Source organism: Anaeromonas frigoriresistens (assembly GCF_016820655.1).
In the GTDB taxonomy this organism is placed as follows: domain Bacteria; phylum Bacillota; class Clostridia; order Tissierellales; family SIT17; genus Anaeromonas; species Anaeromonas frigoriresistens.
In genome coordinates, this window is record NZ_WSFT01000031.1 from 1 (window position 1) to 57,671 (window position 57,671).

The 57,671-nt window shown below is 33.0% G+C and carries 66 protein-coding genes (1 of these 66 running past the window's edge); 2 read left to right on the forward strand and 64 right to left on the reverse strand.

The features are described 5' to 3' along the window. The 10 genes from GOQ27_RS07440 to nhaC form a co-directional block, all read right to left on the reverse strand. A partial coding sequence (locus GOQ27_RS07440; protein WP_203366217.1) for an SH3 domain-containing protein occupies nt 1–2,457 on the reverse strand: 2,457 nt, incomplete at its 3' end. A 321-nt stretch (nt 2,458–2,778) separates the two neighbouring features. Next, complete coding sequence (locus tag GOQ27_RS07445) at nt 2,779–3,450, reverse strand: Crp/Fnr family transcriptional regulator (RefSeq protein ID WP_203366218.1); 672 nt, start codon at nt 3,448–3,450, stop codon at nt 2,779–2,781. 62 nt (nt 3,451–3,512) lie between these two features. Further along, nucleotides 3,513–3,947: a gamma-glutamylcyclotransferase family protein gene (locus tag GOQ27_RS07450; protein ID WP_203366219.1), complete on the reverse strand. Its 435-nt coding sequence runs from the start codon at nt 3,945–3,947 to the stop codon at nt 3,513–3,515. Nucleotides 3,948–3,962: 15 nt separating this feature from the next. Further along, nucleotides 3,963–4,604 (reverse strand): pyroglutamyl-peptidase I, encoded by a 642-nt coding sequence (gene pcp, locus GOQ27_RS07455; protein ID WP_203366220.1) that lies wholly within the window; start codon nt 4,602–4,604, stop codon nt 3,963–3,965. A gap of 30 nt (nt 4,605–4,634) precedes the next feature. Continuing rightward, nucleotides 4,635–5,549: a DUF979 domain-containing protein gene (locus GOQ27_RS07460; protein WP_203366221.1), complete on the reverse strand. Its 915-nt coding sequence runs from the start codon at nt 5,547–5,549 to the stop codon at nt 4,635–4,637. Then, complete coding sequence (locus GOQ27_RS07465; RefSeq protein WP_207751276.1) at nt 5,550–6,269, reverse strand: DUF969 domain-containing protein; 720 nt, start codon at nt 6,267–6,269, stop codon at nt 5,550–5,552. A 393-nt stretch (nt 6,270–6,662) separates the two neighbouring features. Then, on the reverse strand, nt 6,663–7,979 hold the full coding sequence (locus GOQ27_RS07470; RefSeq protein WP_203366222.1) for an AfsR/SARP family transcriptional regulator: 1,317 nt from the start codon (nt 7,977–7,979) through the stop codon (nt 6,663–6,665). Between the two features lie 12 nt (nt 7,980–7,991). Continuing rightward, on the reverse strand, nt 7,992–9,533 hold the full coding sequence (locus tag GOQ27_RS07475; protein WP_203366223.1) for an amidohydrolase: 1,542 nt from the start codon (nt 9,531–9,533) through the stop codon (nt 7,992–7,994). 155 nt (nt 9,534–9,688) lie between these two features. Continuing rightward, nucleotides 9,689–10,900, reverse strand: a complete 1,212-nt coding sequence (locus GOQ27_RS07480) for a M20 family metallopeptidase (RefSeq protein WP_203366224.1) — start codon at nt 10,898–10,900, stop codon at nt 9,689–9,691. 19 nt (nt 10,901–10,919) lie between these two features. Then, entirely contained in the window at nt 10,920–12,368 is a 1,449-nt protein-coding gene (gene nhaC / locus GOQ27_RS07485) for a Na+/H+ antiporter NhaC (RefSeq protein ID WP_203366225.1), read from the reverse strand. 224 nt (nt 12,369–12,592) lie between these two features. Here nhaC and GOQ27_RS07490 point away from each other — a divergent pair, with 224 nt between their 5' ends. Then, nucleotides 12,593–12,925, forward strand: coding sequence for a hypothetical protein (locus GOQ27_RS07490; protein ID WP_203366226.1), 333 nt, complete (start codon nt 12,593–12,595; stop codon nt 12,923–12,925). 315 nt (nt 12,926–13,240) lie between these two features. On the opposite strand, the gene GOQ27_RS07495 is transcribed toward GOQ27_RS07490, so the two are convergent. The 38 genes from GOQ27_RS07495 to GOQ27_RS07680 form a co-directional block, all read right to left on the reverse strand. After that, nucleotides 13,241–14,113 (reverse strand): M23 family metallopeptidase, encoded by an 873-nt coding sequence (locus GOQ27_RS07495; RefSeq protein WP_203366227.1) that lies wholly within the window; start codon nt 14,111–14,113, stop codon nt 13,241–13,243. An 80-nt stretch (nt 14,114–14,193) separates the two neighbouring features. Next, a complete protein-coding gene (locus GOQ27_RS07500) occupies nt 14,194–14,664 on the reverse strand; it encodes a hypothetical protein (protein ID WP_203366228.1) in 471 nt (156 codons plus the stop codon). An 801-nt stretch (nt 14,665–15,465) separates the two neighbouring features. Next, nucleotides 15,466–15,918, reverse strand: a complete 453-nt coding sequence (locus tag GOQ27_RS07505) for a hypothetical protein (protein WP_203366229.1) — start codon at nt 15,916–15,918, stop codon at nt 15,466–15,468. 169 nt (nt 15,919–16,087) lie between these two features. Continuing rightward, complete coding sequence (locus GOQ27_RS07510) at nt 16,088–16,516, reverse strand: N-acetyltransferase (RefSeq protein ID WP_203366230.1); 429 nt, start codon at nt 16,514–16,516, stop codon at nt 16,088–16,090. A 302-nt stretch (nt 16,517–16,818) separates the two neighbouring features. Then, nucleotides 16,819–17,751, reverse strand: a complete 933-nt coding sequence (locus GOQ27_RS07515; protein ID WP_203366231.1) for an AEC family transporter — start codon at nt 17,749–17,751, stop codon at nt 16,819–16,821. Nucleotides 17,752–17,873: 122 nt separating this feature from the next. Then, nucleotides 17,874–18,215, reverse strand: a complete 342-nt coding sequence (locus tag GOQ27_RS07520; protein ID WP_203366232.1) for a rod-binding protein — start codon at nt 18,213–18,215, stop codon at nt 17,874–17,876. Nucleotides 18,216–18,258: 43 nt separating this feature from the next. Beyond that, nucleotides 18,259–19,056: a flagellar basal-body rod protein FlgG gene (gene flgG / locus GOQ27_RS07525; protein WP_203366233.1), complete on the reverse strand. Its 798-nt coding sequence runs from the start codon at nt 19,054–19,056 to the stop codon at nt 18,259–18,261. A gap of 111 nt (nt 19,057–19,167) precedes the next feature. After that, nucleotides 19,168–20,241, reverse strand: coding sequence for a flagellar hook-basal body protein (locus GOQ27_RS07530; protein ID WP_203366234.1), 1,074 nt, complete (start codon nt 20,239–20,241; stop codon nt 19,168–19,170). A gap of 154 nt (nt 20,242–20,395) precedes the next feature. Continuing rightward, on the reverse strand, nt 20,396–21,418 hold the full coding sequence (gene mreB, locus GOQ27_RS07535) for a rod shape-determining protein (protein WP_203366235.1): 1,023 nt from the start codon (nt 21,416–21,418) through the stop codon (nt 20,396–20,398). A 296-nt stretch (nt 21,419–21,714) separates the two neighbouring features. Beyond that, complete coding sequence (gene spoIIID, locus GOQ27_RS07540; protein ID WP_203366236.1) at nt 21,715–21,969, reverse strand: sporulation transcriptional regulator SpoIIID; 255 nt, start codon at nt 21,967–21,969, stop codon at nt 21,715–21,717. Nucleotides 21,970–22,113: 144 nt separating this feature from the next. Next, entirely contained in the window at nt 22,114–22,947 is an 834-nt protein-coding gene (locus GOQ27_RS17465) for a peptidoglycan DD-metalloendopeptidase family protein (RefSeq protein WP_203366237.1), read from the reverse strand. A gap of 169 nt (nt 22,948–23,116) precedes the next feature. Continuing rightward, a complete protein-coding gene (locus GOQ27_RS07550) occupies nt 23,117–23,791 on the reverse strand; it encodes a zinc metallopeptidase (RefSeq protein ID WP_203366238.1) in 675 nt (224 codons plus the stop codon). 11 nt (nt 23,792–23,802) lie between these two features. Further along, the gene (locus GOQ27_RS07555; protein WP_203366239.1) at nt 23,803–24,108 is read right to left on the reverse strand and encodes a hypothetical protein; all 306 of its coding nucleotides are present in this window, start codon (nt 24,106–24,108) and stop codon (nt 23,803–23,805) included. Between the two features lie 14 nt (nt 24,109–24,122). Further along, nucleotides 24,123–24,689 carry a TetR/AcrR family transcriptional regulator gene (locus tag GOQ27_RS07560; RefSeq protein ID WP_203366240.1) on the reverse strand — a complete coding sequence of 189 codons (567 nt, stop codon included), beginning with the start codon at nt 24,687–24,689 and terminating at the stop codon, nt 24,123–24,125. A gap of 191 nt (nt 24,690–24,880) precedes the next feature. Next, a complete protein-coding gene (locus GOQ27_RS07565) occupies nt 24,881–26,425 on the reverse strand; it encodes a transposase (RefSeq protein WP_203366241.1) in 1,545 nt (514 codons plus the stop codon). 278 nt (nt 26,426–26,703) lie between these two features. Further along, the gene (locus GOQ27_RS07570; protein WP_203366242.1) at nt 26,704–27,162 is read right to left on the reverse strand and encodes a hypothetical protein; all 459 of its coding nucleotides are present in this window, start codon (nt 27,160–27,162) and stop codon (nt 26,704–26,706) included. Between the two features lie 171 nt (nt 27,163–27,333). Continuing rightward, entirely contained in the window at nt 27,334–28,371 is a 1,038-nt protein-coding gene (gene spoIID / locus GOQ27_RS07575; protein WP_203366243.1) for a stage II sporulation protein D, read from the reverse strand. 240 nt (nt 28,372–28,611) lie between these two features. Further along, nucleotides 28,612–29,871: a UDP-N-acetylglucosamine 1-carboxyvinyltransferase gene (murA, locus tag GOQ27_RS07580; protein WP_203366244.1), complete on the reverse strand. Its 1,260-nt coding sequence runs from the start codon at nt 29,869–29,871 to the stop codon at nt 28,612–28,614. 99 nt (nt 29,872–29,970) lie between these two features. Then, a complete protein-coding gene (locus tag GOQ27_RS07585) occupies nt 29,971–30,774 on the reverse strand; it encodes a YwmB family TATA-box binding protein (RefSeq protein WP_203366245.1) in 804 nt (267 codons plus the stop codon). A gap of 614 nt (nt 30,775–31,388) precedes the next feature. Continuing rightward, entirely contained in the window at nt 31,389–31,793 is a 405-nt protein-coding gene (locus GOQ27_RS07590) for a F0F1 ATP synthase subunit epsilon (RefSeq protein WP_203366246.1), read from the reverse strand. Nucleotides 31,794–31,809: 16 nt separating this feature from the next. Beyond that, complete coding sequence (atpD, locus tag GOQ27_RS07595) at nt 31,810–33,216, reverse strand: F0F1 ATP synthase subunit beta (RefSeq protein WP_203366247.1); 1,407 nt, start codon at nt 33,214–33,216, stop codon at nt 31,810–31,812. Nucleotides 33,217–33,243: 27 nt separating this feature from the next. Further along, the gene (gene atpG, locus GOQ27_RS07600; protein WP_203366248.1) at nt 33,244–34,104 is read right to left on the reverse strand and encodes an ATP synthase F1 subunit gamma; all 861 of its coding nucleotides are present in this window, start codon (nt 34,102–34,104) and stop codon (nt 33,244–33,246) included. Nucleotides 34,105–34,134: 30 nt separating this feature from the next. Further along, nucleotides 34,135–35,649: a F0F1 ATP synthase subunit alpha gene (atpA, locus tag GOQ27_RS07605; protein WP_203366249.1), complete on the reverse strand. Its 1,515-nt coding sequence runs from the start codon at nt 35,647–35,649 to the stop codon at nt 34,135–34,137. Next, nucleotides 35,646–36,212, reverse strand: coding sequence for a F0F1 ATP synthase subunit delta (locus tag GOQ27_RS07610; protein ID WP_203366250.1), 567 nt, complete (start codon nt 36,210–36,212; stop codon nt 35,646–35,648). The genes atpA and GOQ27_RS07610 overlap by 4 nt, the downstream gene beginning before the upstream one ends. After that, on the reverse strand, nt 36,200–36,712 hold the full coding sequence (locus GOQ27_RS07615; RefSeq protein ID WP_203366251.1) for a F0F1 ATP synthase subunit B: 513 nt from the start codon (nt 36,710–36,712) through the stop codon (nt 36,200–36,202). Before GOQ27_RS07615 ends, GOQ27_RS07610 begins: the two co-directional genes overlap by 13 nt. Before the next feature lie 82 nt (nt 36,713–36,794). Continuing rightward, a complete protein-coding gene (atpE, locus tag GOQ27_RS07620; protein ID WP_203366252.1) occupies nt 36,795–37,064 on the reverse strand; it encodes an ATP synthase F0 subunit C in 270 nt (89 codons plus the stop codon). Nucleotides 37,065–37,133: 69 nt separating this feature from the next. Further along, nucleotides 37,134–37,685, reverse strand: a complete 552-nt coding sequence (gene atpE, locus GOQ27_RS07625) for an ATP synthase F0 subunit C (RefSeq protein ID WP_203366253.1) — start codon at nt 37,683–37,685, stop codon at nt 37,134–37,136. 55 nt (nt 37,686–37,740) lie between these two features. Further along, nucleotides 37,741–38,412: a F0F1 ATP synthase subunit A gene (atpB, locus tag GOQ27_RS07630; protein WP_252187778.1), complete on the reverse strand. Its 672-nt coding sequence runs from the start codon at nt 38,410–38,412 to the stop codon at nt 37,741–37,743. A gap of 34 nt (nt 38,413–38,446) precedes the next feature. After that, the gene (locus tag GOQ27_RS07635) at nt 38,447–38,875 is read right to left on the reverse strand and encodes an ATP synthase subunit I (protein ID WP_203366254.1); all 429 of its coding nucleotides are present in this window, start codon (nt 38,873–38,875) and stop codon (nt 38,447–38,449) included. Then, entirely contained in the window at nt 38,856–39,083 is a 228-nt protein-coding gene (locus GOQ27_RS07640) for an AtpZ/AtpI family protein (protein ID WP_203366255.1), read from the reverse strand. The genes GOQ27_RS07635 and GOQ27_RS07640 overlap by 20 nt, the downstream gene beginning before the upstream one ends. Before the next feature lie 203 nt (nt 39,084–39,286). Further along, nucleotides 39,287–40,633, reverse strand: coding sequence for a short-chain fatty acid transporter (locus GOQ27_RS07645; protein ID WP_203366256.1), 1,347 nt, complete (start codon nt 40,631–40,633; stop codon nt 39,287–39,289). 30 nt (nt 40,634–40,663) lie between these two features. Then, nucleotides 40,664–41,323 carry a 3-oxoacid CoA-transferase subunit B gene (locus GOQ27_RS07650; RefSeq protein WP_203366257.1) on the reverse strand — a complete coding sequence of 220 codons (660 nt, stop codon included), beginning with the start codon at nt 41,321–41,323 and terminating at the stop codon, nt 40,664–40,666. Further along, on the reverse strand, nt 41,323–41,979 hold the full coding sequence (locus GOQ27_RS07655; RefSeq protein WP_203366258.1) for a CoA transferase subunit A: 657 nt from the start codon (nt 41,977–41,979) through the stop codon (nt 41,323–41,325). Before GOQ27_RS07655 ends, GOQ27_RS07650 begins: the two co-directional genes overlap by 1 nt. A 291-nt stretch (nt 41,980–42,270) precedes the next feature. Continuing rightward, nucleotides 42,271–42,684, reverse strand: coding sequence for a deoxycytidylate deaminase (locus GOQ27_RS07660; protein WP_203366259.1), 414 nt, complete (start codon nt 42,682–42,684; stop codon nt 42,271–42,273). Between the two features lie 103 nt (nt 42,685–42,787). Next, on the reverse strand, nt 42,788–43,417 hold the full coding sequence (gene upp / locus GOQ27_RS07665) for a uracil phosphoribosyltransferase (protein ID WP_203366260.1): 630 nt from the start codon (nt 43,415–43,417) through the stop codon (nt 42,788–42,790). A gap of 50 nt (nt 43,418–43,467) precedes the next feature. After that, nucleotides 43,468–43,905: a ribose 5-phosphate isomerase B gene (gene rpiB / locus GOQ27_RS07670; RefSeq protein ID WP_203366261.1), complete on the reverse strand. Its 438-nt coding sequence runs from the start codon at nt 43,903–43,905 to the stop codon at nt 43,468–43,470. 13 nt (nt 43,906–43,918) lie between these two features. Beyond that, nucleotides 43,919–44,614 carry a low molecular weight protein arginine phosphatase gene (locus GOQ27_RS07675; RefSeq protein ID WP_203366262.1) on the reverse strand — a complete coding sequence of 232 codons (696 nt, stop codon included), beginning with the start codon at nt 44,612–44,614 and terminating at the stop codon, nt 43,919–43,921. Between the two features lie 11 nt (nt 44,615–44,625). After that, nucleotides 44,626–45,669, reverse strand: coding sequence for an L-threonylcarbamoyladenylate synthase (locus GOQ27_RS07680; RefSeq protein WP_203366263.1), 1,044 nt, complete (start codon nt 45,667–45,669; stop codon nt 44,626–44,628). A 223-nt stretch (nt 45,670–45,892) separates the two neighbouring features. On the opposite strand from GOQ27_RS07680, the gene GOQ27_RS07685 reads away from it, so the two are divergent. After that, nucleotides 45,893–46,627, forward strand: a complete 735-nt coding sequence (locus GOQ27_RS07685; protein ID WP_203366264.1) for a ZIP family metal transporter — start codon at nt 45,893–45,895, stop codon at nt 46,625–46,627. Between the two features lie 37 nt (nt 46,628–46,664). Here the strand turns inward: GOQ27_RS07685 and GOQ27_RS07690 are convergent, their stop codons facing one another. From GOQ27_RS07690 to GOQ27_RS07765, 16 genes are all read right to left on the reverse strand, one after another. Then, nucleotides 46,665–47,840 carry a cation:proton antiporter gene (locus tag GOQ27_RS07690; RefSeq protein ID WP_203366265.1) on the reverse strand — a complete coding sequence of 392 codons (1,176 nt, stop codon included), beginning with the start codon at nt 47,838–47,840 and terminating at the stop codon, nt 46,665–46,667. 35 nt (nt 47,841–47,875) lie between these two features. After that, complete coding sequence (gene prfA / locus GOQ27_RS07695; protein ID WP_203366266.1) at nt 47,876–48,946, reverse strand: peptide chain release factor 1; 1,071 nt, start codon at nt 48,944–48,946, stop codon at nt 47,876–47,878. A 67-nt stretch (nt 48,947–49,013) separates the two neighbouring features. Next, nucleotides 49,014–49,532 (reverse strand): chromate transporter, encoded by a 519-nt coding sequence (locus tag GOQ27_RS07700; RefSeq protein WP_203366267.1) that lies wholly within the window; start codon nt 49,530–49,532, stop codon nt 49,014–49,016. 1 nt (nt 49,533) lies between these two features. Next, on the reverse strand, nt 49,534–50,079 hold the full coding sequence (locus GOQ27_RS07705) for a chromate transporter (RefSeq protein WP_203366268.1): 546 nt from the start codon (nt 50,077–50,079) through the stop codon (nt 49,534–49,536). Between the two features lie 2 nt (nt 50,080–50,081). After that, the gene (gene prmC / locus GOQ27_RS07710; RefSeq protein ID WP_203366269.1) at nt 50,082–50,945 is read right to left on the reverse strand and encodes a peptide chain release factor N(5)-glutamine methyltransferase; all 864 of its coding nucleotides are present in this window, start codon (nt 50,943–50,945) and stop codon (nt 50,082–50,084) included. 297 nt (nt 50,946–51,242) lie between these two features. Then, nucleotides 51,243–52,262 carry a PTS fructose transporter subunit IIC gene (locus tag GOQ27_RS07715; RefSeq protein WP_203366270.1) on the reverse strand — a complete coding sequence of 340 codons (1,020 nt, stop codon included), beginning with the start codon at nt 52,260–52,262 and terminating at the stop codon, nt 51,243–51,245. 11 nt (nt 52,263–52,273) lie between these two features. Continuing rightward, nucleotides 52,274–52,573: a PTS fructose transporter subunit IIB gene (locus GOQ27_RS07720; protein ID WP_203366271.1), complete on the reverse strand. Its 300-nt coding sequence runs from the start codon at nt 52,571–52,573 to the stop codon at nt 52,274–52,276. Further along, on the reverse strand, nt 52,573–53,037 hold the full coding sequence (locus tag GOQ27_RS07725; protein WP_203366272.1) for a PTS sugar transporter subunit IIA: 465 nt from the start codon (nt 53,035–53,037) through the stop codon (nt 52,573–52,575). Before GOQ27_RS07725 ends, GOQ27_RS07720 begins: the two co-directional genes overlap by 1 nt. A 236-nt stretch (nt 53,038–53,273) precedes the next feature. Continuing rightward, on the reverse strand, nt 53,274–53,666 hold the full coding sequence (locus GOQ27_RS07730; protein ID WP_203366273.1) for a CBS domain-containing protein: 393 nt from the start codon (nt 53,664–53,666) through the stop codon (nt 53,274–53,276). A gap of 29 nt (nt 53,667–53,695) precedes the next feature. Then, nucleotides 53,696–54,274 carry a thymidine kinase gene (locus tag GOQ27_RS07735; RefSeq protein ID WP_203366274.1) on the reverse strand — a complete coding sequence of 193 codons (579 nt, stop codon included), beginning with the start codon at nt 54,272–54,274 and terminating at the stop codon, nt 53,696–53,698. A gap of 91 nt (nt 54,275–54,365) precedes the next feature. Continuing rightward, on the reverse strand, nt 54,366–54,563 hold the full coding sequence (rpmE, locus tag GOQ27_RS07740) for a 50S ribosomal protein L31 (protein ID WP_203366275.1): 198 nt from the start codon (nt 54,561–54,563) through the stop codon (nt 54,366–54,368). 119 nt (nt 54,564–54,682) lie between these two features. Beyond that, on the reverse strand, nt 54,683–56,284 hold the full coding sequence (locus tag GOQ27_RS07745; protein ID WP_203366276.1) for a complex I subunit 5 family protein: 1,602 nt from the start codon (nt 56,282–56,284) through the stop codon (nt 54,683–54,685). A gap of 1 nt (nt 56,285) precedes the next feature. Next, a complete protein-coding gene (locus GOQ27_RS07750; protein WP_203366277.1) occupies nt 56,286–56,621 on the reverse strand; it encodes a sodium:proton antiporter in 336 nt (111 codons plus the stop codon). After that, on the reverse strand, nt 56,621–57,025 hold the full coding sequence (locus tag GOQ27_RS07755) for an MnhB domain-containing protein (RefSeq protein WP_203366278.1): 405 nt from the start codon (nt 57,023–57,025) through the stop codon (nt 56,621–56,623). Before GOQ27_RS07755 ends, GOQ27_RS07750 begins: the two co-directional genes overlap by 1 nt. After that, nucleotides 57,022–57,282 (reverse strand): Na(+)/H(+) antiporter subunit B, encoded by a 261-nt coding sequence (locus tag GOQ27_RS07760; protein ID WP_203366279.1) that lies wholly within the window; start codon nt 57,280–57,282, stop codon nt 57,022–57,024. Before GOQ27_RS07760 ends, GOQ27_RS07755 begins: the two co-directional genes overlap by 4 nt. Next, nucleotides 57,275–57,671: the 3' portion of a Na(+)/H(+) antiporter subunit B gene (locus GOQ27_RS07765; RefSeq protein WP_203366280.1), read on the reverse strand. Its footprint extends 137 nt past the window's final position; only the last 397 of its 534 coding nucleotides appear in the window; its start codon lies beyond the right edge, outside the window; the stop codon is at nt 57,275–57,277. Before GOQ27_RS07765 ends, GOQ27_RS07760 begins: the two co-directional genes overlap by 8 nt.

The window sequence follows — 57,671 nt, forward strand, 5'->3', positions numbered from 1 at the left end:
CACGTATTTTTCTGATATGAATTTAGCTCCACCTATGATTGCCTCTTCTGGTGTAAACCATCCAGCATTATATGCATATTGGGATCCAGATTCTATTGGATTATCATCAAATGCTCCTATTCCATACATATTATATACCCTTTGACCTTCTATTGATATCTCTCCTGTTGCTAAAGAGGACCAGCCTTGTCCTGTCTCTAGTAGGGCATGGGATATTAGATAAATTTCATTGACATTGTATTGCTTGCTTGCCTGAACAAATGCTTGTCCTTGCCCTTCAAATATACCTTTACCAACTAAGATATTATCTAATTGATCTGCTGATAGTCCGCTGTTTCCTGATAATACTAGAAATTGATACATTTCCTGAGGAGCTTGATTTGAATCTTGAGTATAGTCTCCATGGACCCAACCTATCACTCCATTTGTCTTTATCTTGTACCATCCATTTTGTTGATCTAGTACGATATATATTTCATCACTTTTTACTTGGGTAAGTATATTTCCAGTAGTACTTGGAGTACTTCTTACATTTAATATTTCAGTATTTATTTCTATGGAAGATAGGTTTTGGACTTCTCCTTTTGTGATTGTATCTGTATCTACTACTCTAAGATATCCACCATGTACCCATCCTGTTGTATTGGATGTTTGAATTTTATACCATCCATTAGATTCTTCTATTGGGGTATATACTTCTCCTTTTAGTACCTTATCTACTATACTGTAGCTTGTGGATGTTCCTTCTCTTACATTTAATGAATCTGCTGTTACTTCCATTTTAGTGAAAGTTGGTTGTGCAGCTTGGTACCTTGTTGTAACATATCCACCATGTACCCAACCGGTTCCATTGGCTGTTTGTATCTTATACCAGCCTTGCGCTTCATCTAATATTGTATATATTTGTCCCACTAATACTTGGTCTACTACATTACTATTAGTAGTTGTAGTTTCTCTTACATTTAATATATTTGCTGTTACTTTTAACTGACCTACAATATCATATGAATAAGAACTAGTTGAAGTCTGTAGGAAATTCTCAGGATTTAAGTAAGTATCTACATCATTAACTTGAGCTGTTCTCCAGCTTCTATCGTAGCTATCTGTCTGAGGATTATTATTTAATTGTGTAAGTAACATATCTTGGAATGTTCTACTATAGTTTGTGTTTTGATATAGGAGATTTCCTAATATATTATATGTTATTTGATTGGAGACTACTTCTTCCGGATTATCTATAGTTCTTACCTCTACTTTAAAAGTATATGTTCCTCTTTTATTTGGAGTGTATGTATAGCTTTTATATCCACTATATTCCTTTAGTAGTTCCCATTGTCCGTCGTTATATTTAACCATATATCTATATTCTACATTTTCTGTACCTATAGGAGTTGCAGATATTGTTACTGGAACGTTTGTGTACGTAGAATTTTCTTTATCTATTTCTAGATTTATACCTTCTAGAACTTCTGCAGGTTCTTCGATTACTTGCTCTATTTCTTTTACATAATCTCCGTGTACCCACCCAGTTACCTTAGATGTGCTTATCTTGTACCATCCATTGGACTGAGCTATTGCTGTATATTGTTGACCTTGGTATACCTGGAAGATCCTCATACTTTCTATTGTAGGCTCTACCCTTACATTCAATATCCCAGTTGTTACTTCAATTTGTTTATTTATCACTTCAGGCTGAGGCTCTGGTTTTGCTTCTTCAACTACCTTTAGATAGTCTCCATGTACCCATCCTGTCACTTTTGATGTTTTTATCTTGTACCAATTACCTGACTGAGCTATTGGAGTATAGGTTTGACCCCTTAGCACTTGGTCTATGATACTGTAGCTTGTAGATGTTCCACTTCTTACATTTAATCTATCTGCTATTACTTCCATTTTTGAATATGTTGGTGCTGGTGCTACAGTCTTTACATAGTCCCCATGGATCCATCCTGTTACTGTAGATGTCTTTATTTTATACCAACTACCTGATTGAGCTATTGGTGTAAATTTTTGCCCCTTCAATACTTGAGATATTCTATAGCTACTTGTGGTTGGTTCTAGACGGACATTTAGTATGTCTGCTGTTACTTCCACTGTTGGGAAGCTTTGAGATATAGATTCATTAACTACTACTACATAGCCTCCATGAATCCATCCTGTTACTGTGGATGTCTTTATCTTATACCACCCATTAGACTCATCTAAGACAGTAAAGACTTGTCCACTTAATACTTGGGATATTTTACTACTGCTAGTTATCGGTCTTTCTCTTACGTTTAATATACTTGTACTTACCTTTACATCTGTTAGACTAGTATACTGGTTAGCGTGAACTGCTGATGGTGATAGCAGGCCTGCTATTTTATTGTTGTTTTCATCTGATACTTTTACATCCGTATTAGAAGCTGCAAATACAACTAAAATACTAGATGTCAATACTAATACTTTGCCTTTCAACTTATCTCCCCCTTAATTTAATTTCTTCTACATTATTCTATATAATGCATCAATTTTTATTTTACTATTTATTTTTTATATAAATGAGTAATAGTCTGATTAAACTGAATTACAACTATATTATTTCGGTAGGGGTATGATGTTTTTCGGTGTATTTTTTGTTAATTTCAAATAAGTTTATATATTAGAAATAGGAGGACAAATTTGACCTCCTATTTTAGTAGTGTTGTCATTCTGAATGGAGTGAAAAAGCTTAAAAGATAAGATCCTTCGGCAGGCTCAGGATGACAATACGGAAGCCTCAGGATGACTGGGGCTACCTTAACCTAATACATAGTCTACTAGTCTATCTTTATCCTTTATGACTATCATCTTATTTTCTATATCTATTATCCCTTTATTCTTAAATGTGTTTATTCCCCTTGTTACTGTGACTCTTGAACAGCCCATTAGTTCTGCTAGTTCTTGATGGGTTAGGGGCATATCTATTATCTCATCCTTATCCCTTTTTACTCCTTCTTGGGAGGATAGGCGGAGGATTTGTTTGGCTAGGGCTCCTAGGGAGTCATTAAAGGCCATACTCTCCATCTGTAGCATTACGATCCTAAATTTTCTAGAGGAACTGTATAGAAGATATCTATATATATCAGGATTATTTTTAAGGGCTTTTTCTAGATTTTGTTTATTAATTACAGATATACAGGTATTTGTCATAGCTATGGAGGATCCGTGTATATCTCCCCCACCAAAGTAGTCTAACTCTCCTATTATCTCTCCTGGTTGTAGTATGTATAGTGATTTTGATATTCCTTTGGCACTTATTAAGGTCTGTTTTATTTTACCATCTACTACTACTGCTATATAGTCTGAGGTAGGGGATGTGATTAGATTGTTTTTTTCATAATATTTTATTACTCCTATATCCTTTAATTCTCTAAGAAAAAACTCTCTCATTTTCTGTTGTTTTTGCTTATCAAACAGTTCTTTATCCATGATTTTTCTCCTTTTCAAATTATATATAATTGGGAAAAAGAGATGCTATTTTAGCATCCCTTTCATATAGCCTTTTTTTCTTGTGATTCCATATATTCTCTCCAGTTTCCTGAGGAGATATAGATAGTATTGGCTTTCCTATTATTTATATTCTTTAGATTGAATTGATAGACATAGGCTTTGACTTTCTCCCCAGTCTCTAATATTTCTACTTCCTTTATTACCCTGTTATATTCATTTAAGTTAGATTTTTCATCGATATAATTTTCTAATCCATCTAGGGATCTTAGGTTAATATCAAAATCCTCTATTTCTATTAATTCTCCGTAAATATCCTCTTCTCCTTCTACCATTGCAGGATATCCTCTATTTGCTAAATGATAGAGTTTTCCTTTTGTTTTTGCTAGAGTAGTGGATTTTACTTTTCCTTTTAAATAATTATTGTAGTTAAAGAAGTCCTTCATAAGACTTCCATAGACAAATATCTTTTCTGCCATTAGATCACCCTTCTATTAACAAATCTTTCCGCCAGTTACTTTGATATCTTCTTCATTTTCTACTGCTGCTTTTACTAGATATTCTAATCCTTTTGTTATATCGTCTAAGCTCATGCTTGGAGTATTTTTCTTATCCATTACTTGCTCTGGAATGAAAGGTACATGGACGAATCCACCTTTCATATCTGGATAGTTCTTATCTATGATATATAGAAGTCCATACATGATATGGTTACATACAAAGGTTCCAGCTGTATTTGATACTGCTGCAGGAATGTTTTTTTCCCTTGCTTCTTTAACCATTGCTTTTATTGGTAGTTTAGCAAAGTATGCTTCTTTTCCATCTTCAAATACTGCAGTATCTATTGGTTGATTCCCTTTATTATCAGGAATACGAGCATCATCTATGTTTATAGCTACTCTCTCTACTGATATCTCAAATCTTCCTCCTGCCTGTCCGATACATAGGGTTATATCTGGCTTCTCCATCTCTATTGCTTGAGATAGTTTTTCTATTGAATCTCCAAATACTGTAGGTACTTGCACCTTTACTATCTCTGCTCCTGCTATTTCATTTTTCATATTCTTTACTGCTTTCCAAGCAGGATTTATCTTTTCTCCTCCAAAGGGATTGAATCCTGTGATTAATACTTTCATCATATCATCCTTTCTCTTTTGTTACTTAGGCTAAAATGCTAATGTGTACATCAATACTATGTGAATAACCAATAGGGTTCCAGCCACTGGGATTTGTGATAATATAACTCTATTTTTATTCTTAGTCTCTAATATGGCTGCTGGTACTACGTTGAAGTTAGCTGCCATTGGTGTCATAAGAGTACCACAATATCCTGCTGTCAAGGCTATTATCCCTGCTATAGCTGGGTCTGCTCCTTGAGCAAATACGAAAGGTAGTCCTATCCCAGCTGTTATAACTGCAAAGGCTGCGAAGGCATTTCCCATTATCATTGTAAATAGTGCCATACCTATACAGTAGGCTATTACTCCTGCTAGGATATTTCCTTCTGGAATTATTCCTGATATTCCTCCAGAGATAACTTCTCCTACTCCCGCTGCATTAAATAGGGCTCCTAATGCTGCTAATAGCTGAGGTAATATACTGGCTGATCCTACCTGTTGTAATAGTCTACTTCCATCATGACTTACATACTTAGGATTTGTCTTTGTAGTAGTTAGGGCTAGTATTGTAGCTATGATTGCTCCAAATCCTAATCCTACTAATCCACCTAGATCTGTAAACTGAGCTGTACCAAAGGCTACTACTGCTATTGATAGAGCTGGTATGAATATTTTGCTTCCTACTTCCATTGCTTTCTTTTCTCTAAATTCATCAGTGGAATTTTGTAATGATCCAAATGTAACTTGTTTTGTTGCTGTAAGTACTCCCATGAATAATAGTATTGAACCTACTAGTACCGGTGGTAAGTATTTACCTACTATAAATATAAATCCTAATAATCCCCAAAATGTTGTTGTCCCAAATCTCTTAGGATGTTTATCATCTTTCAATGCTGTTATAGCTGTCATAAGGGCTACTAATCCTGCTAATATATAGATTCCTTCTAATAATATATCTATCATCTATTCCACCTCATTTCTTTTTGTTACGTTTATTGTTGTATTTTCGTTTAATTGTTTAACGTTTTTTAATCTATCTAGTTTCTTGTCTAATAGATAGTATTGTATTGTTGCCACTAAAAAGGCTGCTATAGCTACCGGAATAGCTGCTTTAGATACTGCTAGGGGTGTTACTGCTATTCCTAACTCATCTAATGTACCTACTACTAAAAGTACTCCTCCTGATGCAATAAATACGTTCTGTCCATAGAAGTTACCATAGTTCTCTGCTGATGCTGAATATCCTTTTAGTTGCTCTAATTGTTCATCATTAACTTCTCCATATTTACTCTCTGCTGCCCCTTGAGCCATTGGTAGTATAAGAGGTCTAATGAACTGAACATGTCCTCCTAGACGTAATGATAAAGCTGCTGCTACCTCTCTTATGAATACATAGATGACAAGTACCCTTCCTGCTGTCATGGAGTTTAGCTTCTTGATAAGATATGCTGCCCTCTCTCGTAATCCGTTTCTTTCTAATATACCTATAACTGGTAGTGTTAATAGGAATATTGTCATGTATCTAGTGTTTATAAATGCTTCTCCTAATGTAGATAATATTTCTGGAAATGCTAATCCTCCTACTAATCCTGTGACTATTCCTGCTACTAATACCACGGCTATGGTATCTAGTTTCAAGATAAACCCAATCAAGATTATTAAAATACCTATTAATTTAATCAATATAATTGCCCCCTTTTATTGTTATTTTCTTGTTAATATTATTTTATTTCAAATTCGTAATAATTTCTGTATACCGTGATACATTTTTAAAATTATTTGAATATTTAGGTTTTAAGGTATGAAAAAAAGACCCTTGGGAGGTCTTTTGGGTTTGGGGTTATTATCCTTGCAGTTTCTCAGATCTTCAAGCCTGTGGATTTGAGAATCCACAGGGATTGGTGGGGGATCAAATAAACCTGATGCGTTTATGCATCGAATTTTACATTTATACTAAAATTATGTATTAGTTTAGTATAAATGTAAAATTGATATACCTCCACCTTAAATTACTCATTATGAATTTATCGAATTTTGCCATTAATGGGACAGGAGAACGTCGCCCTATCCCACTATCTATCCCTCTACCTTAAAATACTTCTTTATCTCCTCTATATTCTCATGTTCATCATCTTTTCCTATTAGCACTAGAGTCATATTTTTAAATCTTTCCCTGTATAGGATATATTTTATGAATTCCAGGGATTTCTTGTCTATAGCATCTACATAATCTAGGATTATGACTAATGGTTCATCCTTTGATATTTCACTTAGAAGATCCTCTAGAGCTTTGAATATTTTATTGTCCATCATTTCCTGAGAACTTAATATGTCCTCTAGGTACTTTTCTGTTGCTGAGTTTATCAAGGAGAGGTCCTGCCAATAGTATTTTGGTAATCTTTTTAGGATATTTCTTGGGTAGTCTTCTATTATCCTATCTACCACTTCTGATATCCAGTAATATTCTATATTCCCTAGGGGATAGGTATAGGTGTATATTATTTTTTTGTCCCTATCTGGATTTATCCTTTCTAGTACCTGTTCTAAGGTATTTTCATCTGTGTAGTGTAGATTTAGATTCGTCTTTTTCTTCTTTACTTTAATCTCTATTTTTATCTCTTTTTCTTTTTTCTCCTGGGGTATCTCACCCTTTTGTATTTGGTTAAATATTTTCTTTGTCTCTTCCATGGGACCTATGTTTAGTTCTTCCCTTAGGACAGTACAACATCTTTTATAGTGATGAAGGGCTAAGTCTCTATCTCCTAGTTTTATATATATTTTTATTAATTGTAGATATAGTTCCTCTTTAAGAGGATTAATGTTTATCATATTTTCTAATATATCTATTGCCTTTTGATATTCTTCTATTGATTTATAGTGATCTACTAGCTTTGATAGAATTTTTATATAGTTTCTTTGAAATTTTTCCCTTTCATAGAATACCCAGTCATTAAACTCTGATGAATCCTTGATATAAAAGCCTTCTAAAAATTCTCCTTTATATAGCCCTTTTAGATATTCCAAATCTTTTATAGTATTTTCCTTGGAGTTCTTTATTTTATGGTGAAAATTCTCTGCATCTACATATATATTAAATTCATCATTAAACCTTATACTTTCTTTGTCTGCTATGAAAAGATCTACTTCTTCATCATTGTTTTTAAATATTTTTCTTAGGGACCAGATATTATATCTTAAATTATATCTACTGGAATTAGAGTCACTAGAATCCCAGAATATATTTGCTATTTTATTTCTACTAAAGGACTTATCCTTTTTTATTGCCATATAGCTTAGTATACCGATTGATTTATGACTTAATTGATCTATTATAGATTGTCCTTCCCATAGTACTTCTACTCTTCCTAATAAGTATATCTCTAATTTAGCCATGGTCTACCACCCTTAATCCAAATAAAGTATATTTCCTTCTTTAATCGTTCCAATGACTTTTATATCTTTTATTCTTTCTTTATCCACTTCTAAAGGATTTTTATCTAGTATTACAAGGTCTCCATATTTGCCCTTTTCTATTGATCCTTTGATATCATCTTCAAATACTGCATAGGCTCCATTTATGGTAAATAGCTTTATACCTTCTAATGGACTTATGGCGTATTCGGTATTAGGATGATTTACTGCGGTATGGATTCCCAATATAGGGTATATGGAGGTAACATCACTGTCAGAGCCTCCAGCTATGGTTAATCCACTATCTAATATTTTCTTTAATGGATTGGTCTTTTTTCTTCTCTCTATTCCTAATCGTCTATCATAGAGATCTCCTTTTTCTCCCCAGTAGTATTCATAGGCAGGCTGCATTGATAGTACTATGTTTAATTTTACTGCTCTTTTTATGTCCTCATCAGATGGTATCTCAAAGTGCTCTATTCTATGACGATGATTTTCTCTTGGATAATTATCTAGTGCATATTCATAGGCAGATAGTATCTGATCTATAGCTCTATCCCCTATTGCATGGACTGTTATTTGTAGATTGTTTTTATGGGCATTTAATATAAAGTGGTTTAATTCTTCTTGGCTAAAGAATAACTGTCCCTTATTGCCTTTATCATCAGAGTATTCTTCAAAGAGAGCTGCATTTCGTGATCCAAAGGAACCATCTAAGAATATACATCCTCCTATACGATCAAGACCTTTAGCCTTTACTTTTTCCACGTCTATAGTTTGATAGAAAAGGTTCACATCTATTGGGAAGGATTTTTTATTGTCTATTATGAATTCTGCATCTCTATTATGAAAGACAAATCCCCCTTCTAATGCCCCTAGGGATGTGACTCCCTTTTTTATGGCTTGATCTATAGCTTTATATACTCCCTCTTTTCTAATTTTATCTGGGATACTATTAAGTATTTGTCCTCTTATATATGAACTAGCTTTATCTATTAATCTTCCATCGGGAAGATTCCTCTCATCCCTTATGATTCCATCTAAGTCAAAGGGGATATTCAGTCTATTAAGGGCCATAGAGTTAACTGAACTTATATGATACTCTACCCTGTTTATCCATACTGGGTGATTTGATGTACAGGCATCTAGTTCATATCTAGTGGGCATCCTTCCTTCTTTTACCCTTGTATCATCATACCCTACCCCTCTTATTAATTCTCCCGGCGGAGTATTTTTTGCTTTTTCTGATATTATATTTTGCATCTCTGAGATGCTTTTTACTTTGCTTAAGTCCACTGAAAGAAGATTAAGTCCTGTCTGTACCAGATGTACATGACTATCATAAAATCCTGGCAGAAGGGTTTTTCCTTTAAGATCTATTGCATCTACATCTTCAGTTAGATAGTCTTTGTATCTATCTCCCTTTCCTAAATCGAAAATCCTTCCTTGCTTGATTGCTACCCAATTTTCAATATTGTTATGTTTGTCTATTGTTATTATGTCTCCGTTGTATAATACTAAGTCTATATCTTTCATTGGGAATCTCCTTTCCTTTTATCTATATCTATTTTATCATATTTTATGCTCTCAAGCTTATGAAAGAGTCTAAGATCCTTCAGCAAGTTTAGGATGACGGGGTTAGGGGCTTTTATAAACTATAAATCCCTTCATATAATGAAGGGATTTATAGTTTATTTTGCTTTTAAAGTTCTTATTAAGAAGTCATATATAACTTCTGCTGTCTTTACTACACTATCAATCAATACATACTCATCATAGCTATGATAGTTCTCTCCGTTTGGACCAAATACAAAGGTAGGTACTCCTACTCTTGTGCCTAAATAGTTGAAGTCTCCCATACTATTGAAGTAATTGATTGTACCCTTTTTGTTACTTACTTTTTCTATACTCTCTTGCATTAAATTTGTATAGATATTGTCTTCTGGTACTATATAGGGTAAGAAGGCTTCTGCTCCTTCGTTTGGTGCTTCTCTAAATTGAATATCTACTTTACTCTTTATATCAGCCCTATCTATGGCATCCTTTATTTCTTTTAATAGATACTCTTTATCTTCTCCTATAACTGTATGTCTAAATACGGTGAATTGGGCTTTATCTGCAACACTAGCTGCTGCTCCTCCCCCTTCACTTGCTATAATGGCTAAGGCTCCTTTTCCTAGCTTTTCATCCTCTAGTCCCTTAGCATTCTTTAGCTCTAATATTACCTTTGATGCATCCACTATAGCATTTATCCCTAGGTCTGGATCTGCTGCATGGGAGGCCTTCCCGGAAAACTTTAGGGTATAGTTAATACCTCCTCTTGCTCCTAGGCATAGACAAGGAAAGTCTATTCCAGTGAATCCACTACTAGGTTCTGGTACTAGGGCTACATCCACATCCTTAGTATATCCATCTTCTATTAATGCATCAGTTCCTAAACCATAGGGACCTTCTTCATCAGAGACTAAGGTATATAGTATATCTCCATTAAATTCTTTCACTGTTTCTTTGAAGGCCTTAACTGCTAACATTATAGCAGTTACTCCTGATTTCATATCCAAGGATCCAAGTCCATAGAGTTTGTTTCCTTCTATGGTTGCCTTTAATGGGTCCTTTGTCCAGCCTTCACATATCTGGACTGTGTCTAAATGACCATTTAATAATACTACTGGTCCTTTACTTTTACCTTTTAACCTTCCTACCACATTGATTCCGTGATAGTCTGTTATTTTATCTTCGTGATAGTGATGAAGTTCCGCTGGAAGCTCTTCACTTTTAAGCCAATCATGGGCAAACTTCATCACTTTATCTTCTTTAAAATAAGGACTTTCTATCTCTATAAGTTGTGATAGTAATTCTATAACCTTATCTTCATTTATGAATTCCCTAAGATCGCTGTCCATTTCTTAAGCCCTCCTAATATTATGCTAATTCTTTTTCTTCTGGTGTATTATAGCTAGAGATAGATTCTATATCTCCTTCTTTAAATATGAATTTACCTGTGAATGCGTATAGTATTGCAATAAGTGGTGTTAAATAAGCTAAAAATACGTAAGGTAAGTATTCTATTGTAGGTACTCCTAGGGTTCCTGCAAAGTATACTCCACATAATCCCCATGGAACTAATGGTGATGTTACTGTTGCTGAGTCTTCTGATGTTCTTGAACATACTTGAGGTAATATTCTAAGCTTTTTATATGCTGGTACTAGCATACGGCCTGGTATTATTATAGCCATATACTGACTAGCTGAGAAAAGGTTTACCGCAATACTAGATAATACGTGAGTAGTGATAAGTCCTTTTGCACTGCTTACTAATACTGCTATTTTTTCTAATATTACTTCTAATACTCTTGTCTTCTCTAATATTCCACCATAGCTAAGTCCTATAAATCCTAGGGATATTGTCCACATCATACTTTGTAATCCACCACGACTAAGTAGAGCATCTACAGCTTCTACTCCTGTCTCTGATACGAAACCGTAGTTCATGAATTCAAGTAATTCTCCTACTCCAAATCCTTGGAATATTATCGCAAAGGCTGCTCCTACTAAGGATGCTATAACCATTACTGCAAGGCCTGAGACCTTCTTAACTGCTAATATAACTACTAATACTGCTGGTAATAAAGTAACTGGATTTATCATGTAGTTAGCGTCTAATCCTGCTAGTATTGAATCTATCTGAGTACTATCTAATGCATCTCCACTAAATCTTAGACCAATCACTGCATAAAGTACCAATGATATTATAAATGCTGGTCCTGTAGTGTATACCATACTTCTTATATGCTCAAAAAGATTTGCTTCTGCAACTCCTGCTGCAAGGTTTGTTGAGTCAGATAATGGAGACATTTTATCTCCAAATATTGCTCCAGATATAACTGCTCCTGCTGTAAGAGCCGGTGGTATACCAAGACCAAATCCTACCCCCATAAAAGCCACACCAAATGTAGCTCCTGTAGTATATGAACTTCCTGTTGCTATTGATGATATGGAACATACAAAAGCAACCGTTAATAAAAATACCTTAGGTGATATAATCTTAAGTCCATAATATATTAATGTAGGAATTGTCCCTGCTGGTATCCATGTTGCTATAAGTACCCCCACTAACATCAGAATCAGCATAGGTAACATAGCTATCTTACAACCATATAGTATTCCTTCTTGTATATCATCCCAACTAAATCCTGATAAAATAAGTAATACTGCTGCAAAAGTAGATGCTATAAGTAACGTAATGTGAGTTACATAGTCTGCCTTTAGTACAAATATCTGTACCACCATGGCAATGATTAAAAATATAATAATTGATAATGCCGCTATAAAACTAGGTCTTTTTTCTCCAGTGTCTTTAAGCTTAGCCATAACAAAATCACACTCCCCTTTTTTATTTAATTAAATATTATCATAGACTTGTGGGATGGATCGTTTTATTTTTCGTTTAATTATGATTTTTCTGAATATTTTTTTAGTATAAGGGTAAACTATTGAGTTTGTTTATCCTTGTTGATTATATTAAATTTTTTAGAAGGAAAATATATGTTCATTATAGAATAGAATAAATATATCATTTTTATTAGGAGGTTTTTATGGAGTTTTTTGGTTTTATGGCATTTATGGGACTAATAATGTTTAGTGACTATCCTTCTAAGGTTAAAAAGCTTGAAAAGAATGTGAAGTTATTAAATAAAAAGTTGAAAGGAGAAAATACCATGTCTAAAGTATTAAATGATTTAAAAGATAAATTATGTATTATCACTACCGATCCTCATCATTCACTAGGAAGCAAAGCACTAAATGAAGGTACTATTACAGATGTAGATGACGAATGGGTTAAGATCACCTTTAAAGATAAGCATGAAAATACAAAGATAAAGATTATTAGAATAGATGATATCAAAAGTATTGAAATAAAGGTTTAATTTTATATCTGTGATTCTAAAGGGAGTGAAGAACCTTAAAAGAAGGCTGTGCTAGTTTTAGTTTTTGATATGATTTAAGTATGGTCTGATTTATCATAATATAGCCAGCATTTTAATTATGACAAACTCAAGGAGAAAAAATAAAAAAGGATAGAATGCAAAATGCAATATATCCTAGTAATATCAATGGTTATGTTGATTTTTGTCAGTTTGTCATAATTATTATTGTGACAAACTCAGGGGGTTATTTTAGTTCGTAGTTTATAAATAATACGACATAAGCCTCATAAGATACCACTCATTTTTCGTATATCTCTAACCAGCTGAAACATTGTATCCACGAGAAATGTACCCTTCTAAAATTTGCTCCCTTGGAATAGATAGTCTATTATCAAATCTTTCATAATTGGGAGCGATAGTAAGTTTAATATTATTGAACTTTATTGGTAAGCCTGCACTATTATAAAAACTTTGACCTGTTTGCAGTTGAAAATGCAAATGTGGCTCTGTTGAGTTTCCTGTATTTCCACACTTTGCAATAATATCTCCCCTTGAAATACTATCTCCAACCTTTACAGTTATGCTATCCTTTTTCAAGTGAGCAAAGGTACTATATTCCTTTTCAGAGTGTTTTATAACAATGTAGTTTCCAGCAATATGAGATGATTTTGAAAAAAACTTCCCGTTTTTAAATATCAAACTGTCCTTTGCTTCATTTGATATTTCAACTACTATACCATCGGCTGGAGCTAAAATATTTTTGTCATAACAGTAATAGCTTTCACATTGATTAAATTCATTTCGATAAGATTTTCCTTCTTCATCTAAGATAATAAAATCATAAGCATATCGTTGAGTTGGAATATTCCAAGAATGTGAAAAATCTTTCGTATAACAACCATTTACAACTACCCACTTTCCTTCAAAAGGTAATGTATATTCAATTTCACTTTTGTAGTTGAATACAGAGGGAACTTCATTTCCAAACTTTTTATTTACTTTAAATATACCAATCCTTTGCAAAACTGAACATTTAAAAACCGAGAAATTTAAAGCTATTTCTACAAATGCAAATAGTCCAAACAAGCAAAGCAGTTGGAAAATCATTAAATCGCTAAAAAAAGTTGCTACTAAACTAACTACACCTATATATTTTGCCGTTTTAGAAAACTGATATAAATAGTACATAATAACCCCTTTCTATATTTATCAAAAATAAATAATCTTCACTTCGCATTTTTCTAATATTGTGACAAACTGAAATGAGTTCATTTATTATTCTCTATTGAAGTATATATTTCTTCTATTTTTTCAATATCAAAATCTTCATCTGTAATAAAATATTTTTTATGAGATTTTTTCATATTATGCTTTATAGTTGAAGTTTCATACATTACATCCATTAATTTACCATTTATATGTATACTTAACCATTCACCACTTTCATTAGTTAAATAAATAAAGTAAGTATCACTCGTTCCTTCTAAATCAGTATTAAAATACTTTTCCTTCACTTCTATATCCTTTAAATAAGAGGTTAGTTTATCTAATGAATTAGTGTCTGTTGCTTCTTTAGTTCTGCCCTCTCCATAAATCTCCATACGAATAAATTTATCCTTATATTCATATTTACTATAAATAACTTCTTCAACCCTTCCCTTTTCTGGATAATTATTTATGATAATTACTATAACTAGAATTAATAGTATTACTATAACACCCAAAAAACTTTTTTTCATACAATCCCCCTTTATAAATGGTATTTTATATACAGGTTATAATTAATATTGTACCATATTTTTACATATTTAAGTAGGATAAAGTATGGTTTTGAAGTAAAAATTACGTTTAGACACAAAAGAGTTTTTATATGAAAATCAGCACTTAAGTATAGTATATACTAAAAGAAAGATCCTTCGCCGGGCTCAGGATGACGGTTCTCCAGGTATTGTGGGGAATCCTAAAGTCTGTATCTGTCATTCTCAACAGAGTAAGAATCTTAAAAGAAGGCTGCGGTAGGTTTAATTTGTTATAATGAATATTAAATAAAACTGAAACTACTAAGCAATTTCCAGTTTCGTAGTTCATTATATGTTTTTCTATCATAAAAAAATTTTTATTTGGATGTATATTTAGGGTCAATAAATAATGATCCTATAAGTTGGATTATAGGAAAATTTATTATAGTAAGGTAAAAATAAATAGGATTTAATATAAGATCTTCATTTAGAGATATGTTCCAAAGAAAAATTCCCATTATAATGAGCATAGTATAACTAAATAAATAATAATATTTATTATTTATTTTAACATCTTTCTTAATATTAGGGGGTCTCTTTCTTCCTATAAATTAATAATTCCATAAAACCCTAAAATTATAGTTATGATAGACATAATCTTTAAAAAATTCATAATAGCCCTCCTATAAAAATATAAAGATGTACTAGTGATCTACAATATTTTAAAAACACTCTCAATTTGTCATGATGGTACTTTTGTAATATTCAGTTATGAATAATTTAATATTAAAAAATATATTTTTATTTGTTCTTTTCCATTTTATTGTTATTAGAAATAATACCTATATTAACTAATAAAAATATCCATACTACTGTAAATCCAAACATACTATAATGAAATATCGTAATAGGAGGTTCTACGTCCCATGTTATCCCTAAATTAATCAATAGAATACTTAATATGATAGATAAAATTATATTATTTCTATTCTTTTTTGTATATGATTTCTCTTTATTGTATTTATATAAAGGCTTTAGTGATGGAAATAAATAGCTAAATATCGGATATTTAAACTTTTTGATATATTCAATTACAATCAGTCCAAAGCTTGTAATACCTAGTAGTATAAAAAATATGCTCATTCCTAATGGAAAATATAAAAGTGTATAGTAAATAATCATAAATAAGAGTAATAAAACATTAATATAGATCAATTGCTTTCTTCTAAGTTTATTTAGCCTTTCTTTATTCATATCACTTCCACCTTTCAGTTTATAAACCTATTATGCTTATTTTCCCATATATGATAACTCATAACTATTAAACACACTGAGCTTGTCATAATGATACTTAAGTCAAACTCAATTTGAAATTATTATTACACAGTTTATAAAGAATGGGGAGTTACAATAAAGTTCTACTTTATTGTAACTCCCATATCATTGAATACTCAGTTTCCTTAGTTTCATCATTTTCTCTTTCTCGTTCTATTTTAAATCCATGTTTCTTATAGAATTTTACCGCTTTTAAATTTTTGGCATAAACATCTAATTTTAAAATCGGATAATATTCCTTACATTTTTTAATCAAGCTACTCCCTATTCCATTAGCCTGGTATTGAGTATCAATAAATAATCCTGCAATATATGATTTTTCCATAATCCCTATGAATCCTCTTATTTCGCCATCTTCTTCATAAACAAAAACAGTAGACTCTGGCAAAACTTTCTTTACAAAATCATACTTTGACTTCCAATAATCTTCAGAAATAAAATCATGCGCAATAATATTTGTTTCAAGCCAAATTTTCATTATACTATCTATTTTAGATATGTCTAATTCTTTTATCATTATATATACTCCTTATTTGTCAAATATTTTAATCCTTATTTCGTATTTTTCTATAACTACGTATCTAAATTTAAACTTCTATATATAACCATTAAATTCCTTTAATTTATATTTTACCATATTTGCTATTTGTTGTTGTGCTCTAAAATGAAATAATGTATAGTTTCGAAGTGAAAATTACATTTTAACTCAAAAAAGTTTTTATATGAAAATCAACAATTAACGATAACAGAGACTAAAAGAAAGATCCTTCGACGGGCTCAGGATGACAAAAAAGTAAAGGAGACCAGGTTGGTCTCTTTTTATAGTTCTAATACTTTTATAAGTATTGATATAAATGCTGGTATAGTAATTATACTTAATAGGGTGGATAAGAATACTCCTTCACTGGCTAGTTTGTATTCTGAGTCATATCGCCTTGCAAATATGGCTGCGTTGGCTGCTGAGGGCATTGCCATTACTATGGCTGCTGTACCTACTACTATGGTTGGCAGGGGTAATAGGGATAAAACTATAAGTAATGGTAGAGGCATAAGTATCAGTCTTACAAAAGTTGAGCCTATAAGTAATTTGTTTTTAAGTACTCCATGGACACTGGATTCTCCTAGCATTGATCCTATGACAAGCATTGCTAGAGGTATGGTTGTTCCTCCTAAACTATTCAATGAATCATATATTGGTCCTGGCAATTTAACTGAGAATAAAAATAGGGATAGACCTATTGCTATAGATATTGTTCCTGGATTAAGGAGCATTTTAAGATTAATCTTAGTTTTTTCTTTTGTACTTACTAATATAATCCCCAATGTCCATAAAAGTATATTAAACCAAAGATTAAATAGGGCAGCATAGAATATTCCTATTTTACCAAATACCACTTCAACTACTGGATATCCCATAAATCCTACGTTTGGGAATATGGTGATAAAAAGATATATTCCTTTCTCAGGATTTTCTATTTTATTTATCTTCACGTATAAATAAGCGATTAATCCAACGAATATATACACTAATGGCCCTATTGCTAATATTAATAGACCGTTATTTAGCATCTCAGGGGAAAAATCATAATTCATGGATGTGATGAGTAGGGCTGGTAATGTGGCATATATTATTAAGTTTGATAGACCCTTTCCTAGGGTGTCATTTAATATGTTTACTTTTCTTAAGACTATTCCTATGATAAGTAGTATGAATAGTACTGAGACTTGAGATAATACAGATAATAAGTCCATATTGATAGCTCCTTTCTGTTTATAGTTACAAGATCCTTCAACGGGCTCAGGATAAAAAGCACAATAATAGAGAAGGTATATACCTTCTCTATTATACTATACATTTTTATATTTTAAAGTTCTTAGATTCTATTTTTCATTTGGTCGTATAGCATTTTCGCAACACCTATGCCATTATTGCCTTTGCTTATTTCTGTGGTTAACAATTCATCATGCATTTCTTGAAACATTTCTCTTCCTCTACTTTTCTCTGTAAGACCTGAGTCATCCACTGTATTTCTCATTTCTTTTAGCATGATATTTGCAAAAATAGCTTCAAATTCTTGACATGCTTCTAGTAGGTCTTCTTGGGCTTCTGTTTTTTCTGCCTGTTTTTCTGTTTGTTTTAATTTGTTTTGCTCTTTTGTTATGTTATTGGTATATCCATTTATATTTGAAATATTCATATTTAAAACTCCTATCATTATAGGTTATAAGATCCTTTGGCAAACTCAGTATGACAATTTATTATCTCTTAAGATTATTTGCTTGTTGCATCATTTCATCGGAGGTCTGGATGGATTTAGAGCTTATTTCGTAGGCTCTCTGAGCTGTTATCATCTTTACCATCTCATCTACTACCTTTACATTTGATGTCTCCAGATAGCGTTGTAACACTTCAGAATCCATGTTGAAGTTATTGAGTACTGTTGCATTTCCTGATGCTACTGATTCCTCATAGAGGTTTCTACCATCATTTAATAATCCCTTTGGATTAGTAAAATTAACTAGCTTCAATGTACCTACATCAACATTTTCTCCATTGGCATTTTTAGCTATAATATTCCCCATAGTATCTATTGATAAATCAGTTAATCCCGAATTCATTGTTATCCTATTATTGTTATTATCTAATATATAATATCCTTCAGAGGTAACTAAGCTAGAAGTATTTCCGTCTACACTTAGTTTGAAACTACCATCTCTAGTATATCTGCTTTCTCCATTAGGTAATACAACTTCAAAGTATCCTTCTCCATCTATAGCAACATCTAATGGATTATCTGTACTTTGAACACTTCCTTGGGTCATATCCCTTGAGATAGCGGAAGTCATAACACCATGACCTACCTGAATATTTACTGGTGCTCCTTCATCATCTTCTAGATTTGATCTTTTTAATTCTGTATACATCAAGTCCTTGAATTCTGTTCTTTGAGTCTTATACCCAGTGGTATTTACATTGGCAAGGTTGTTAGATATTGTATCTATATTTAATTGTTGAGCTTTCATACCGGTAGCTGCAGTCCATAGAGATCTTATCATTTTATTCAGTCCTTTCTAGTGGTAAATCTTTAGGGTCTAAGATCCTTCGTTTCACTCAGGATGACAACACTTGCTATGTCACTCTGAATGTATTGAAGAGCCTTATTTATATTATGTTCTTGCTATTTCATTAACAGCCTTTTCTAATATTCCATCATAGGCTTGTACTACTTTTTGGTTTGATTCATAATTTCTCATTGTAGATATCATTTCTACCATTTCTTTTATTGATTCTACGTTTGAGCTTTCTAAATATCCTGATAATACTTCCCCAGTAAAAGCTCCCTCTTCAGCAGTTGTTCCTTCTGCCAAGGTATAAAGACTTCCACCTTCTTTTCTTAAATATTCTTCATTGTTAATTGTAACTATGTCTAGACTATTTGCCCTTTGTCCATTTAAGAATACATTTCCTTGTTCATCTATTGTAAATTGATTTTGTCCTATATTTATGGCTCCATTTGTACCTAGTACAGGGTATCCCTCATTTGTAACTAATGTGCCATTATTATCTATTTTAAAGCTTCCATCTCTAGTATATCTAGTTCCATTGTCAGTCTGTACTTTGAAAAATCCATCTCCATTTAATGCGATGTCTAGATTGTTTCCTGTCTCCATCATATTTCCTTGAGTAAAGTTTGTAAATACTCTATCAGTCCTTACTCCATATCCTAGGGTTCCTATTACATTGGGTTTAGGTATGGTGATAAGGCTGTCTATAGTTTGTCCTCCTGCTATTATGTTCCCATCATCATCTATTTGAAGATTTCCATTAGGCACTTGAATTCTACCATTTCTACCTAATACATAATTTTCTCCATCGGATTCAATGTTATCTTTTTGATCTCTATGATAGGTTTTTAAGAATCCTTCTTCATCTATTATGAATTTAAGTTCATTACTATATCCCTCTCCTGCTGGAGTACCTACTTTAAAATATGCTCCATCGGTCTTTAAAGAGTATACTTCTCCATCCTGTTCTAACTCTACTCCTTCAAAGGGTTTGTTACTGTAGTCTATGTTTTTATCATTTATTCTGGATAGTAATACTTCTGGGAAAGACTCTGATAATACCCCATCTTTTTTATATCCAGCAGTATTAACATTTGCTAAATTATTTGATATGGCGTCCATTTTATTTTGATTATTTATTAATGATGTTGTGGATATATACATACCTCTAAACATTTTACCACTCCTTGTATCTCGATTGACACTACTCTATTATATTATCGGCATTCTAGTGAGATTCTTTAGTTATTATATGTAATATTTATGGGGCTATGGGACTATATTTATCTACTCATAAAAATAAGGGGATCGAGTCCCCTCATTTAACGATTTATCTACCTCGTCTTGATTCTGACATCATATAATCTTCTAGTACTTCCATCCAGTTCAGTGATTTTCCTGTACCTTTAGCTACACAGGATACTGCATCCTTCGCTATATATACAGGTATTCCAGTACGTTTACTTATTAATTTATCCAAACCATGTAATAGGGCAGTTCCTCCAGTCATGATCATTCCTTTATTACTTATATCTGATGCTAGCTCTGGTGGTGTTTTTTCTAGTACTGAATGCACTGCATCAGCTATAGTTGTAACTGTTTCCTCTAAGGCATGAAGTATTTCTTTAGAGGATACTTTGATAGTATTAGGTAATCCAGATACTAGGTTACGTCCTCTTACATCCATAAATATTTCTTTTGGTCTAGGATAGGCTGTACCTATAGTCATCTTGATATTTTCAGCTGTTCTTTCCCCAATCATTAGATTATGTTTTCTTCTCATATATCTAACTATGGCTTCGTCTAATTTATCTCCAGCTATTTTTATGGATTCACTTACTACTATACCTCCAAGGGATATTACTGCTATGTCAGTAGTACCTCCTCCCATGTCTATAACCATATTTCCATCAGGCTGAGTTATATCTAGTCCTGCTCCTATCGCTGCTGCTATAGGTTCTTCTATAAGATATGTCTTTTTTGCACCGGCTTGATTACTTGCTTCTATAACAGCTCTTTTTTCTACCCCGGTCACTCCACTGGGTACACATATTATTATTCTAGGTTTAAATAAAAATTTACCTGCTGCCTTGTTTATAAAATATTTAAGCATTCTTTCTGTTATATGATAATCTGATATAACTCCATCTTTTAAGGGTCTTATTGCTACGATATTTCCAGGAGTTCTACCTAACATTTTTCTAGCATCTTCCCCAACTGCTAGAAGCTTGTCTGTATTTTTATCAATAGCAACCACACTAGGTTCTTGTAGTACTATACCCTTGCCTTTTACATATACCAGTATGCTGGCTGTTCCTAAATCTATTCCCATATCCGCCCTTAGTGAAAACATTTCAAAAACCTCACTTTCTACTTTATATATATTAATTTTCTTATAATCCGTAAATATCTAAATGACATGCTTTTATAGTATTTCTATATATTTTTAAAAAATCCTTCACAATATTCAACTTTTTTTTATATTTTTTTAGTTATATTTGCCTATTGCTATTTTTCTGACATATATATGGTTATATCTCTGTTTTCCGACATGCTATTTTAGTAGAAATAAGGGGTTTTAGATCAATTTTCACAATAAAAAAAGAACCGATATTTCTATCGATCCTTTTATTTTTTTCATCTTGAGGTTTATTTGCCGATGGAACTATACTTTATTTTTGTTGCTTTACCGCCTCTGATATGTCTCTCTGCCTTGTTTTTTTCAAGAACACTCTTTACCTGCTTCGAGATAAGAGGGTTTATCTTGGGAAGGCGTTCAGTTACATCTTTATGAACAGTACTCTTACTCACTCCAAATATATTGGCAGTTTGTCGTACAGTAGCCTTTTCATTTATAATATAATTTGCAATCTCCAAAGCCCTTTCCTCTATATAGTCTTTCACATGCCTAACCCCCTTTGATGGCTACACCGTCTTTTTTACATTATTATGCTCTTCTCTTTATGAATAGAACAATTTATTCACAGGGAGAGATGTACTATTTTAAGCAATTCTTAAATTCTTCTGTTTTTCTAACTTTTATTTATATTACTCAAAGTCTGGCAAATAATTTTTTGGGTCGATGTTTTTACCTGCTTCTAATACCTCAAAATGCAAATGAGGACCTTGGGCTAATTCATAGCCTACTGATTTTCCGACTGCTCCTATAGGATCGCCCTTTTCTATTTGTTGTCCTGCTTCTACCATTTCATCTGTAGAAAGACATCCATACTTAGTTTGTAGGCCATCACTATGATCGATTGTAACCACTATTCCCAATTCATCTGTGGTAACTACCTCTTTTACTACCCCTGAAAGGACTGCCCTTACTGCACTTCCCTCGGCTGCCTGAATGTCTAGTCCATTATGGGTAGTCCATTGCTCTAAGGTCTCAGAATATACTAATTTATCCTCAGCGAATCCCATAGACTGCTTACCCATAATAGGTACTAGCATTGCTAACTGTTTTCCTTGAGAAGATGTAGCTTCTATTGCTTCTTCATCTGTTGACTTTTGTTCTTCTGTATTAGCTTTTGCTTCTTCTTTAGTTTCTTCTTTTGCTTTATCTGTCTCTTCTATATCAACATCCTCTGTATCAGGATCCTGTTGATCATCATAATCATCACCATCAAGATAATAATCTACTATGTCTCTATCATCTTCAGCTAATTCGTTCTCTTTTTCATCCAGATCTGCGACCTTATTAAAGTTATCACTAGATACCCATACTGCTGTGATTCCTACTATACATATGCATAAAAACAATACTAAATAAAACCCATCTCTTTGTGTTACATTTTTCATTCTATTCATTACTGATTTTTTATCCTTATTCTTTTTTGGTCCTTTGTCATTGTTAGGATCCTTATTAAATTTATCCACACGTTACACCTCCATATATATGTAAAAAATATTTCAGTTACTATTATTTACATTATTCAGAATTTAATACATTAATTTTAGAAGTATTAGGATATTTTGGATAAGTTTTTTTGACATAAAAAATACCCTAGAGGAAATTTCCTCTAGGGTAGTGAATTATTCTATTAAATTAATCTCTATTTGCTAACAATAAAAGTCTGATAAGTTGGGCTATACCCACTAGTGTAGCTGCTACATATGTCAATGCTGCTGCACTTAAAACTTTCTTTGTTGGTTTTATATCTTCTGCTGATATTATACCATTATTTAATTGAGCTACGGCTCTATTAGAGGCATTAAACTCTACTGGTAATGTTATTATTTGAAATGCCACTACCGCTAGATATAAAAACACTCCTATATACACTAAATCTCCTATACTTAGTATCAATCCACCAAATACTAATATCCATACAAATCTTGCTCCAAAACTTGCTATCGGTGCTATATTGTTTCTTAATAATAATGGAAAATATCCTTCTGAATGCTGTATAGCATGACCTACCTCATGGGCAGCTACTCCAACTGAAGCTATACTGCTCCTTTCATATACATCCTTTGATAATCTTAGTACTCTTTTTCTTGGGTCATAATGGTCTGATAATTTACCTCTAACCATCTCTATATTAACATCATGAAGGCCATTTCTATCTAATATTGTTCTAGCTACTTGATATCCTGTATAGCCTGATGCACTTTGTTTCTTCAAATATTTATTAAAGGTTCTTTTCACTTTTCCTTGAGCATACATTGCAAATATTATTGTTGGTATTAATAAGAAAAATCCTAAGTCTCCAAAATACATGCTATCACCTCTTAGTTTTCATTTTTTTCATTTATATATTTTTGTCTACAATCCCAGCTACAAAAATACTTTCTATCAGTATCTTCTACTATTACATAGGCATTATCTTTTTCTATTTCAGTGTTACATACTGGATCCATCACTGTCTCTATGACTATTGGCTCTTCTTTTTCTTCTACTTCCTGCTCTCTTTTCTGTCTTTCTTTTAATTTTTCTTCTATTTTCTTTTTGTTTACTAGTGCATATCCTATTTTTACTAAGTTACTAAGTATAATATATACTATTAGCATTTCAAAAGCACCATATAAAAATTCCATAGATTCACCTCTTTTTAATAGTGTTCGATATTTACATATATATTCCATAAAAGATTTGATAAGTAATTAATATTATCTTCTTCTTCATCAGGATGCTCCATCATCATGGTGATAAAGGATACTAAAATTGTCTCGAGTAAACGTTCTTCATATTTACACTCTAATATATAATCTACTTCTTCTTTCATAGATAGCATCTGTTTTAATCGAGATAGTAGTTCTCCTTTTATATATCCTTCTTCTCTTTTAATGATACTTGTCTTTATTAGTTCATTTCCCATACCTTTTCTCTTTAGTATTTCATCGTATAGAACTCTAACAAAGCTATTTATTTTATCCATTTTAGCTGCGTCATTCCTCAGTACTAAATCAAGTTTCTCAAAGGTTTCTGCCCAACTTTTATTAAAAACATCAATAAATAAGCTTTTTTTGTTGGGATGATAGTTATATAGAGTTCCTACTGCTATCCCAGACTCTTCAGCTATGATTTTCATATCAACCTTTTTATACCCATGTTTAGAGAATAAATTGAATGCTGATACAAATATTCTTTCTTCAATATCATTGATTATCTTAGGCATATAAATACTCCTTTCTGACTGCTCCCACACCTGAAGGAGTGGGGTTCTAAATTACTAAAAGCTTCTCTATTAAAAGATGGTATCTAATCAATAGAACTAACTTATTTTCATCTAGACTTTATTATCCATAGCCCTAACAGGCTATTAGCGATAACTTAAGGCTGGCAGCTCAACCTTTTAAAATTATATATTTAAATTTGCACTTCTCTTTTTATGCCGAAGCTTGAGAATATCTTTAAGCTTTTGGCTTTTTTAATTCTATTAATTTCTTTACTATGAAGCTCTAAAAATATATCAAAATTCTCTAAACATTTCTTCCTATCAGTTATTTCTAAGTCTTTTTTACTATTCATAATCAAAAATGCACTATATAAATCCCTTTGAACTTTATTATTATTTATATCTTTCCATCTATTACTTAGAGACACTTTATTGCACTCATCAGAGTGGTGGTCGTATTGACTGGCTTTAAATGTCCAAGGATTAATATACTTTATTTCTTTCCCTATATATCCTAGCTTCCTATTTAAAACTTCGAAGAATTTACTCGGGGCTTTACTTCCTATAGACTTTCCAAACCTTTTCTTTCTCTTAAACCTACCGGTCTTTTCATTAACTTTTGTTTCTCTAGCCTTCTTCGCTAGAGCCTTAAAATCCGTTTTCTCTACATAGATGTCTGTTCCTAGGCTAAGTAAATAACTGGCTAATATGTTATGCTCTATCTTCCTAATATCACTTAATTTCCTATATAATTCTTTCAGTTTAAATAACTCTTTTATATAGTTTTGAGACCTAACCCATTTATCCTTACTACCTTTCTTTATTGTGCTATCTGGATTGAATTTATTAGGGTTAGTCGCTCTCCGAGACCTATCTAATTTCCTTTGACTTCTTCTAATTTCTTTATCTAAGTTATCCACCGAAGGTGCTAATTCCTGGAGTCCAACTTCTTTATCACAGCTATAGGCTATACTCCTTAAGGATGGATCGATTCCAACTCGGCTATCGCCGTATTTTTGCTTAAAATCTCCCTTATTATCTCTCTTGGAAGGAGGGGTTCCCTCGATGACTAGTTGTATATAATATTTATATTTACCTTTAACTACTTTTCTAACTATCCTGCAATACTTTATCTTATTCTGTAGGGCTTCATGGGCGTAGATATCATTTCTTCTTATTCTTACAGGGATAGCTAATCTTAGCCACTCAAGAGTATTATCTCTAAATCTTATTCCAGAGGTATTGTTTTTACCTTCCAAGGAATCTAGCTGACCATATTTCTTAAAGGATACTTTCTTTCCATCTCCAAAAATTATATTCTCCATAGACTTCCAGGCCCTAGTTGCTATTTTTTGAGCTGTATTTATATCTAAACAATCAAATTGTCTTTTCATCGGTACAATATAACTATGTAGGTCGTACTCAGTAAGTTTGGATTCTTTTCTTAGCTCATTTAATTTTGTTATTATTATTTTTCTTTCTTTATTTAACTTCTTTTCTTTTTTATTATCTTTATTGTTATTAATCTTCTTATTTATATCAATTAATTCTTTCATTAACTCTTTATATTTTCTACTTCTTTTGAGATGATTATATCTTTTTAGGGCTTCGCCCAAAGTAGCATTATACATTTGCCTGCCTATTTCTAATCTTTTATTTAATATATCTTCTTGATATTTCTCTGTTTCTAACCTTAATTCTAATATGTATGACGGCCTTTTGTTTTTCTTTTTCAATATAATCACCTCCTAAAGGAGTGGGCTTCCTTGCGCTATAAATTCTGTGAACCTTTATTCATTTAATATGAACTTAAGTTCATATTAATATATTTTTAATATTTTGTCAATATGACATGGGAAAACCAGTGAGGATTTATATGATTTTTTATGTCATCCTGAGCATCGGGAAGGATCTTGTTTTTAAGACTCTTCGACAGGCTCAGAGTGACAAAGATATAAGCAATGATAGACAAAGGTAAATCTTTTATTAATATAATACAACAAATCTATGATACCTAAAGAGAATCATAGATTTCTTGTATTTTTTCTATATCAAAATCTTTGTCTGTTATTTTATATTCTTTACGAAGTTCTTCACCCTTATATTCTAATGAGGTTGTCTTATAAATAATATTAACATTTATCTTATCTATGACTATATATAAAACTTCACTTCTACCTTTATTACTTAAATTTACTCTAAGATGCTTATTATCTTCTGCAACTAATCTGTAAGATCTTTCTTTTAATTTTACATTATTTAGATATGATATTAATTCTTCTATTTTTTCTTGGTCTTCTGTACTTCTTTCTCCTTCATCTCCCTTTATCTCCATATATGTAAAGACATCATTTTCTACATATTTATTAAATACTATCTCTTCAAAAGTTCCCCTTTCTAGATAAGTATTTAGTACAAGTAATATAACAACAATTGCTACTATAGCTAATAAAATAATATATATTTTTTTCATAAGCTCCCCCTATACTCTCTTTGTTAAATTATACCATATTTTGTTTTGATGTTTAATTACTCTGTTCAATTTATAAGTATAAAAATTCTTCAGACTCTTCACTTCGTTCTGAGTGACAAAAAAATCAACAATAATAAGACATCATAAAAATAACCGGGGATTTCTCCCCGGTTATTTCATCATCTCCTTAGTGACCTGCAATATTTCTACTCCTGTATAGTAATGCTTTAATATTTCTTTATAGTTACTACCTTTTTCAGCCATTCCGTTGGCTCCCCATTGACTCATTCCTACTCCGTGGCCATTTCCTATGGTTTGTATAATTATTTCATTATCCTTTGGTATTACTGTGATAGTGAAGTTTGTTGATTTAAATCCGAATAGAGTTCTTAGGTCTCTTCCACTCATTACTACATTATCAATTCTAATCTTACTTATTCTACCGGTACTAGTCTTTTCTATTAAGTCTATTTTATCTTCAATATTGTCTTTAGTAATATTTATTGTTGGATATTTTTCTTTTAATTTTGAGATGAACTTATCTATTGATATTTTAAAGTTATCTCTAATACTGGGGGATTCTCCTTCATAGGGACTCTCTACCGGTCTTAAATATGGCTTAGCTGATGAAAATACTTCCTCAGAAGCTTCTGTCATTCCTCCACTGGAAGAGTGGAATAATGGTTCTGTTATTATTTTCCCTTCATAGGTAAGGATCTCTCCTTTTGTATCCTTCACGGCTTGTTCTATCTTTCCCCAATACTTGTCATACCACTCCTGAGAATGTAGCTCCAGTAATTTATCCTTAGAATACCACACTTGACAATGGATAGTATTACATAAGGGGGCATTAGGATGTTCAGGGTGACCTTCTTTATATTGTATCATTCTAGAGATTGCATAGGTTCTAGCTGCTACTGATTGAGACTTTAATGCCTCAACTTCAAATTCTGCAGGCATTTCTCCTGCTACTACTCCTTTAATGTACTCCTCTAAAGTCATATTTATTACTTTTTTTGTTTCTTTATCGTATATATCTACAGTCAATTCCTTTGAATCTACTATGTCTTGATTCTTTACATCAGTGATTTCTTTTATTTCTTTTATTTCCTTCTCTTCTATTTCCCCATTCCAAGTAGCTAGAATGATAATAGGAAATATTAGTGTTATCAACAGTATGAAGCCTATTAATGCTAATAATGATCTCATTTAATCCCCCATTTCTCCTTTTAGTTAATAGTCTAAAGTTTTCTCTAGCTTTATTCTTATCAATACATATATATAAGATATGACATTAGTAAGAGATATATGATTGAAAATTTAGAATTATTTCCCCGGAAAATAGTGTCATATTTCCTGGGAAATTGTAATGGGAAATATTTTACTGTCGAGGGATGTTGATGAAAAATAAGAACAGTAAAAAAGTAGAGGATTAAAATCCTCTACTTTTTAGTCTTCTACTCTTCTAATCTTAGCACCTAACTTAGTAAGTTTTTCTTCTATATCAGAATACCCTCTATCAATATGATGTATTTGATTTACTTCAGTAATATCATCAGATATAAGTCCAGTTAAGATTAATGCTGCTCCGGCTCTTAGGTCTGTTGCTTTTACCGGTGCACCCATAAGGTTATTAGTCCCTGTTACTATGGCAGATCTACCGTCTATTTTAATATCTGCTCCCATTCTTCTTAATTCATTTACGTGCATGAATCTATTTTCGAAGATAGTCTCTATTATAACGCTAGTTCCTTCAGCCATGCTCATTAATGCCATTACCTGGGATTGCATATCCGTTGGGAATCCTGGATAAGGTAGTGTTTTGACATCTACGGCTTTAATAACTTCTGGTCCTATAACTCTTAATGAATTATTCGCTACCTCTTCAAACTTTATACCTGCTTCTTTAAGTTTAGAGATTATTGATTTAACGTGATCTATTTCCACGTTTTCTATTGTAATATCTCCACCAGTCATTGCAGCTGCTGTCATATATGTTCCAGCTTCAATCCTGTCTGGTATGATAGTGTGTTCACAACTACTTAACTTCTCTACTCCATTAATTCTCATTGTATTAGTTCCGGCGCCTTTTATATCAGCACCCATTTTGTTTAAGAAATTGGCCAAGTCTACTATCTCTGGTTCTTGAGCTACATTTTCGAGTATTGTCTCTCCTTCTGCCATACTAGCTGCCATCATAATATTTTCTGTAGCCCCAACACTTGGGAAGTCTAGATAAATTCTATTTCCTTTTAATTGATCAACTTTTGCTTCTACATATCCATGACCTACTTCAATCTCTGCTCCTAAGGCTTTAAAACCTTTTAAGTGAAGATCTATAGGACGGGTACCTATAGCACACCCTCCTGGCATGGATATTCTAGCTTTTCCTAGTCTTGCTAGTAATGGTCCCATCACTAGGAATGATGCTCTCATTTTATTCATTAATTCATAAGGTGCTTCTACATTATTTATATTTGCTGAGTTTATATCATAGGATTCTTTATTTTTCTTTTCTACTTCAGCTCCTAATGACCTTAACACTTCTGTCATTACATTTACATCTCTTAAATTTGGTACTTCTTTAAGTTCACATGTATCAGTTGATAATAGCGTCGCTGCCATTATTGGTAATGCGGAGTTCTTTGCTCCACTGATTCTAACTGTCCCCTTTAACGGAGGACTCTTTTCTACTATGAGTTTTGGCACTTAAATTTCCTCCTTGTAATACTTATTGTATATTTAGTTTTGGAATTTTTCGGTTGTTAATATTATCATTTTTTTAATTTCTAGTTTTTTTTGGAATGATTAGTATCCATGATCTATTATTGGTGTGGCAATCCAGATATAAGTTTTATCCTCAGTATAATTATGTCTCATAGCAATATTTAAATTCATCTTATTATTACCTGTATAGATATGATTATCTATATTTGGTGAATAAGCGGAAATGCTTATAATATCTGGTTGAGTATATTCTTCTACTTTTTTTGCTCCTACTCTTACCATTATCTCTGAGACTATATCGATTTTTTCATTATTTTCTATATCACCATCAAATGTACCAACAATACAAGTGTTTATTTTTGGATTCATTTCCATGTTGTTAAAAATAGTTTTTATATTACTTTGAATTTTATCATATTCTTCCAGTTTCTCTGATGTTATGTCAACTATTAATTCAGTCTTATTTAGATTACTATATTTATCAATATATGTCAAAAGAATTATTGTGACAGAACTGTTATTTTTATCCTTGCCAGATATTATCAGTTTTCTCTGATCTTCTTCTTCAATAAAATCCATAGTATATATAGGTTTATTTTCATCCAACATATCCTGTTGATAATTTTCATATTCAAGTTCTCCTTGAATGTTGAATTTATCAAGTAAGCCTTGTCCTACTTTTTTAATTTCGTTTTCTTTTAAATACTCTTGAGATATCTGATCTCTAGCATTTATTCTAACCTGTAGTAATTCTGATTCTGATACTTTAAATGCACTTACCACTGGTTTTGATAGATTATCCCTTATTCCTTGGGATACTGTATAATTTGAAAATGCCAGCATTGCTATTAATCCTATTGATACAATTAACCTTTTACCCTTCATTGTTATTCCTCCCTAAAATATAAATAGGGAAGAGCAAGATCAGTGGTAAAAATGTTAAAGGGGGACAAAAACATTTTTACTGTCTAGTACTCTTCCCTTACAATAAACAGTATTGACAATTTATCTTGTCCTTTATACATTAGTTTATTAAAATTTTTAAGGAAAGAGTAAAATTTTCAATGTCCCTTCTTATTCAGTAATTTACCCGGTTAAAGAAATTAATAACAGTTTTATTTATCAATACTTTGGGTATTGATGATAAATTTAAAAATTTTTTTTAATTTATCAAACTTTTCAGGAAATTAATATGAATTTTACCAACTAACATTTCAATACTTCAATTATACTAAAAATACTGTATACTTGTCTATTACTTAAACCTGCTATGTTTCGTCAATTTACTGCTTAATTCGACATTTATTTGATATCTTGGAACAAATACTATTTTAATCCTATTTTTCTATATAATATATAAGGCTAATGTCCTATATATTATATCATTCGAACCATGATTTCCCATAGGAGAGGTGAGACAATAAAAAAGGCTTCCAAATTGGAAGCCTTTTTTGTCGAATCTGTGAAAAGTGATACAGAAGAACTGTCCCTCTGTCTCACTATCCTCTTTTTGCTACGTTAATTCTATTAATTGCTTTTCTTAGAGCTATTTCTGCTCTGTCGTAGTCTATATTTTTATCTTTTTTCTTTAATTTTTCTTCTGCTCTTTGCTTTGCTAATTCTGCTCGATTTAAGTCTATTTCATCTGGCCATTCTGCTGCATCTGTGACTATTGTGGTCTTAGTTTCTGTTATATCTAAGTATCCTTCTGCAACAGCGGCTATTCTATATTCCCCATTTTGTTTAATTTTTACCCTTCCGATGGCAAGGGGAGTTACTAATGGTATATGATTTCTAAGGACACCTATATCTCCTTCTAAACCTCTTACTACTACCTTTTCCACCTCGTCTTCAAAGAACTTTCTATCTGGGGTTACTATTTCGAGGGTAAGTGTTGAAGCCATTCTATCACCTCGCCTATTATTCTTCTTCTTTCATTTTCTTAGCTTTTTCTACTGCTTCATCTATTGTACCTACAAATAGGAATGCTGATTCTGGAAGTTCATCATGCTTTCCTTCAAGGATTTCTTTAAATCCTCTTATTGTTTCTTTTATAGTTACATATTTTCCTGGCATTCCTGTAAACTGCTCAGCTACGTTAAATGGCTGAGATAGGAAACGCTGAATTCTTCTTGCTCTTGCTACAGTAAGTTTATCTTCTTCTGATAACTCATCCATACCAAGGATTGCAATAATATCTTGTAATTCTTTATATTTTTGAAGTTGCTCCTGCACTTGACGGGCCACTTCATAGTGTTCTTCTCCTACTATAGCAGGGTCTAGTATTCTTGAAGTGGAATCTAGTGGATCCACTGCAGGGTAAATACCTAACTCTGATATTGAACGGGATAAAACTGTTGTCGCATCAAGATGGGCGAAGGTTGTTGCAGGAGCCGGGTCAGTTAAGTCGTCGGCTGGCACATATACTGCCTGAACTGATGTGATTGAACCCTTTTTAGTTGATGTGATTCTCTCCTGTAATTGTCCCATCTCTGTTGCTAATGTAGGCTGATAACCAACGGCACTTGGCATACGTCCAAGTAATGCTGAAACCTCTGATCCTGCCTGAGTAAATCTAAATATATTATCTATGAATAGAAGTACGTCCTGACCAGCTTCATCTCTGAAGTGCTCTGCCATTGTAAGTCCTGTAAGAGCAACTCTCATTCTAGCTCCAGGAGGCTCATTCATCTGTCCAAATACTAGGGATGTCTTATCTATTACTCCTGAATCCTTCATTTCATAGTATAAGTCATTTCCTTCTCTTGTTCTTTCTCCAACGCCGGCAAATACTGATAATCCACCATGCTCTGTAGCTATGTTATTTATAAGTTCCTGGATAAGAACTGTCTTTCCAACTCCAGCACCACCGAATAGTCCTACTTTACCACCCTTTGCATAAGGAGCGATAAGGTCTACTACTTTGATTCCTGTCTCAAATATCTCTGTTGCTGTCTCTTGCTCATCAAAAGGTGGAGCTTGCCTATGGATTGCAGCTTTAGTTCCTTCTGTAACATCTTCTTTTCCATCTATTGCATCACCAGTAACATTAAACATTCTTCCAAGAGTTGTTTCTCCTACTGGTACTGTTATTGGTGCACCGGTATCTATTGCATCCATTCCTCTAACAAATCCATCGGTTGAATCCATTGATATACATCTAACAATATCATCTCCGATATGTTGAGCAACCTCTGCTACTACTTTGCCGTTTTTGCCTTCTATATCAATGGCATTGTATAGATTAGGAAGATTATCTTCATCAAATCTGATATCCAGTACAGGACCGATTATCTGAACTATCTTTCCTATGTTATTTTCAGCCATCTATTTCAACTCCTTTTCATTTAGTTCCTATTTTAGAGCTTCTGCTCCACCTACTATCTCTGCAATTTCTTGAGTGATGGCAGCTTGACGAGCTCTATTGTAGTCTAGAGTTAAGTCATCAATTATTTCTTCTGCATTCTCTGTGGCAGATTCCATAGCAACTCTTCTAGCTCCTTGCTCACTGGCAGAAGACTCTATCATTGCTCCATATATTACACTCTTAACATATTTAGGAATGAGATAGTCTAGTACTTCCTCTGGGGAAGGTTCATACTCTGTTAATGAATTTTTCACATCTGATTTATTCTCTTTTATTTCTTCCGCAGGAAGAAGCTTCATTATTGTAGGTTCATGGGATATTGTGCTTTTAAACTGGGTATAGGCGATATTTACTTCGTCCACTTCTCCATCTTTATATAGCTTTAATGCTATATTAGCTATCTGAGTTGCATCCATAAATGTAGGTTCTTCAGATATTCCAGTGAAGCTTCCTTTAACATCATAGTCTCTTCTTTTAAAGTGACTTTTACCCTTTAAGCCTATAGTGATCATTTTAGCTTGATCTTTATTATCTATTTGCTCTTCTACTTTTTTGATTATATTAACGTTATATCCACCACATAATCCTCTATCAGAAGTTACTATAATATAGCATTTATTCTTAACTTCTCTATTTTCAAGCATTGGATGACTAACACCTCTACTTGAGGCTAGTATATCCTGGATGCTTCTTAAAACTGTAAGAAAATATGGTTCAGTTTTTTCTAGTCTTCTTCTAGATTTTTTTAATTTTGCAGAAGATACAAGCTCCATAGCCTTAGTAATTTGCTTTGTATTACCTACACTTTTGATTCGCCTCTTTATATCCTGCATACTCTCTTGAGCCATCGAATCACCTCTACTTTCTATGAGGACATATTATATAGTCTTCTTAAAGTCTTTCTTAAACTCTTCTATTGCTTCTTTAAGTTCTTTTTCTGCACTTTCTTCAAGGTTTCCATTTTCTAATATAGATTTACCTACTTCTGGATGATTATTATCCATATATTTATAGAACTCTGTTTCGAATTCTTTAATTTTATCTACAGGAATATCCTTTAGATATTTTTTAGTTACAGCATATAGGATCATTGTCTGATGCTCTACATTTACTGGTTGATATTGAGGCTGCTTTAGAATCTCCATGATTCTTTCCCCTTGAGCTAGGGTTGCTTGAGTCTCTTTATCTAAGTCTGATCCGAACTGAGCAAAGGATTGAAGTTCTCTATACTGAGCTAGCTCTAGTTTAAGTGTTCCTGATACCTTTTTCATTGCTTTTATCTGAGCATCTCCACCAACACGGGATACTGAAAGACCAGCATTTACCGCCGGACGTTGTCCTGAGAAGAATAGATCTGACTCAAGGAATATCTGTCCATCTGTTATTGAGATAACATTTGTTGGGATATATGCAGAGATATCTCCTGCTTGAGTTTCTATTATTGGAAGGGCCGTCATAGATCCTCCACCATATTCTTCATTAAGTCTTGCTGCTCTCTCAAGAAGTCTTGAGTGTAGATAGAATACGTCTCCAGGATATGCTTCTCTTCCCGGTGGTCTTCTAAGTAGTAAACTCATTGTACGGTAAGCAACCGCATGTTTTGATAAATCATCATATATTATAAGGACGTCTTTACCATTTTGCATAAATTCTTCACCCATAGCTGCTCCTGCATATGGTGCGATATATTGTAATGGTGCAAGTTCACTGGCTGTTGCTGATACTATGATTGTATAATCCATAGCTCCTCTTTTCTCTAAAGTTTCAACTATTCCAGCAACTGTAGATTTCTTTTGTCCTATTGCTACATATATACATATAACATCTTGGTCCTTTTGATTAAGTATTGTATCTATTCCGATAGCAGTCTTACCAGTCTGTCTATCTCCAATTATAAGCTCTCTTTGTCCACGACCAATTGGTATCATTGAGTCTATTGCTTTTATACCAGTTTGTAATGGTACAGAAACTGACTTTCTTGTTATAACTCCTGATGCCTTTTGCTCTATAGGTCTATATTTATCTGATGTTATAGGTCCCTTTCCATCAATTGCTTGACCTAGGGCATTTACTACTCTACCTACCATTTGGTCACCAACAGGAACCTCTACTATTCTTTCTGTTCTCTTAACTGTATCTCCCTCTTTGATATTCTCATCAGGTCCTAGAAGAACGCAACCTACATTGTCTTCCTCTAAGTTTAGGGCCATACCAAATACATCTCCAGGGAACTCTAGAAGCTCTCCTGCCATGCAATTCTCTAGTCCATGAACTCTGGCGATACCATCTCCAACCTCCAGGACAGTACCGATATCTTCTACATGGATTCTTTTTTCATATCTTTTTATCTGCTCTTTTATAATTGAACTTATCTCTTCTGGTCTTAGGTTCATGAGTTCTTCACCTCTTTCTTAGTTACTCTTACACTTTGAAGGTTCTTTCCAAGCATCTCTAACTGTTTCCTAATACTTTCATCGATTACTTTATCTTTAATCTTTACTAGTACTCCACCAATTATGTCCTTATCTACTATGTTTACAAGATTAACCTTCTTATCAAGCTTTTTAGAGAGCTTCTCTTGTAATTTAAGCTTTGCATCTTCATTCATCTCTACAGCTGTGTAAGCTTGTGCATCTACTATATTAAATTTCTCATTATATAGATTCACATATTCATCGCTTATATCTTGAAGACTTTTTTCTCTATCCTTATCAATAAGGATATATAATAGATTTGATATTTCTTCAGAAACTCTGTCTTTAAATATAGAGTCTATTATATCTCTTTTTTCTGTTTTACTAACTTTCGGATGTTGTATGATAGTATATAGTTTTGGCTCCTCTTTAAAAGCTTGTGCTATAAACACAATTTCATCTCTGAAATCCTCTAGCTTTTCTAATTCAACTCCTACTTCAAACAACGCTTGAGCATATCTTTTGCCTATTAACTCTGCCATTTACTTTCCCCTACCTCGTTAATAAACTCATTTATCATTTCATTATGAACATTTTCATCTAGGTTCTTATCTATAACTTTAGAAGCCACCATCATAGATAATGTAACAACCTCTGTCTTAAATTCATGCATAGCTTTTTCTTTTTGTCTTTCTATTTCAGTATTAGCTTTTTTAATTATGCTTTCAGATTCATTTTTAGCTTCGGCAATAATGTTTTGTCTTATTTCTTCTCCACGTTTTCTTGCCGCCTGTATTATTTCTTGCCCCTCTTTTTTAGCTTCATCTATTTTATTCTGATATTCTTGCTTTAAAGCTACTGCATCTTTTTTATCTTCCTCAGCTTTACTTAAATCATCTGCTATTTTTTCTTTTCTTTCATTTAAAATCTTTATAACAGGTTCAAATAAAAAATGTTTTAACACAAGGAAAATTACTAGGGTAGCTAACAATTGTAAAATGACCGAAGGCCATTCTGGTAAAACCCTTACATCAAATTGCATTGATTTTATGCCTCCTCTCTTTAATCCTACCTAGAAGTCAAATTTAAGAGAGATGGGCATTCCCACCTCTCTTTAAAATTTATTAGCCAAGTAGTGGTTGAACAAATAATAAGATAATTGCAATAACTAGACCATAGATACCTGTAGTCTCTGCAACTGCCTGACCTAAAATCATTGTTCTTATTACATCACCTTGTGCCTCTGGCTGTCTACCAACTGCCTCTGCTGCTTTACCTGCTGCATATCCCTGTCCAATACCAGGACCGATACCTGCTATCATTGCAAGTCCTGCACCTATTGCTGATGCTGCTAATATTAATTCTCTTCCTGTAATAGCTGTTTGTGGATCCATTATAAAATTCCTCCTCTTTTTTACGTTAAAATTTTAATATATTAATTATAAATAAATATTACTTTTAAACTATGTTAAAAATGGGTTTGCAAACATTAATATTATAGCAATTATCAAGGAATATATCCCTGTAGTCTGTGCTACTGCTTGCCCCAGGATCATTGTTCTAACAATAGTTGATTGATAATTGGGTCTTTTTCCAACAGCTTCTGTTGCCTTTCCAGCTGCATACCCCTGTCCTATAGCAGGCCCAATTCCACCTATCATTGAAAGTCCTGCACCTATTGCTGATGCTGATATTATAAGTCCTACTCCTGTAACTGTTATTAATGGATTTGAGAATAATAATATCAACGCTATAACCAATGCTAATATACCAGAGGTTTCAGCTACTGCTGCTCCTAAAAGCATAACGAAGGTTATCTGTCTACTGTTTTCGGGGGTCTTTCCTACTGCTTCTGCTGCCTTACCGGCTGCATATCCTTGGCCTATCCCAGGGCCTATACCAGCTATCATTGCAGCTCCTATACCTATAGCCGAACCTGCTAGTATTAAGTCCTTTGTTTCAAAAGTTAATAGCCAATTTATAAAATCTAATATAAAATTTCCTGTTCCTCCCAAACTCTGTTTCCTCCTTCCTCATATTTACTATACTTATTCTAATATCCTACATGGTTTATTCCATAGCCATTGATACGAAAACCATCGTAAGCATAATAAATATAAATGTTTGAATAAGACCTGCAAATAAATCAAAGTAAACATGCAATGCTGGGGTAACTATTGGTGCTATCCATCCTAATGCACCGTATAACAGTCCCATAATTATTACTCCACTAAGTATGTTACCGAATAAACGGAAGGATAGTGATACTGGGTTTGCCAACTCACCTATTACATTTAATGGAGCTAAGAAAGGAATTGGTTCAAAGAAACTTTTAGTATATCCTCCTAATCCCTTTGACTTTATACCATAGTATTGAGTCATAAAGAATGTAATAAGTGCTAATGCTAATGGTACGTTGTAGTCTGAAGTGGGTGGTTTAAACCCAAGCAAACCAAAAAGATTTGCCACTGCAAGATAAATAGCTAATGTACCTATGTAGGGAACAAATCCCAAGTTCTTATCTCCCATAGTACTTTTAACTAGTGACTGTACTCCTTCAACTGACATTTCAATTACATTGATTAAACCTGAAGGCTTCTCAGCAGCATTTACTTTCTTAAGCTTTCTGTTTACTACTATAGCAAATATAGAGAGCAAAATAACTATAATCCATGAATTTATTATGGTTGAGGGAATAAAAATCTCATTACCAAATAAAGTGAGTGTCATTTCAATATTCAAGCTATTGACCTCCTTTCTTTTACGCTATATATATTTAATTTTTTTTACTAACTTCTTTATTTTTACCTTTTTTAATTGATTCATAAAAGGCATCAGAAATAATGGTGAGTTTCACCATAAAAATACCTAAGATCACCGTTAGAAAATTAAGGTAATTAGCGAATGCCGCTACTGTAAGCACTACACCATATATCAAATATCTTGCCACATAGTTTGCTACAATATAGGGCATAATTTTTCCTTGGGACATATTTACAGATTTATTTAATGTGATAGACATTAATCTAAAATTCAATAAATTTATTATTGCCCCGAATATAAGACCCAATACATAGGGTTTAGGATCAGGAACAACAATTAAAATTATTACTGAAATTATAGCGGTAAGTATAGCAACTCTTTTCATAATTTTATACCCAGTATTTTGTACTAAACTCAATTCATCACTTCCTATTAAAATCATGTGTGACCATCTTAAATAGATTCATAAAGGCTACTACTATTCCTATTATTGAAAAAATAGCAAGAAATAATACATTTGTGCCTAATTTATCATCTAAAATCTTTCCTAAGAATATTCCAGCTACTATAGGGACAGTCATAGAGATACCTATTTGAGATATCAAGACGAGATATTTTAATGTTTTTCCTCTGTTTTCATCAGGACTCATTGTATCACTCCACTTTGTGGTGATTTCCTATTATTTAGAAAATTTAGTCAAAATCATATATATTCATTATAATCCATAGTATGTTTATTCTCAAGAATTGTTTTTTTATAAACATTCGTGTCACTTTTGTTTATAGTGTTAATAAATATACAAAATTATAATTATGCAAAAGCAGAGGGATACCCTCTGCTTTTTATATTTTTTTATAGGAACATAAGTCCTAATGATATTATTACTCCAGTATAAAGTAAGTCTACTATACAATATCCCATGATATCTCTAGCTCCAAGACCAGCTATACCTAAGGCTGGTAATGCCCAGAAAGGTTGTATAAGATTTGTCCATGCGTCTCCCCATGCTATAGCCATACCAGTCTTAGCTGCTGATACTCCAAGTTCTGGTGCTGCTGGCATCATTATAGGAGCCTGCACAGCCCATTGTCCTCCCCCAGAAGGCACGAAGAAGTTTACTACTCCTGCACTTAAGAAAGTGAAAAATGGGAATGTTGTTGCTGTAGATATATTTACAAATCCATTAGATATTAAAACTGCAAGGGATGTTCCAGTAGCACTTGCTCCTGTCATCATACCCATTATACCAGCATAGAATGGAAACTGAAGGATTATTCCTGCTGTTCCTCTTGCTGCTACAGTGATAGCATCTAAGAATCTTCTTGGCGTTCCGTGGAAGATTATTCCTAAGAATAAAAATGTAAAGTTAACTATATCAAGATTTAAATTAAATCCACTTGTTGCAAAGTAGTAGATTATGTATATTAGCCCCATACCACCAATTAATATTGATAATATTGGACTCCTTTCAACTTTATCAGCAAATGTTGGATTTTCTATCACTACATTTAAATCTTCATCCACTAATATTTCAGGATCAACTGCAATAACATCTTCTTCTCTTGGATGCATTGCTCTATTTATTAAAGGAAGTGTAACTAATATTACTCCAAATATTATTAAGTTATATGGTGCAAATATAGTCTCACTTGTTGCTATTGGGCTAGTAACTATTCCACCTGTAGCCTCTGCTAATCCCTCTCCTGCTGTAGCAAGTTTTAGAGGAATTGATCCAGATATACCAGAGTGCCATACTACAAATCCTGAATAAGCTGATGCTATAAGTAATCTATAGTCTACTTTCTTAATCTGTCTTGCTAATTCCCTTGCATATAGTGCTCCTATAACTAATCCAAATCCCCAGTTAAGCCATGATGCTAATGTTGCAACAAAAGTAACTGCAACTATTGCTTGTAAAGGAGTCTTTGGTATCGATGCTAGTTTTCTTAAGCCTCTTTTAATTATTGGTGCATTTGCTAATGTATGTCCTGTTACTAATACTAATGCCATTTGCATGGAGAATGCTAATAGACTCCAGAATCCTCCACTCCAGTGTAGAATCATATCTAATGGCCCTTGACCTGTAGCAAATATTCCTAATACAAATACTACTAAAGTTAGTAGTGCAGCAAAAAGGAATGGGTCAGGAAGATATTTTTGAACTAATGCAACACATGCCTTTGTAAACTTCTTAAACATGGTGTCCCCTCCTTATTAACTTTCCCCAGACTATATTTCCATTTCTTTTAAATCTTCAGATATTATTAATTCTGCTTCTGTAGCAGCCTTGATATCTTCAATTGTAACTCCTGGTCCTAACTCTTTTAGAAGTAGTCCTTTGTCTGTAACTTCCATAACTCCCATTTCAGTAACTATTAAGTCTACTTGTCCGGCAGCTGTTAGTGGAAGATTACATTCTTTAAGTATTTTTGGACTTCCTTTAGCTGTGTGAGTCATAGCAACTATAACCTTCTTAGCTCCTACTACTAGGTCCATAGCTCCTCCCATACCGGGAACCATTTTTCCTGGAATCATCCAGTTAGCTAAATTACCCTTGCTATCTACTTGTAATGCTCCTAGGACTGTGGCATTTACATGGCCACCTCTAATTATTCCAAAGGATGTAGCACTATCAAAGAATGCTCCACCTTTTTTAATTGTAACCAATTGTCCTCCAGCATTAGTTAAATCTAAGTCCTCTTCTCCTTCCTTTGGAGAAGGTCCTATACCTACAAATCCATTCTCAGATTGTAGAATTACATCTATATCATCAGAGATATAATTAGCTACTAAAGTTGGAAGACCTATCCCTAGGTTTATTACGTCCCCGTCCTTCATTTCTTGAGCAACCCTTTTTGCAATGATCTCTTTTACTTTATTCTTATCCATTACTTAGCACCTCCATCAACTATGTATGTAACAAAGATGTTTGGTGTCATAACTACATTTGGATCTATTTCACCAATTTCAACTACTTCATCAGCTTCTACTATTACTGTACCAGCAGCTGTTGCCATGGTAGGATTGAAATTCTGAGCTGTTTTATTGTATAGGATATTACCCTTTTTATCTACTTTGGCTCCCTTTATTAAAGCTACATCTGCCTTAAGAGGTAATTCAAGAAGATACTCTTTACCTTCAACTTCGATTTTCTTTTTACCTTCTTCTACCATTGTATTTACTCCTGTTGGTGTAAGGATTCCGCCAAGACCGAATCCTGCTGCTCTCATTCTTTCTGTCAATGTTCCCTGAGGTACTAATTCAACTTCTATTTCTCCCTCATTCATTTGACGTCCTGTTTCTTTGTTTGTTCCTATGTGGGAAGCTATTACTTTTTTAACCTGCTTGTTTACTATAAGCTTACCAACTCCAGTATCTATAAAAGCAGTATCATTAACTACTAAAGTTAAATCCTTTACTCCTTTTTCTACTAAAGCATCAATAAGCCTAATTGGAGCTCCTACAGCTAAAAATCCTCCAATCATAACAGTCATACCATCTTCGATATGATTCACAGCTTCTTCAATAGAGATTAATTTGTTCATTAAATACACCTCCGTATTAGACTTTCGCCTTTCACCAAAAACTATTTTAACACAAAAAAACGTTATTTTCTATCATGCTAGAGATATTTTCATATTTATTCTTTATAAAATTTTTGAAATAACTTCCCTAGGAAAACATTTTCACTAGAGGTTAAGGTATATTAAACTTTCCTGATGTAAGTATAAATATAATAATCATTGCATGATTATACGCAAAATGAGACAAGAGGACGGTTCTCCCGTCTCACTTTCTAAAGTAAAAATAGACCCAAAGGTCTATTTTGTGTTTTATTAATACTGATCTAAATGAACTACTTCTATATGAGGAGCATGATCAAACCAATTTATCTCCGGTTGATATGCTTTAGAATATACAACCCTGGTTATTCCTGAGGTTATTATCAATTTCTGACATTCAGGACAGGGCTGATGAGTTACATAGATGGTAGCATCTTTTCTCTCATTCGGAGTAGTCTCAAGTAAACAATTCATCTCAGCATGAATTGTTCTTTTACAATGGCTGTCATGCATGTAACAACCTTCATCTTCACAATGAGGTAATTTAGCAGGACTACCGTTGTATCCTGTACCCTTTATTCTTTTATCATTCACAATAACTGCCCCTACATGAAGTCGAGGACAGGTACTTCGCTCTGCCACTTGAAAAGCAATATCCATAAAATATGTATCCCAATCTTTTCGCATATTATCCCTCCATTTTGAGACAATGGTGTCTCAAAGTTATAAATATCTTTGTCGAAAACTATAAAAAGCGAGACAGAAGAACCGTCCCCTGTCTCACTACAATTTATTTAGTTCCGAATAGTCTATCTCCAGCATCTCCAAGGCCTGGTACGATATAAGCATGGTCATTTAATTTCTCATCAAGACCTGCTAAGTATATATCTACATCAGGGTGAGCTTCTTGTACTGCTTTTACTCCTTCTGGTGCTGCTATAAGACACATTAATCTAATATTTGTTGCTCCTCTATTTTTAAGAGATGTTATTGCAGCATTTGCTGATCCTCCTGTTGCAAGCATAGGGTCTGTTACGATGAACTCCCTTTCCTCAACATCTGAAGGTAATTTACAGTAATACTCTATTGGCTCTAAAGTTTCAGGATCTCTATATAGTCCTACATGACCTACTTTTGCAGCTGGTAGTAAACTTAGCATCCCCTCTACCATTCCTAATCCTGCTCTTAGTATAGGTACTATACCTAATTTCTTTCCTGCTATAACTTGTGATGTTGTTTTAGATACCGGGGTTTCTATTTCCTTGTCTCTTAATTCAAGATTCCTTGTTACTTCATAGCCCATTAACATAGCTACTTCTTTTACTAATTCTCTGAACTCTTTTGACCCAGTTCTTTTATCTCTAATATAAGTAAGCTTGTGTTTTATTAATGGATGATCCATTACATATAATTCGCCCATGACACATCTCCTCTCCAAAGGTTTTGTACAATCTTATACATTATAACATATTACTTTTCAATATCCATAATTTTATTTACTCTTCTTTCGTGTCTACCGCCTTCAAATTCGGCATTCAGATAAGAATCCACTATTTCTTTTGCCAAATCTTTCCCTATCACTCTTCCTCCTAGGGCAATTACATTGGCATTATTGTGCATACTTGCCATTTTAGCAGAGTATGTATCTGAGCATAGAGCACATCTTATACCCTTTACTTTATTACATGCTATTGAAATACCTATCCCAGTACCACATACTACTATCCCTTTATCTAATTCTCCATTGGCTACTGCTTCTGATACCTTCTTACCAAAATCAGGATAATCCACCGAATCCTCTGAATAGGTACCGAAGTCTTTGCACTCTATTCCTCTATCCTCTAAATGTTTTTTTAACTCCTCTTTTAATTCAAATCCTCCATGGTCACTTCCTATTGCTATTTTCATACTAAATACCTCCTTATTTATCTTCCTTTAGTCCCTCTACTACTCTCTTTAATGCCTCTTTTATTTCATCAGCACTATCTCTATATACTTCTGTAGGCTGTCCGAAAGGGTCCTTTATATCTAATGAAGGAATCTTTTTCTGAAGTCTTATTATCTTCGCCTTATCTTCTTCTAATTCTCCTTCAATATCCTGTTCCCAATTTTCTAGTTCTTCATCTATTTCTTCTAACTCTTTTAATATTTCTCTTCTTCTTTTTCGTAATTTTTGTATTTCACCTTTTCTATTCTCCATAAGGTATTCTCTTTTTTCATTAATCTTAATATATAAACTATTTATTTCATCCAATATATCATCCACATTTACATCTTTATGAGCAAATTCTTTAAGTGTATATAATTTATCCTTTGCATCTGGATATAGATTTAGCACCATACCTTTATGATTAGTAGTCATAGTAAGGACTAAATCAGCATTTTCAATATCTTTTTTAGTAAGTAATCTTGACCTATGGCGAGATATATCTATGCCATCATCTTTCATTACTCTAATTGCTTGTTTAGAAGCTTTGTGTCCATCGATAGCTGATACTCCTCTAGAGTAGATATTTAGGTGTATCTCTTTTTCATTTTCTATCATATCTCTTAACATTGCTTCTGCCATACTGCTCCTGCAAGTATTTCCAGTGCATACGAAAAGGATATTCATCATAGAATCACTCCCTATAGATTTTCTACATCGAACCCTGCTGCTTTTTCCATTCTATTCATGATTGCTTTGCCTATTCCAATCTCTTCTATTCCTTCAGCAAGGATCATATCTACTTTCATTTTATCAAATTCCCTTAGGGAATCAAATAGGTTTGTAGCAATAGTTTCAGGTCTACCTCTATCTCCTACCACTATTAAATTATCACAGCTATAGCTCCATCTACTCTGTTCTGTAGCTAATATACCAACCTTTAACCCTTGGTTAGTATATTCTCTATACAGATGATTTATCCGATTAATCATACTAAATAATTCACCTTTTATTATTTTAATTTTTGCATTAGGTGAATAATGCTTATATTTTTGTCCAGGAGATTTAGGCGTTAAGTTTTCATCTTCTCCCTTCAAGGCTGGGTCTATATCTACCCTTGGAAAAACCACCAATAAATCCTCTTCGGTTATTCCCCCCGGCCTAAGGATCGTAGGAATCCCTGAGGATATATCTACTACAGTAGATTCTACTCCTACTCCTGTTCTACCACCATCTACTATGGCATCTACTCTACCTACTAAATCTTCAATAACATGGCTTGCATCGGTAGGACTGGGTCGTCCTGATATATTAGCACTGGGGGCCGCTATGGGTAAATTAGCTAATTCTATAATTTCTCTTGCAACTGGATGACTAGGCATCCTTATTGCCACAGTATCTAATCCAGCAGTTATTACATCCGATATTTTATCACTCTTTTTCATTATTAGAGTTAGGGGTCCTGGCCAAAATTTTTCCATTAAAACATAGGCGCCTTCAGGAATTTCTGATACTAAATCCTTTAGTTGGTCAATATCAGATATATGTACTATTAGTGGATTATCTTGAGGTCTACCCTTTGCTTTGAAAATATTTTTAGCAGCATCTTCATCTAGAGCATTAGCTCCTAATCCATATACTGTCTCGGTAGGTATAGCAACTAATCCTCCTTTTTTAAGAATTTCAGCTGCTTTTTTAAGTCCCTCTTTATCCTCTGATTGTATTATTAAAGTTTCTTTATTCATAATATCCCTTCTCATTGGCTATTTTTGCTCTTCACATATTATATATTATTTTTATCCCATATTAAAGGATGTATGCGACATTGGTAAAATTAAGTTTTTGTTATTCTTGAAATTCTCTACTTAACTTAAGTCTTATAAGATATTGTATGGATATGTAACATATAGTACTTTCCTTAAGAATAGAATTATATAAGATTGTATTTCATTATATTGAGGTGACGCTATGGAGTTGTATTCTACTACAGTTATAGGTTTTATGGTAGGGATAATAGGGACTGGGCTAGGGGGATTATTAGCTGTATTTCTTGTAAAACCAAATAATAGATTTTTAAGTATTCTCTTAGGTCTTACGGCTGGACTTATGCTCTCTATTATTACTTTTGATTTACTGCCTGAGGCTATTGAATTAGCTGGGCTAGGTATGGTGGTCGTTGGAATTATTATCGGCATATTGCTAGTTCTTTTTATTGAAGATATATTTGATAGACATGATAGAAAACATAAAAACCTTCGAGAAGGATTTCTAAGGGCAGGATTATTAATGGGATTTGGTATTGCCCTTCACAATCTTCCTGAAGGTTTAGCGGTAGGCTCAGGATTTATGTTTACTTCTGAAATGGGTATAAAGGTAGCCATAGTTATCGCTTTGCATAATCTCCCTGAAGGCATAGCTATGGCTACCCCTTTAAGAATGAGTGGCTTTGGAAAGTTAAAGGTATTTATCCTTACCTTGCTCGCCGGAGTTCCCACTGGTATTGGAGCTTTTTTGGGGGCAATTTTAGGTAGTATATCAAATATGTTTATTGGATTATGTTTAGCCATAGCTGCCGGCACTATGTTATATATAACCTGTGGAGAACTTATTCCAAATTCTAAAACTATCCACAGAGGAAGGATATCAACTGTGGGTTTGTTGGTAGGTTTTATTATTGGTCTTTTAATTGTTGAAGGTATGTAGAAGATATGTAGTAAAAAAGAGTCTTGAGATTATAATCTCAAGACTCTAATATTTGATTTGAAGAATATGAATAGGACTTTTTAAGTAATATAGGTGTAAGGATTGTAGACACTAATACCAATAATATTATTGATGTGAATATATCCTGACCTATTACCCCTATATTTAACCCTAGATTTGTAACGATTAAAGCTACTTCGGCTCTAGGTATCATACCTATACTTATTTGTAAGGATTCTAAATTGTTGAATTTAGATCCTTTTGCTCCTAAGAAGCATCCGATAAGCTTTCCTAGAACTGCAGCAGTAATTATCACTACACTGAGTAATATACTTCCACCAATATTCTCTATGTTAACACTAAGTCCAATATTCATAAAAAATATTGGAGTAAATAGTGCATAGGCTACCCTCTGAGTTTCATGGGAAACTCTATTTCTGTGGGGAGTAGATGAAAATATTACTCCTGTAAAGTATGCACCGATAATTGCTGCTACCCCTAACTCTTCTGCAATAAATGCTAATGCAAAACAAAATATTAAAGCTAATGTAAGGAGTTTATTATCCCTACTTATTTTGTCAGAAAATTTAGTTAGAGTCTTAGAAAAAAGTATCCCTATTATAAGGGATATAATAAAAAATGTTGCTATTTTTCCTAATACAATTGCTAAATTACTACTTTGTGTAGGGTCTACCATACCTATTACTACTGTTAATAGTATTATCCCCACTACATCATCAATAATTGCTGCTCCTAATACTCCTATTCCTTGGCGGGTCCTTAGTTTGCCTAATTCTCTAAGGGATTCCACCGTGATACTAACACTTGTGGCTGTAAGAATTACACCTACAAATATCGCCTCATTCAAGCTAGCCTGGCCTTTCATCAATAGGACTGCCCCTATACCTAATACTAAGGGTCCTATAACTCCACCTATAGCTATTGAAGTTGAGGATTTACTAGAGGATTTCAAATCCTCTAGGTCTGTTTCAAGCCCAGCAATAAACATCAAAAGTATAACACCCATCTCAGCTATATGACTTATAAATTCAGTACCGTGAATAAAGTTAAACACGGAAGGTCCTAGTATCAATCCAAAAACTATTTGTCCTAATACCTCTGGCTGATTTAATTTACCACTAATATATCCTCCTATATTGGCAAATAAAAGTAGTAGGGCTAAATCTTTTAGAAACATTAAACTACTTTCCATATCTTATCCTCCCCAGTGACATTACTATGAAGATATTAATTCTCAATTGTTTTAAGTTTTTCTGTTTGATCACTAGTTACTAACGCATCTACCATTTCCTCAATATCTCCATCTAGGAAACTATCAAGTTTATATACGGTTAGATTTATTCTATGATCTGTAATTCTTCCTTGGGGATAGTTGTATGTTCTTATTCTTTCACTTCTATCTCCAGTTCCTACTTGAGATTTTCTAGCTTCAGCAATCTCAGCATTTTGCTCTGATAATTGTTGCTCATATAATCTTGCTTTAAGAACCTTAAAGGCTTTTTCTTTATTTTTAAGCTGAGACTTTTCATCCTGCATTGCAACTACTATTCCTGTTGGAGTATGAGTAAGTCTAACAGCAGAGTCAGTAGTATTAACACTCTGTCCTCCATTACCAGAAGAACGATATACATCTACACGAACATCATTCATATTTATTTCTACTTCCACATCATCAACCTCTGGAAGTACGGCTACAGTAGCTGTAGAAGTATGGATACGACCTCCGGATTCTGTGGCAGGAATTCTTTGTACTCTATGAACTCCACTTTCATATTTAAGCTTTGAATAAGCTCCATTACCTTTAATCATGAAGACAATCTCTTTAAATCCACCTACACCTTGAGTACTTGTACTCATGATATCTACCTTCCAACGTTGTCTCTCTGCATATCTTGAATACATTCTAAATAGATCTCCAGCAAATATTCCTGCTTCATCTCCACCAGCTCCTGCACGGACCTCTACGATAACATTCTTTTCATCATTAGGATCTTTAGGTATTAATAGGAATTTTATCTCTTCTCTTAATTCTTCTTCTCTATTTGTAAGCTCACTTAATTCCTGTTTAACCATTTCTTTAAAGTCATCTTCTAACTTGTCGTTTAACATTTCTTTTGATTCTTGTATTTGCTCTGATACTTCCTTGTATTCTCTGTATTTATTTACTATCAGTTCTATTTCAGCATGCTCTTTTACATACTTTTTCCACTCGTTTATATTATTGATTATCTCAGGATCACTGATTTTGTTATTTAAATCTTTGTACTTTTCCTCAAGAAAATCTAATTTTTCCAACATAATTTTCACTCCTATAATAGAATTCACTAAATATATATTATATCAGAATATTTATATTAAGTCGATATTAATAAAGCAAAACTCCTGCAATACCGGCACCCACTATACAAATCATAGGATTAATCTTTCTAATACCTACTAAATAAAACATTGCTATAGCTATTAATATTCCTTTTATGTCTGATAATGATTGCTTTCCCACAAGGTATAGGGCTGATCCTATAAGTCCTAAAACCACTGGTCTTATCCCATCAAATACCCATTTTACATACTTTGAGTGTTTAAATCTTTCTAAAAAGTGAGCTATAGTAACTATAATTATAAAGGAAGGAAATATTACTGAAAATGTAGCCACTGCTGACCCTAATACCCCATTAATTTTAAATCCTAAAAAAGTAGCAGCATTTATAGCAATAGGTCCTGGAGTAACTTGAGATATAGCTAACATATCTACAAATTCCGCTGGGTTTATCCATCCATGTTTTTCTATTAACTCCTCTTGAATAAAAGGGAGCATAGCAAGACCACCACCAAAGCTAAAAAGTCCAATTTTAAAATATGATAAAAAAAGTTTTAATAAGACCATCTTAAGATTCCTTCCTTTCTATAAGCTTGTGATATCCTATAGATCCAAAGGCCGCCAATAAAATAATATATACTGGACTAATCCCAAATATCACTATAGCAATTAAAGCTAATAACGGAATTATAAGTAGTAATCCTTTAATCTTAGAAGCTTTAATAAGCCTATATAGGGAAGCTGCGATAAGTCCTACTACAGCAGGAGTAATTCCTTTAAATACCTTGGCCACTATTTCATTATCTCTAAAATTATATATATATTTAACAATAAATAGTATTATCAAAAAAGAAGGTAAGGATACTCCCAAGGCACAGGCAATGGCACCAGGGATCTTTTTTAGCTTATAGCCAATCAATATAGAAGCATTTATGGCTATAGCCCCTGGGGCAGACTGAGCTACTGCAATGGTATCTAAAAACTCATCATTATCTAACCAATTATTCTTATCTACCACCTCTGCTTGAATAAGGGGAATCATTGCATATCCTCCCCCGATAGTAAACACTCCTAATTTAAAAAATATTATAAAAAACTTCAGAGCTTCTTTCAAAATTATCTCCTCCTGCCAATGACCACTCTATTATTATTTGATAAATCCTTTATAACCTCAATATCTTTAAACCCATTCATCTCCATCAGTTCCTTAACTTCTTCCCCTTGGTTATGCCCTATTTCATAAGCTAATAATCCGTTAACAGCTAATAGTTCATGGGCATGGGTGGTGATATATTTATAAAATATTAGTCCATCTTCCCCACCATCTAAAGCTAGCCTTGGCTCATACTTTGCTACCTCCACTTGGAGCCCTTCTATATCCCCTGAAGGAATATATGGAGGATTTGACACTATTACATCTAGTTTTTTATCTATTTTAGGAAAGCCTTCTAAAATATCCTTATGAATAAATTCTACTTTATCTTGTAGATTTAATACATCACAGTTTTTCTTCGCTACTTTGATAGCTTGTTCACTTATATCTATCGAATAAACATAAGAATTCTTAATATAGTAGGCAAGACTTAATGTGATTGCTCCACTTCCTGTTCCAATATCCATTATATTAATAGTTTCTTTATCGATATGATCATAGGATTTAATAATCTTTTCTATCAATATTTCCGTATCTGGCCTTGGCACTAATACCCCTTCTGAGATCTTAAAATCCAATCCCATGAACTCTTGATGACCTAGAATATATTGTAAAGGATAGCCATCTTTTCTTTTACCTATTAATTTATCAAACTTATCCACAATTTGGTCATCAACTTTACGATTAGGGTGTGTATAAACATATACTCTATCCACATCCAGTAGATAACATATAATAAGCTCAACCTCAAGACTTGGATTATTGTATTCAGTTTTAGTTAATATTTCTATTCCCTTTTGTCTAAGGGATTTTACTGTAGCACTCATTTCATACCTCCTAGAGTCATGAGACAGGGGAAGGTTCTCCCGTCTCACTTTTCACATATTTAGACATACATCTTCGTTACATAAATTCCTATGGAAATTATACCATAAAAAAACAGCCTATTAAAAAGGCTTTATTTATTAAAAGATATACTACCAATATAATTATACCCAAAACTATTACATGTAACGTATAGTACTTTTATTTTTTATGGGACAAGGTACGGTTCTTACATCTCAAAGTTATCTCTATTTGACATAAAAAGTAAAGTAAAGGTAGGCCTACCCTTACTTCACTTTTTAAAATTCTACTAATTCTGCTTCTTCTACTTCTTCTGAAACTTCCTTTTTAAATATCATAATAAGAATAGTACTTACAGCTATTCCTATAGCCAAGGCTAAAATAAATAAATACCACCTTTCAGTGAAAGGAAAAGCCAGTATTCCTCCAAATAATTGGGTCTCTATATTAAAGGCCATTATAAGGGCTCCTCCCAGGGAGGATCCTACTACAAATGCCGGTATAATCCTTAAAGGATTTGATGCTGCATAGGGTATGGCTCCTTCTGTTATACCTAAAAGTCCTGTAAATAGTGTGGTAAGAGAATTTGTTTTCTCCATATGGGTAAACTTCTTGGGCACTAGCCATGAGGCTATTGCAGCAGAAATAGGGGGAGTCATTATTCCTGCAAAGGCTGCAGCATTAGGTGCAAATATCTGTTGGGAATATGCACCTATAACAAAGGTTAGGGCTATTTTATTAATTGGGCCACCCAAGTCAAAGGCTAGCATCCCCGCTAATATAGCCCCAAGTAAAATAGCATTACTGCCACTTATACCTGTAAGCCATCCATCCAGTGTGATTTGGAGTAAACTTATGGGTTGTCCTATTAATGCAATCAATCCTGCGGTAACTCCTATACCTACTAAAGGTATGAACATCATTGGTTTTAGAGTAGCAATATAGTGATGGAAAGGTACTCTCTTTAATCCTCTCACCACAAACGCACCAATAAGTCCAGCTAGCATACCACCAAGAAATCCTGCACCAATCTCTGCTGCCACATATCCTCCTGCAAAGCCAGGGGCAATTCCTGGTCTATCAGCCACTCCAAATGCTATATATGCCCCTATAATATGAGGAATAAATCCAAATATCCCATAACCTAAGGTTTGCATCGGCTCTTGGATACTGGTAAATCCGAACTTGCCAAATATAGTTCCAAAGGCTATTAACATACCACCTCCAACGATAAAAGGTAGCATATAAGATACCCCAGTCATAAGATATATTTTAATATTTCTCATACTATCTTTCATTTTTACCCCTCCTATGCTAAGGCCTTTTCTATAGCATCTTCTGGGTTTTTCAATGCTTTAGAAACGGATATTTTTAATACTTTCTTCCCTTTAAATCTTTCAGCTTTTAATATGTTCATTTCAATAGCTAATATGATTCCATCAGCTTCCTCTATTTCTTTTTGAGTGAGTCCATTCTCAATACCTATTGCTCCTTGGGTTTCTACTTTAATAGTATGTCCTAATTTTTTAGCCTCTTTTTCTAAAGCTACCTTAGCCATATATGTATGAGCCACTCCTGTAGGGCAAGCCGTAACTGCAACTAGATTCATCACATTCCCTCCTCTATTTTTATATCAATTATATTTTGTATAATTTCATCCTTACTTGTGGTCCTATGTAACTTTTCTCTAAACTCCTCATCTATAAGCTTTGATGCTAATTTAGATATGATCTTTAGATGGATATTATCTTTATTCTCTTCAGGAACAGCTATAAGAATGATAAAATTTACTCCTTTATCATCTATTGCATTCCATTTAACCAGATTCTCTGTCCTGCCAATAGCTATGCTAGGAGTTTTAACACTTTGACCTTTACAATGGGGAATAGCAAATCCATTGCCAAATCCAGTAGTTATCTCTTCTTCTCTAGCTAAGACTCCTTTAAGAAAATCTTCCTTAGAAAATATTCTATTTTCTTTATATAAAGCTTCCGACAGCTTCTCTAAAACTTGTAATTGAGTATCCTCTTTTAAGTCTAAATAGATCAATTCTTCATTTATTAGGCCCTTCAATCCCTCACCTACTTTTCAGATAATTTATATTATTAATTACCCTTGAAACCCCTTACTAATCATGAGACACAGAGAGATGGAAATATACCTAGAGGTATGAGAAGAGTAAGCAAAACTGGTGTTTATCATATAATGATGAGGGGAAACGAGAAGTGAAATATATTTATAGACATATAGGATAAAAAAAGCTTCATGATAAACTTTTTCTAAAAGTTTATCATGAAGCTTTGAAAATATTATTTAAAGAAATGCTGAAGTATAGTACTTCTCTTGATTATACCAATAAATATTCCTTGGTCATCAACTACCGGAATGAAACTTTGATTTATTGCCAAAGCTTTTAATTCTTCAATTTGAGAATTTATTGATATTGATTTATGGTCCCTATGTCTCTCAACATCTTTTAATAAGAGATTGCTAGTTTCTTTAAAAGTAATATCCATACTCTTTTTTAATTTCCAAAGCAAATCCCCTTCTGTTATGGTACCAATATATTTCCCATTATCATCAATTATTGGTATAGCAGAGTATCTATGATACTCCATTTTCTCCATAGTCTGTCTTACTGTAAAATCACTTTCTAACCAAACTATTTCTTCTTTAGGTGTAAGAAAAAATGCTACATGCATAGTGCTTCCTCCCTTTTAGATATCTCCCTCTAGTCTCTTGGAACATCATGGTGTAGGCGACATCTAGCTTCATAGCTTTCTGTGGCTCCTACTAGTATTGTTGGTTCATCATACTTTGCTGGTTTTCCGTCTATTAATCTTTGGGTTCTATTGGCTGGATTTCCACATTCCATACATACTGCTGTTATCTTGTCCACAAATTCAGCTATGGCTAATAGCTTTGGTGTTGGACCAAAAGGTTCTGCCCTGAAGTCCATATCAAGGCCTGCTGCTACCACTCTTAATCCTTTATTAGCTAGATCCCTACATATATGTACTACATCTTCATCTAGGAATTGAACCTCATCGATGCCTATCACTTCTGTGTCTTCATCTAATAATTCCAATATTTCCTCTGAGCTAGAGATACAAATTCCTTGTATCTTTTCACCATTATGGGATACTACATAATCCACAGAGTATCTATTATCTATTGCTGGTTTGAATACTTGTATTTTTTGTTTTGCTATCTGCGCTCTTCTCATTCTTCTTATCAATTCTTCACTCTTACCACTATACATAGGCCCCACAACTACTTCTATCCAACCATGATGATTAGGTCCATACATTAGTCTTCACTCCTATTATTTAATCATTTGCTAATCTTTGAAAAAATAAAGGCTAGAAGAACTAAGTCCTTCTAACCTATAATTTACGATATTACATGCCGTATTTTTTCTTGAATTTATCAACACGTCCGCCTTTATCGATAAACTTCTGACGTCCTGTGAAGAATGGATGGCATTCTGAACAAATTTCAACTTTTATTTCATCTTTAGTTGAACCAGTTTCAAATTCGTTTCCACATGCGCAATGCACTTTAACAGTATTATATTCTGGATGGATTCCTTTTTTCACCAAAATCACCTCTTTCTAAAGCATCTTAAGTATATTATACATCATTTATTTCAGTTTTCAACTAATACATTGTATCATATATAAAAACCATTTGCAATACAGGGTTTTCCCCTATTCATTTACGAAGTTGGAAATCTAACCCATAGTATCATTATAAATATGAATGCCACCAACATTATATTAGCTATTTCAAAGGATAGATTAAAATGCCTAATCCTTTTCATTATATTGATGTCTTTCTCTACTATCTTCTTGTATATTATATACCCTATTAATATACTAAGCAAATATTCTATTAAAGATTTAATGCTAAATATATATATATATGATAAATCTATACCAGCACTTACTTCTAGAATCCCCTTCATATATATTCCCAGGGCCATACTAACTAATGCTAATATTCCTAATGCAAGGGTATTTCCGATATCCCGTATTGTATTAACTATTGATTCTCCAAAGAATATTTGTGAGAATTTCATGAAATACATTATTGTTAATATATTCATTATGTTCATGAAAGTACTTCCTAATACCTTATTGGTAATCCCATATTTTATTATGGTTTTACTTATATATCCATTGAATAAAGGAGCACCTGTTATTGATAATATCCCTATAATCATAAATATACTTAAGAGGGGAGACTCTTTAAAAACTCCTCTAATTTCAGTAACCCTTCTGGTACCATATCTATTTAATATCGCTCCTGCTCCTAGAAATAATAAGGATTTAAATATAGCATGATTAAATATATGGGCTATCCCTCCTATATATAATCCTTCTTTAAAAGAGCTTAAGCCTACTAATATAATTCCTATCTGAGATATAGTGCTAAAAGCTAAAATTTGTTTTATATCATTTTGACTTAATGCAATAATTGCTCCTGATATTGCAGTACATACTCCTAATATAAAGAAAAAATTCTGTAATATCTGTATATCATACATTTGATTTATTCTAATAAAGGCATAAAGTCCACTTTTAACTAATAATCCTGAAAGTAATGCAGATATTGAGGCAGGAGCAGCTCCATGGGCACGAGGTAGCCACGTATATACAGGGAAAAATGCTGATTTTACTCCTAGGGATGCTATTATAAATATATAAGATAGCCTCACTAGGGCTGTATTTTCAAACATGGAAATCCTTCTAGATATTACCTCCATATTTAATGTTCCTGATAGAGAATATAAAAGTATCAATCCTAATAAAAAAAATATCATTCCTACACTATTAAATATAAGATAATAAAGGCCTGCCCTAACGGAATATCCATCCTTTTTATATATAATCAAGATAGTAGATAATATTGTAATTAACTCTAGTAATACAAATATATTAAATATATCATCACTTTGTAAAAATGCGATAAAAGCTCCTTCTAATACTAGTAAAAAAAACAGGAATTTAAAATCTTCTTTTCTCCTATTCCAAGAGTATATTATTATCATCCACCAAATAAATACAGTCAAAACAATAAAGAGTATACTTAGGGTGTCCATCCTTAGAGTTATGCCTATTTCTCTACTCCATCCTCCTAAGAAAATTATCTGAGGAGTTTTTAAGAAGTTAAATTTTATAGCATATACTCCTACTAATATTGATAATATCCCTTGAGCTATAAATGTTAAATAGGTAATATATTTATTTGGACCTAAGTATATAATCATGGCTGCTAAAATAGGGGTAAATGTCATGTAAATAGGGAAATTCTCCATATCATCCCTCTCTTTCTATTATCTCTTTCCAACTCAAAGTACCATAATAGTGAAATAGCTTTATTGTAAGCATTAAAGACATAGCCGTAATAGATGCACCTATTACTATGGCTGTTATCATTAGAGCTTGAGGAATTGGATCAACTATAGAGGGAGTGAATCCTCCCAGGATTGGAGCCTCTCCCCCTTCTATAGCCCCTACGCTTAAAAACAATAATACTACTGCAGCCTGGGTTATATTCAGAGAGATGATAGAGCTTATTATATTTTTACTTATAGTTAATCCATAAATTCCAATCAATACTACCACAAAGGAAAGTAATATATCTAATCTCATTATTCTCCCTCCTCTATAAATGTTGAAAAAATGGCTATTAATCCAGTTGCTACTTTTATTCCAATAAAGAAGTTCATTAGTATTAAAAATATCCTCTTCTGTAGGATAGAACTTTGAATACTAAAGAAGTTCGTGAATAATTCACCTCTTGTAAACAAGCTTACAAAAGCTAATAACATTATCACTATAAATGTATATTTTTCGACCTTAACTAGTAATCCTACGTCTTCTACTATATGTATACCTATCAAATAGTTTATAAGTATTGCTGTGGCAAGAATTGCTCCTCCTTGAAATCCTCCCCCCGGAGATATATGTCCATTGATAATGACATATAGGCCGTAGGATAGAACAAAAGGAAATAATACTTTGCATATGGTGGTTAAAATCTCAGACGTTTTCATAATACCTCATCATCCTTTTTAGACATAAATATTATCCCTGACACTGTAACCAATAAAACCCCCGCCTCAAATATTGAATCATATAACCTATAGTCCAAATATACTGCTGTGATTAAATTTTGAGATCCAGTTTCTTTATATCCATTTTCCAACAAATAATCCTTTGTATAAGTATTTATGTTAAAATCACTTATTGTTATCATAAAGAAAACTAAAATAGTAAATAGCATAAGGAGAACTAGAATTTTTTTAATCATCCATTTGCTCCTCCTCTACTAATAGGATATCTACTTTGGAACATTCTTTAGTCATTTGTACTAATTTGTTCATAATTATACTGGTACTTTTACCTTCGAAGATATACTTATCTTTCTTTTTTTTCACAGATAAATCCACATTCCTTACACGGAATACTCCATATATCGTATCTTCTTTGTTTTCTCTTACAACTAATTTCAGATTATAATAATCTGTGAAATCTGATAATAATTTATATCCTTCCCCTTCTTTTGATTTGGGATTTATAAAGTCATCCTCAATATTACAGATCACCATAAATTCTCTCTGTTTTGATATTGTAATTATAAATATTAGGGGTACTATAGCACTTCCTATAGCAGCTTCTGCTAGGGCTAGATCAGGAGCC

Excerpts from the sequence above, each read along its gene's own strand:
- GOQ27_RS07445 (WP_203366218.1), bottom strand. The coding sequence starts at position 3,450 with ATGGATAAAGAACTGTTTGATAAGCAAAAACAACAGAAAATGAGAGAG.
- GOQ27_RS07450 (WP_203366219.1), bottom strand. The coding sequence starts at position 3,947 with ATGGCAGAAAAGATATTTGTCTATGGAAGTCTTATGAAGGACTTCTTT.
- pcp (WP_203366220.1), bottom strand. The coding sequence starts at position 4,604 with ATGAAAGTATTAATCACAGGATTCAATCCCTTTGGAGGAGAAAAGATA.
- GOQ27_RS07460 (WP_203366221.1), bottom strand. The coding sequence starts at position 5,549 with ATGATAGATATATTATTAGAAGGAATCTATATATTAGCAGGATTAGTA.
- GOQ27_RS07470 (WP_203366222.1), bottom strand. The coding sequence starts at position 7,979 with ATGGCTAAATTAGAGATATACTTATTAGGAAGAGTAGAAGTACTATGG.
- GOQ27_RS07475 (WP_203366223.1), bottom strand. The coding sequence starts at position 9,533 with ATGAAAGATATAGACTTAGTATTATACAACGGAGACATAATAACAATA.
- GOQ27_RS07480 (WP_203366224.1), bottom strand. The coding sequence starts at position 10,900 with ATGGACAGCGATCTTAGGGAATTCATAAATGAAGATAAGGTTATAGAA.
- nhaC (WP_203366225.1), bottom strand. The coding sequence starts at position 12,368 with ATGGCTAAGCTTAAAGACACTGGAGAAAAAAGACCTAGTTTTATAGCG.
- GOQ27_RS07490 (WP_203366226.1), top strand. The coding sequence starts at position 12,593 with ATGGAGTTTTTTGGTTTTATGGCATTTATGGGACTAATAATGTTTAGT.
- GOQ27_RS07495 (WP_203366227.1), bottom strand. The coding sequence starts at position 14,113 with ATGTACTATTTATATCAGTTTTCTAAAACGGCAAAATATATAGGTGTA.
- GOQ27_RS07500 (WP_203366228.1), bottom strand. The coding sequence starts at position 14,664 with ATGAAAAAAAGTTTTTTGGGTGTTATAGTAATACTATTAATTCTAGTT.
- GOQ27_RS07505 (WP_203366229.1), bottom strand. The coding sequence starts at position 15,918 with ATGAATAAAGAAAGGCTAAATAAACTTAGAAGAAAGCAATTGATCTAT.
- GOQ27_RS07510 (WP_203366230.1), bottom strand. The coding sequence starts at position 16,516 with ATGATAAAAGAATTAGACATATCTAAAATAGATAGTATAATGAAAATT.
- GOQ27_RS07515 (WP_203366231.1), bottom strand. The coding sequence starts at position 17,751 with ATGGACTTATTATCTGTATTATCTCAAGTCTCAGTACTATTCATACTA.
- GOQ27_RS07520 (WP_203366232.1), bottom strand. The coding sequence starts at position 18,215 with ATGATAGGAGTTTTAAATATGAATATTTCAAATATAAATGGATATACC.
- flgG (WP_203366233.1), bottom strand. The coding sequence starts at position 19,056 with ATGATAAGATCTCTATGGACTGCAGCTACCGGTATGAAAGCTCAACAA.
- GOQ27_RS07530 (WP_203366234.1), bottom strand. The coding sequence starts at position 20,241 with ATGTTTAGAGGTATGTATATATCCACAACATCATTAATAAATAATCAA.
- mreB (WP_203366235.1), bottom strand. The coding sequence starts at position 21,418 with ATGTTTTCACTAAGGGCGGATATGGGAATAGATTTAGGAACAGCCAGC.
- GOQ27_RS07550 (WP_203366238.1), bottom strand. The coding sequence starts at position 23,791 with ATGTATTTTGGAGACTTAGGATTTTTCTTATTAATACCAACAATAATA.
- GOQ27_RS07555 (WP_203366239.1), bottom strand. The coding sequence starts at position 24,108 with ATGGAATTTTTATATGGTGCTTTTGAAATGCTAATAGTATATATTATA.
- GOQ27_RS07560 (WP_203366240.1), bottom strand. The coding sequence starts at position 24,689 with ATGCCTAAGATAATCAATGATATTGAAGAAAGAATATTTGTATCAGCA.
- GOQ27_RS07570 (WP_203366242.1), bottom strand. The coding sequence starts at position 27,162 with ATGAAAAAAATATATATTATTTTATTAGCTATAGTAGCAATTGTTGTT.
- spoIID (WP_203366243.1), bottom strand. The coding sequence starts at position 28,371 with ATGAGATCATTATTAGCATTAATAGGCTTCATACTGTTGATAACACTA.
- GOQ27_RS07585 (WP_203366245.1), bottom strand. The coding sequence starts at position 30,774 with ATGAAGGGTAAAAGGTTAATTGTATCAATAGGATTAATAGCAATGCTG.
- GOQ27_RS07590 (WP_203366246.1), bottom strand. The coding sequence starts at position 31,793 with ATGGCTTCAACACTTACCCTCGAAATAGTAACCCCAGATAGAAAGTTC.
- atpD (WP_203366247.1), bottom strand. The coding sequence starts at position 33,216 with ATGGCTGAAAATAACATAGGAAAGATAGTTCAGATAATCGGTCCTGTA.
- atpG (WP_203366248.1), bottom strand. The coding sequence starts at position 34,104 with ATGGCTCAAGAGAGTATGCAGGATATAAAGAGGCGAATCAAAAGTGTA.
- atpA (WP_203366249.1), bottom strand. The coding sequence starts at position 35,649 with ATGAACCTAAGACCAGAAGAGATAAGTTCAATTATAAAAGAGCAGATA.
- GOQ27_RS07610 (WP_203366250.1), bottom strand. The coding sequence starts at position 36,212 with ATGGCAGAGTTAATAGGCAAAAGATATGCTCAAGCGTTGTTTGAAGTA.
- GOQ27_RS07615 (WP_203366251.1), bottom strand. The coding sequence starts at position 36,712 with ATGCAATTTGATGTAAGGGTTTTACCAGAATGGCCTTCGGTCATTTTA.
- atpE (WP_203366252.1), bottom strand. The coding sequence starts at position 37,064 with ATGGATCCACAAACAGCTATTACAGGAAGAGAATTAATATTAGCAGCA.
- GOQ27_RS07635 (WP_203366254.1), bottom strand. The coding sequence starts at position 38,875 with ATGATTTTAATAGGAAGTGATGAATTGAGTTTAGTACAAAATACTGGG.
- GOQ27_RS07640 (WP_203366255.1), bottom strand. The coding sequence starts at position 39,083 with ATGAGTCCTGATGAAAACAGAGGAAAAACATTAAAATATCTCGTCTTG.
- GOQ27_RS07645 (WP_203366256.1), bottom strand. The coding sequence starts at position 40,633 with ATGTTTAAGAAGTTTACAAAGGCATGTGTTGCATTAGTTCAAAAATAT.
- GOQ27_RS07650 (WP_203366257.1), bottom strand. The coding sequence starts at position 41,323 with ATGGATAAGAATAAAGTAAAAGAGATCATTGCAAAAAGGGTTGCTCAA.
- GOQ27_RS07655 (WP_203366258.1), bottom strand. The coding sequence starts at position 41,979 with ATGAACAAATTAATCTCTATTGAAGAAGCTGTGAATCATATCGAAGAT.
- GOQ27_RS07660 (WP_203366259.1), bottom strand. The coding sequence starts at position 42,684 with ATGCGAAAAGATTGGGATACATATTTTATGGATATTGCTTTTCAAGTG.
- upp (WP_203366260.1), bottom strand. The coding sequence starts at position 43,417 with ATGGGCGAATTATATGTAATGGATCATCCATTAATAAAACACAAGCTT.
- rpiB (WP_203366261.1), bottom strand. The coding sequence starts at position 43,905 with ATGAAAATAGCAATAGGAAGTGACCATGGAGGATTTGAATTAAAAGAG.
- GOQ27_RS07675 (WP_203366262.1), bottom strand. The coding sequence starts at position 44,614 with ATGATGAATATCCTTTTCGTATGCACTGGAAATACTTGCAGGAGCAGT.
- GOQ27_RS07680 (WP_203366263.1), bottom strand. The coding sequence starts at position 45,669 with ATGAATAAAGAAACTTTAATAATACAATCAGAGGATAAAGAGGGACTT.
- GOQ27_RS07685 (WP_203366264.1), top strand. The coding sequence starts at position 45,893 with ATGGAGTTGTATTCTACTACAGTTATAGGTTTTATGGTAGGGATAATA.
- GOQ27_RS07690 (WP_203366265.1), bottom strand. The coding sequence starts at position 47,840 with ATGGAAAGTAGTTTAATGTTTCTAAAAGATTTAGCCCTACTACTTTTA.
- prfA (WP_203366266.1), bottom strand. The coding sequence starts at position 48,946 with ATGTTGGAAAAATTAGATTTTCTTGAGGAAAAGTACAAAGATTTAAAT.
- GOQ27_RS07700 (WP_203366267.1), bottom strand. The coding sequence starts at position 49,532 with ATGGTCTTATTAAAACTTTTTTTATCATATTTTAAAATTGGACTTTTT.
- prmC (WP_203366269.1), bottom strand. The coding sequence starts at position 50,945 with ATGAGTGCTACAGTAAAATCCCTTAGACAAAAGGGAATAGAAATATTA.
- GOQ27_RS07715 (WP_203366270.1), bottom strand. The coding sequence starts at position 52,262 with ATGAAAGATAGTATGAGAAATATTAAAATATATCTTATGACTGGGGTA.
- GOQ27_RS07720 (WP_203366271.1), bottom strand. The coding sequence starts at position 52,573 with ATGAATCTAGTTGCAGTTACGGCTTGCCCTACAGGAGTGGCTCATACA.
- GOQ27_RS07730 (WP_203366273.1), bottom strand. The coding sequence starts at position 53,666 with ATGCATGTAGCATTTTTTCTTACACCTAAAGAAGAAATAGTTTGGTTA.
- GOQ27_RS07735 (WP_203366274.1), bottom strand. The coding sequence starts at position 54,274 with ATGTATGGACCTAATCATCATGGTTGGATAGAAGTAGTTGTGGGGCCT.
- GOQ27_RS07745 (WP_203366276.1), bottom strand. The coding sequence starts at position 56,284 with ATGGAGAATTTCCCTATTTACATGACATTTACCCCTATTTTAGCAGCC.
- GOQ27_RS07750 (WP_203366277.1), bottom strand. The coding sequence starts at position 56,621 with ATGAGATTAGATATATTACTTTCCTTTGTGGTAGTATTGATTGGAATT.
- GOQ27_RS07755 (WP_203366278.1), bottom strand. The coding sequence starts at position 57,025 with ATGAAAACGTCTGAGATTTTAACCACCATATGCAAAGTATTATTTCCT.
- GOQ27_RS07760 (WP_203366279.1), bottom strand. The coding sequence starts at position 57,282 with ATGATTAAAAAAATTCTAGTTCTCCTTATGCTATTTACTATTTTAGTT.